Origin of the sequence: Streptomyces sp. NBC_01224, from assembly GCF_036002945.1 — a bacterium.
Classification (GTDB): domain Bacteria; phylum Actinomycetota; class Actinomycetes; order Streptomycetales; family Streptomycetaceae; genus Streptomyces.
Genome location: NZ_CP108529.1, coordinates 6909734 through 6965726, shown reverse-complemented (window position 1 = coordinate 6965726; position 55993 = coordinate 6909734). Strand labels below are relative to the sequence as shown.

The window sequence follows — 55993 nt, the reverse complement described above, 5'->3', positions numbered from 1 at the left end:
TGACATCGCTCGCCGGTCTGGACCCGGCGACGGTGGACATGATGACGGTCGTGACGGTCGGCAACACGGCCACCCGGGAGATCGCGGGCCGCATGGTGACACCGCGCGGCTACCGATGGCAGTCGGCCACCACGGCCCCGGCACAGGAGGGAGCCGAGTGAACCGGCCCTGGGAGAGAACCGTTCACCCCATCGAGCAGGAGTCGTTCCGGCGGCTGCGCGCCCGCCTGGACACCTCGCACTTCGCACCGCTGACCCGGGCCGTCGTGGAGCGGGTCATCCACTCCGCGGCGGATCTGGAGTACGCGACGGACCTGGTCTGCGACGAGGAATCGCTCGTCGTCGCACATGCGGCACTGCACGCCGGTACGCCGGTCGTCACCGATGTCGAGATGGTCGCGGCCGGCATCACCCGCCGCGAGACCGTGTGCCGTCTGAAGGAGGCCAGGTCGGGTCCCGGGCTGACCCGTTCGGCACATGCGATCCGGCTCGCGTACGAGCGGGTCGGACCCGGCGCGATCTGGGTGATCGGCAATGCGCCGACCGCGCTGGAGGAGCTGCTCGTCCTCGATGCCGCGCCCGCGCTCGTCATCGGGCTTCCGGTCGGTTTCGTCGGCGCGACCGAGTCGAAGGCGGCGCTGCGCGAGAGCGGTCTGCCCGCCGTGAGCAATGTGTCCGAGAAGGGTGGCTCGGCGGTCGCGGCCGCCGCTCTCAACGCCCTGCTGTACCACCCCGTACCCCCCACGCACACCGAGGAGAACCTGTGACCACCGCGTCCACCCAGCCCGCACTGCTCATCGCCGGTCACGGCACCAGGGACGAGGGCGGGGCCGCGGCGTTCCGTGACTTCGTGACCGAACTGGGCGAGCGCCACCCCGAACTGCCGGTCGCGGGCGGCTTCATCGAGCTGTCCCCGCCGCCGCTCGGCGACGCCGTGACCGAGCTCGTCGAGCGCGGTGTGCAGCGCTTCGCCGCCGTGCCGCTGATGCTGGTGTCGGCCGGGCACGCCAAGGGGGACATTCCGGCGGCGCTGGCCCGTGAGAAGGAGCGCCACCCAGGCATCTCGTACACCTACGGCCGTCCGCTCGGCCCGCACCCGGCGCTGCTGAAGGTGCTGGAGCGCCGGGTCGACGCGGTGCTGGGCGACACCGACCGGTCCGAGGTGACGGTGCTGCTGGTCGGGCGCGGTTCGACCGACCCGGACGCCAACGCCGAGGTGTACAAGGCGGCGCGGCTGTTCTGGGAGGGCCGTGGTTACGCGGGGGTGGAGACGGCGTTCGTCTCGCTCGCGGCGCCGGACGTGCCGTCCGGTCTCGACCGTTGCGTGAAGCTGGGTGCCGGGCGCATAGTCGTTCTGCCGTACTTCCTCTTCACCGGCATCCTGCCGGACCGGGTGCGTCATCAGACCGAGGAGTGGGCCGCCGCCCACCCGGAGCTCGATGTCCGCTCGGCCGAAGTCATCGGTGCGGCCGAGGAATTGTACGACCTGGTCATGGAGCGCTACCGGGAGGCCGTCAAGGGCGATCTGCGGATGAACTGCGACTCATGCGTGTACCGGATCGCGCTGCCGGGCTTCGAGGACAAGGTGGGGCTGCCGCAGCAGCCGCACTTCCACCCCGACGACGACGGCCATCATCACCACCACCCCCACGGCGGTCATGCACACTCCCACTGAAAGACCCGACGCGACAGGCGCGGGCACGCACGATCTGCGGCACCACGGTGACGCGGAAGTACGGGGCCGGGATCTGACCGATCTCGCCGTCAACGTACGGGCCGATACGCCCCCGGCCTGGCTGAAGGCGCGGATAGCCGCGTCGCTGGGCACGCTCGCCGCGTACCCGGACGGCCGTCCGGCGCGGGCGGCGGTCGCGGCCCGGCACGGGCTGCCGGTGGAGCGCGTGCTGCTGACGGCGGGTGCGGCAGAGGCTTTCGTGCTGATCGCACGGGCGCTGCCGGCCTGCCGCCCGGTCGTGATCCATCCGCAGTTCACCGAGCCCGAGTCGGCGCTGCGTGCGGCCGGGCACGAGGTGCGGCGGGTACTGCTGTCGGCCGAGGACGATTTCCGGCTGGACCCGGCGGCGGTGCCCGAGGACGCGGACCTGGTGGTGGTCGGCAATCCGACCAACCCCACATCGGTCCAGCATCCGGCGGCCGTGCTGGAGAAACTGGCGCGCCCCGGACGGACGTTGGTGGTCGACGAGGCGTTCATGGACGCGGTGCCGGGCGAGCGCGAGGCGCTGTGCGGGCGTACGGACGTCCCGGGGCTCGTGGTGCTGCGCAGCCTCACCAAGACCTGGGGGCTCGCGGGGCTGCGGATCGGTTACGCAGTGGCCGCCCCGGAGACGATCCGCGCGCTGGAGGAGGCTCAGCCGCTGTGGCCGGTGTCGTCCCCGGCGCTGGCGGCGGCCGAGGCGTGCATGGAGCCGCGGGCCCTGGCCGAGGCGGCTGCCGCGGCGGAGCGGATCGCGGTGGACCGGGACCATCTGGTCGCGGGGCTCAGGGAGTTCACCGAAGTGCGGGTGGTGGAACCGGCCGAGGGATCGTTCGTCCTGGTGCGACTGGAGGGTGCCGCCGAGGTACGGGAGCGGTTGCGGGCGCTGGGCTTCGCGGCGCGGCGTGGAGATACGTTTCCGGGGCTCGGTACGCAGTGGCTGCGGCTGGCGGTACGCGACCGTACGACGACCAACCGCTTCCTGCAGGCACTCGACCAGGCGTTGCAGACGCTGACCGCCGTCACACGCTGACGGGACGGCCACGCTCCGTCCCACGCCGATGGGGAGCGGCATTCCTCACGCTCACGGGGAGCGGCGTTCCGTCACGCGAACGCCGCTCCCCGCTCCCCTCCTGACCTACGACTGCCCCCCTCGGGCCTTGGTCGAGGGGTCAGTCCTGGGCGCGGCGCCTGGCCACGACCATCGCCCCGGCGCCCACCGCCAGCAGCACGGCCGCGCCGCCCGCGATGTACGGGGTCGTGGAGCTGCCGCCCGTCTCCGCGAGGTTGGAGTCGACGGCCGGGGCGTGGCCGGTGCCGGTCTGGGGCTTCACATCGCCGCCGTCGCCGCCCGTACCCCCGGACGTGCTGCCACCGCTGCCCGAGGTGCCTGCGCCACTCGTCCCGCCGTTGCCGGAACCGCCGTCGCTGGAACCGCCACCGCTGGAACCGCCGTTGCTGGAGCCCCCGTTGCCGGAACCGCCGTTGCCGCCGCCTCCGGTCGACTTCGGCGTCTCACAGGTCGCCTCGGCGAGCGTGACCTCACCCTGCACATCGGCGACATTCAGCTTGAGCGGGTTGACCGAGACCTTCAGCTGAAGCGCGGCCGCCGCTGCGGTGCGCGAGGTGGTGTGCGTCTTCGACAGGTCGAGGGTCACCTCACCGACGCCCGGCACCTTCAACTGCGTTGTACCGCCCGCGGTGAGGGTGATCCGCTTGCCGAGGACCGACACATGCCCCAGCACGTTCGACTCGGCGACCGGCTTCCTGCCCACCTCGCAGACCGCCTTGGAGGTGACCTTCTCGACCTCGATCAGCGAGAGCAGCGGCAGTCCGGGCACATGGACCCGGGCCTTCGCGAGATTGCTGTAGCCCTCGGCCCTGTGCTTGCCGACGGTCGCCCTGGCGGTGGCCACATCGGCGCTCAGCACACTGAACGGCTGTCCGTGGTCCACCCCGTCGAGCCGCACGCTCAGCGCGGTCTTGTCGGCGCTGGCGGGTGCCTGCACTTCATTGAGCGTGACCTTGAGCGGCACATCGATCGTCTTGTTCAGGAGCGAGACGTCGAGTGCGGTACGGAGCACGACCGCGCTCGCCTTCCCGTCGCCGGTGGTCGTGGTGGTCGCGGTGGCGGCCTGCGCCGGGACGGCGACCAGCAGGGCGACGGGAGCGGCGGCGACCGCCAGGGCGGCCAGGCGGAAGGTGTTGCTGTTCAAGATGGTGGAACCCCCACAAGAGACATGGAGCCACCGGCGCCGTCCAATGGGGGACATCGCGGGCACCGGTGACCTCGACCCCGAAAGCTTTACGCACGGAGGGTGAACTGGCAGACACCTGACGTGAGTTCACTCCAAAGGGGGGTTTTCGCGTCTGTATTCGAATATCTCGGTACGTTCGTTCCTCGGGGTCACCCGATCCACTGAGCGCGGACGGCGCGGAGACCGAGTGCGCCGGGGTGCGCGCAAGAGTGTTTCAACGACACGGCAAGGCCTCGGTAACCGCCTGTCAACATGGCACACCCCGGTCGGGAGGCGGCTCCGTGAGCCGTCCCTCAGCCGATCACCCGCCCGTTCAGCACCACGCGTCGCGGCGCCGCCAACACCCGTACGTCCGCCCGCGGGTCCTCGTCGTACACCACCAGGTCCGCCGGTGCGCCCTCCTCCAGCACCGGCCGCCCGAGCCACCGACGCGCACCCCAGGTCGTCGCGGACAGCGCGTCCAGGGCCGGGATGCCCGCCTTCACCAGCTCGGCGACCTCGTCCGCCACCAGCCCGTGGGCGAGCACCCCGCCCGCGTCGGTGCCGACGAAGACCGGGATCCCGGCGTCGTACGCGGCGCGCACGGTGTCGTAACGCCGCTCGTGCAGCCGTCGCATATGGGCGGACCAGCGGGGGAACTTGGCGTCGCCGCCCGCCGCGAGCGAGGGGAACGTGGCGATGTTGACCAGCGTGGGGACGATCGCGACACCGCGCTCGGCGAAGAGCGGAATGGTGTCCTCGGTCAGCCCGGTGGCGTGCTCGATGCAGTCGATGCCGGCCTCGACGAGATCGCGCAGCGAGTCCTCGGCGAAGCAGTGCGCGGTGACCCGGGCTCCGAGCCGGTGGGCCTCGGCGATGGCCGCCCCGACCGCCTCGCGCGGCCAGAGGGCGGTCAGATCGCCCACCTCCCGGTCGATCCAGTCGCCGACCAGCTTCACCCAGCCGTCGCCGCGGCGCGCCTCCTGGGCGACGTACGCGACCAGCTCGTCCGGCTCGATCTCGTAGGCGTAGTTCCGGGTGTACCTGCGGGGCCTGGCGATATGGCGGCCGGCCCTGATGATCTTCGGCAGGTCCTCGCGGTCGTCGATCCACCGGGTGTCGGACGGCGAACCCGCGTCCCGCAGCAGCAGCGCGCCCGCATCCCGGTCGGCGATGGCCTGCTTCTCGCTGGTCGCCGCGTCGACGGCGCCGTGATGGTCGAGCCCGACATGACAGTGGGCGTCGACCAGCCCCGGCAGCACCCAGCCGGTGACGGTCACCGCCTCGTCCGCACCGGCCGGCCTCCCGTACGAGATCCGTCCGTCGACGACCCAGAGCTCGTCGCGGACGTCCTCCGGTCCGACGAGCACCCGCCCCTTCACGTGCAGCACCTGCGGTGCCCTGTGATCACTCATGAGCAGCACTGTACGAGGCACCGCCCGGCGCCCTGGGTACGCTTCGACGGAAGCACTGTCCGTACGCCGCACCGCGGCGCACCGGCCCGATCCGAAGAGAGCACCACCGTGACGCACCCCTTCCTCGACCTCACCCCGCTCACCGCCGCGCATTTCGCGGCCATCGAGAAGCGGGTGGCCGGCCTCCTCGCTACCGAGCAGGACGTCGTCATCATGCAGGGCGAGGCGCTGCTCCCCCTCGAAGGCTGCATCCGGGGCGGCGCCCGGCCCGGCTCGACCGCGCTGAACGTCGTCACGGGACCGTACGGACAGACCTTCGGGAACTGGCTGCGGGACTGCGGTGCCAATGTCGTCGATCTGGCGGTTCCGTTCCACACGGCGGTCACCGCCGACCAGGTCGCACGGGCGCTGGCCGAGCACCCGGAGATCGACTTCGTCTCCCTGGTCCACGCCGAGGCGGCGACCGGCAACACCAATCCGGTCGCGGAGATCGGTGAGGTGGTCCGTTCGCACGGGGCGCTGTTCATGCTGGACGCCGTCGCCTCGGTGGGCGCCGAGCCGCTGCTGCCGGACGTGTGGGGCGTCGATCTCTGTGTGATCGGCGCGCAGAAGGCGATGGGCGGGCCGGCCGGGGTGTCGGCGGTGTCGGTGAGCGAGCGGGCCTGGGAGCGGATCGCCGCCAACCCCCAGGCCCCGCGCCGCTCGTACCTCTCCCTCCTGGACTGGAAGGAGCGCTGGATCGACGGCGGTCGCAGAGCGCTGCTGCACGCCCCCGCCCAGCTGGAGATGCTGGCCCTGGAGGCCTGCGTGGAACGGATCGAGTCCGAGGGCCTGGACGCGCTGATGGCCCGGCATGCCTCGGCTGCCGCGGCGACGCGTGCGGGTGCGGTGGCGCTCGGCGGCGGTCTGTCGCCGTATGTGCACGAGGCGCAGGACGCGGCGCCGGTCGCGACGACGCTGCGCGCCCCGGCGGGCGTCGACGCCTCCGAGCTGGTCGCGCGGGCACTCGCGGCCGACCCGTCGCTGCCGCTGATCGCGGGCGGCGGTGCACTGTCCAAGGAGATGATCCGGGTCAATCACTACGGTGTGGATGCGACGCGGGGCGCGGTGCAGTCCTCGCTCGCGGCTCTGGGGGCGGCGCTGGCCGATGCGGGCCGGCAGGTCGACTTCGAAACTGCCCGCAAAGCCGTTTCGGAAACCTGGCCGAGCGAGTAGAAGCGCACCGGAACGTCAATATTCCATAAATGCGGGGAGCTGCTTTATTCAGAGCAGCTCCCCGCATTCTTCTGCCCGCTTTCCCGGACCCTAAACGCCCAAGTTTCCAGAAGCCGGATCCACACAATTCCGTTGCGTCACCCGAGAGTTACGACCTTGTGACCGACTCCACATCGCGGCCGTTATGCCGGATAAATAGCACCCAAAACATAAGAAAGTGAGGCCGGATCGCGCCGGTGCACGCGCCCGCGTGATAACATAGAGGATCGCCCCACCCAACCCCTTGCGTCGATGCAATTTCAGAATTTGCTGGGTAAATTCAATTCACATGACCGCCGCACCAGCAGATTTTGCAAGTGCCCGAAGTGAATTCCTCACCATCGACACCCCACGAGTGGAGGACGGAGCCGCGATCTGGCGCATCGCCCGCGACTCCGAGGTCCTGGACCTCAACTCCTCGTATAGCTACCTGCTGTGGTGCCGTGACTTCGCGGCCACCTCCGTGGTCGCCCGCGACGAGACCGGCGGGCCCGTTGCCTTCGTGACGGGATACCTCCGGCCGGACCGCCCCGAGACACTCGTCGTCTGGCAGGTGGCCGTCGATCACGGCCACCGCGGGACCGGACTGGCGGGAAAGCTGCTGGACGCGCTGACCTCGCGGGTCGCAGCCTCGCAGGGCCTGGCCTCGGTCGAGACGACCGTCACCCCGGACAACACCGCGTCGGACCGGCTGTTCACCTCCTACGCGCTGCGCCACGACGTGGCCCTGGAGCGTGAAGTGCTCTTCGACGGTGAGCTGTTCCCCGAGGGAACGCATCTGCCGGAAGTGCTGTACCGCATCGGCCCGTTCCACGCCTGAGCGCATCGGCCTGTTCCACATCCGAGCGCATCGGCCTGTTCCGCACCTGAGCACACCGCTGCCCGTCACACCCCCCTCAAGCAGGAGATTCCCTGTGACCATCACCCCGCCCGCGCTGAGTGTCTTCGAGACCCTGGAGTCGGAGGTACGGAGCTACTGCCGCAGTTGGCCCGCAGTGTTCGACCACGCGCAGGGCGCCCGTCTGACCGACGAGGACGGCCACACCTACCTCGACTTCTTCGCCGGCGCCGGATCTCTCAACTACGGCCACAACAACCCGGTACTGAAACGCGCGCTGATCGACTACATCGAGCGCGACGGCATCACCCACGGCCTCGACATGGCCACCACCGCGAAACGCGCCTTCCTGGAGTCCTTCCGGAACAACGTGCTGCGCCCGCGTGATCTCCCGTACAAGGTGATGTTCCCCGGCCCGACCGGCACCAACGCGGTCGAGGCGGCGCTGAAGCTGGCCCGCAAGGTGAAGGGGCGCGAGTCGATCGTCTCGTTCACCAACGCCTTCCACGGCATGTCGCTGGGCTCGCTCGCCGTCACCGGAAACGCCTTCAAGCGGGCCGGGGCCGGTATCCCGCTGGTGCACGGCACCCCGATGCCGTTCGACAACTACCTCGACGGCCGGGTACCCGACTTCCTCTGGTTCGAGCGGCTCCTTCAGGACCAGGGCTCCGGTCTCAACCACCCCGCCGCCGTGATCGTCGAGACGGTGCAGGGCGAGGGCGGCATCAATGTGGCGCGCCCCGAGTGGCTGCGGGCGCTCTCCGACCTGTGCCACCGCCGCGACATGCTCCTGATCGTCGACGACATCCAGATGGGCTGCGGCCGCACGGGGGCGTTCTTCTCGTTCGAGGAGGCCGGCATCACCCCCGACATCGTCACCCTGTCCAAGTCCATCAGCGGCTACGGACTGCCCATGTCGCTCTGTCTGTTCAAACCGGAGCTGGACATCTGGGGGCCGGGCGAGCACAACGGCACCTTCCGCGGCAACAACCCGGCGTTCGTCACGGCCGCCGCCGCGCTGGACGCCTACTGGGCGGACGGACAGATGGAGAAGCAGACCCTGGCCCGGGGCGAGCAGATCGAGCAGGCGCTCCTTGCGATCTGCGACGAACACGCCCGGCTCGGTGCGCAGTTCCGGGGCCGCGGCCTGGTCTGGGGCATGGAGTTCACCGACAAGTCGCGCGCCGTCGCGGTCTGCGCCCGCGCCTTCGAGCTGGGCCTCCTGGTCGAGACCTCCGGTCCGCAGAGCGAGGTCGTGAAGCTGCTGCCGCCGCTGACCGTCACCCCCGAGGAGTTGGACGAGGGCCTGCGGACCCTGGCCCGCGCAGTCCGCGAAACCGCCTGATCCCGGACCCGCCCCCAACGCGGGTCCGACGAGAAACACCGCCGCAGAGAGAAAGGCACCGACCCACCGTGATCGTCCGATCGTTCAGTGACATCGAGAACACCGACCGACATGTGAAGGCCGCTTCCGGAACCTGGGAGAGCAAGCGCATCGTGCTCGCCCAGGAGAAGGTGGGCTTCTCGCTCCACGAGACCACGATGTACGCGGGTACCGAGACGTCGATGTGGTACGCGAACCACATCGAGGCCGTCCTGTGCGTCGAGGGCGAGGCCGAGCTCACCAATGACGAGACCGGCGAGAAGCACTGGATCACCCCCGGCACGATGTACCTGCTGAACGGCCATGAGCACCACACCATGCGGCCGAAGACCGACTTCCGCTGTGTCTGCGTCTTCAACCCTCCGGTCACCGGACGGGAGGAGCACGACGAGAACGGTGTCTACCCACTGCTGACCGAGGAGGGCTGAACCATGACCACCGATGTACGCGCCGACCTGTACCCCACACGCGGCGCAGCCGAGATGATCACGCCCCGTCAGGACCCGGTCATCTGGTCCCCGCCCGGCGCCCCGGGGCCGGTCGCCGTGAAGGATCTGCAGGGCTTCGAGCGCGACGGCTTCCTCGGTGTGGACCAGCTGATCACACCGGACGAGGTCGCCGCCTACCACGCCGAACTGGACCGGCTGATCACCGATCCGGCGGTGCGGGCCGACGAGCGCTCGGTCATAGAGCCGAAGTCGCAAAAGCTACGGTCGGTCTTCGAGGTCCACCGGATCAGCGAGGTCTTCGCCCGGCTGGTCAGCGACGAGCGCGTGGTGGGCCGGGCCCGTCAGATCCTCGGTTCCGACGTGTACGTCCACCAGTCCCGGATCAACGTCAAGCCGGGCTTCGGCGCTTCGGGGTTCTACTGGCACTCGGACTTCGAGACCTGGCACGCCGAGGACGGCCTGCCGAACATGCGGGCGGTGTCCGTGTCGATCGCGCTGACCGAGAACCACGACACCAACGGCGGGCTGATGATCATGCCCGGTTCGCACAAGTCGTTCCTCGGCTGTGCGGGCGAGACACCGAAGGACAACTACAAGAAGTCCCTGAAGATGCAGGACGCCGGCACCCCGTCCGACGAGGCGCTGACGAAGCTGGCCGACCGGCACGGCATCAAGCTCTTCACGGGCAAGGCGGGTTCGGCGACCTGGTTCGACTGCAACTGCATGCACGGATCGGGGGACAACATCACCCCGTACCCGCGCAGCAATGTCTTCATCGTCTTCAACAGCGTGGAGAACGCGGCCGAGGAGCCGTTCGCGGCACCGGCGCGGCGTCCGGAGTTCATCGGGGCGCGGGACTTCACACCGGTGAAGTGACGTGTCGACGCGCTGAACCGGGCAGGGGGTGGGGCGACATGCGTCGCCCCACCCCCTGCCCAAACCTGTTGGACCGTGACGGGCGTGAGCGGCGACAGTGGGGCCCATGACTTCACTGGTACGTCACATCACGATCGACTGCGCCGACGCCTACAAGCTCGCCGGTTTCTGGTCCGGGGTACTCGGCGCCCCGCTCTCCGACGAGGACGCCCCCGGCGATCCCGAGGCACTCGTCGAGGCCCCCGGTGCCGCGCTGCTGTTCATCTCGGTGCCGGAGCCGAAGAGCACCAAGAACCGTCTGCACCTGGACATTCAGCCGCAGGACCGCACCCGCGACGAGGAGGTGGAGCGGCTGCTCGGCCTGGGCGCCACCCTGGTGGCCGACCACCGCAGGCCGAACGGGCGGGGCTGGGCGACGCTCGCCGATCCAGAGGGCAATGAGTTCTGTGTCGAATGCAGTGCGGCGGAACGGGCTGCGCTGACCGGGACCCGGCTGCCGGTCGCGGCGGACGACGTGACCACCGCGGTCCGCCTCGCGGTCGACACGCTCCGGGAGTCCTCGGTGGACAACTGGCTGGTCCCGGCCGGGTCGTTGGAGTGGGACTGCTGGGGGACCGCCGAGCACCTGAGCGACGATCTCTTCTCCTACGCGGCACAGCTGGGCCCGCGGCAACCGTCGCTGGACACGTACGTCCCCTACCGCTGGAGCGCCGATCACAAGGGCGGTCCGGTGAACGCGATCTTCGCGGACCGGTCGGCCGGACCCGCCGGACTGCTCCAGACGCTGGAGGCGAGCGGCGCGCTGCTCGCGGCGATGGTACGGACGGCCTCGCCCGAGGTCCGCTCGTACCACTCCTACGGGGTGTCCGACCCGGAGGGCTTCGCCGCCATGGGCATCGTGGAGACCCTGGTGCACGTGCATGACCTCGCCGCGAGCCTGGATGTCTCCTGGGCTCCGCCCGCCGATCTCTGCGACCGGGTACTGGCCCGGCTGTTCCCGGACGCCCCCAAGGACACCGACCGGTGGGCCGTCCTGCTCTGGGCCACCGGCCGCGGCGAACTGCCCGGCCATCCCCGGGTCACCTCGTGGAAGTGGCACAGTGCGCCGCTGGAGGAGTCGGGCCGGGATTAGCGGGAGGGCGCGGGCGCTGCAGGAGGATGTGCTGAACCTCTTCGGGGACGCCGGGCCCCGGCCGCAGCCCGGCGACCCGCACGGCCTCAGGACTGGACGGCGTCCAGCGCCGGGTAGTCGACGTATCCTTTCGCGTCCCCGCCGAAGAAGGTCGACGGGTCCGGGGTGTTGAACGGGCCGCCGGCCTTCAGCCTGGCGGGCAGGTCCGGGTTGGCGATGAACAGGGCACCGTAGGAGATGATGTCGGCGATCCCGTCATCGATCAGCGAGTGGTCGTCCGGTCCGGTCGGCCCGTCCGTCAGCGCGTTGAGGACGAAGGTGCCGGAGAACTGCTTGCGCAGCGCGAGGGTCAGTTCGCGGATCTTCGCCGCTTCCAGGACGTGCAGATAGGCGAGGCCGAGCGGCTCGATCTCCTGTACCAGCGCGGTGTAGACGGCGTCCGGCGCGGGCTCGTCGATGTCGTTGTACGGGTTTCCGGGCGAGATGCGCAGCCCGGTCCGCTCCGCGCCGATCTCGGCGGCGACGGCCTTGACCACCTCGACGGCGAACCGGATTCGGGCCTCGTCGGAGCCGCCCCACTCGTCGTTGCGCAGATTGGTGTTGGGCGCGAGGAACTGGTGGATGAGGTAGCCGTTGGCGCCGTGCAGTTCGACCCCGTCGAAGCCGGCGTCGACCGCGTTACGGGCGGCCGCCGCGAAGTCGGCTATGGTCTGCCGGACTTCGTCGCCGGTCAGTTCGCGCGGTGCGGTGAAGTCCTCCAGCCCCGTGCCGGTGTAGAGCTGACCGGCGGGCTTGAGCGGCGAGGCGCTGACCGGGGTGAGCCCGTCCGGCAGCAGGTCCGGGTGGCCGATCCGGCCGGCGTGCATGAGCTGGGCGAAGATCCGGCCGCCCGCCGCGTGCACCGCGTCGGTGACCTTGCGCCAGGACGCGGCCTGCTCCGCACTGTGCAGCCCAGGAGTGGAGGGGTAGCCCTGGCCCACCGCCGACGGCTGGATGCCCTCCGTGATGATGAGGCCCGCCGAGGCGCGCTGGGCGTAGTACTCGGCGACGAGATCCGTGGCAATGCCGCCCTCACCGGCCCGGCTGCGGGTCATCGGGGCCATCGCGATGCGGTTGGCGAGCTGGGTACCGGACAGGTCGATCGGGTCGAATGCGGTGGTCATGGAAGCTCCAGAAAAATTATGTGGTCGGCCAACTATCTGTGCCGTGCGCCACTGTAGCCCATTAATTGGCCGACCAAGGTAAAGTTCGCAGAAAGCGACCGGCTCCGCGCTCCCGACCCACCAGGAGCACCGCCCGGCACCACCCCGAGGAGTCCCGATGAAGGCCGATCCCGCCTGTACCGAGCTGCCGAGCGCCGCCCGCGGCGGCCCCGTCAGCCATGCCGTCTCACGGGTCGCCCGGCTGCACCGGATCGCCGCGGGCAGGCTGCTCAAGGGACTCGGGCTCTACCCCGGCCAGGAGTTCCTGATGATGTACCTGTGGGACGCGGGTGCGGTGCGCCAGTCCGAGCTGATCAAGACCGTCGACCTCGACCCCTCCACCGTCACCAAGATGCTCCAGCGCCTCGAACAGACCGGGCACGTCCGCCGCTGCCCCGACCCGGGCGACCGCAGGGCCGTCCTGGTCGAGGCCACCGACGACAGCTGCGCGCTGCACGCCGACGTCGAGCGGGCCTGGACGAATCTGGAGGAGCACACCCTCGCCGGGCTGGACCCGGCCGAACGCAAGGAGCTGGCCCGACTGCTCGCCAAGGTCGAGGAGAACCTCTGCCACGAGACCGAGGACTGCCCCGAGCGCCGCTGATCCCCCGGCGTCCGGACGGGACCGGCCGGTATCCGGGCGGGTTCAGACGGAGAGCACCTCCAGGGCACGGTCCACATCGGCCTCCGTGTTGTACAGGTGGAAGGCCGCGCGCAGACTCCCCGCCCGGTTCGAGACCATCACCCCGGCCCGCGCCAGCTCCGGCTCCCGCCCGCCGAGTCCGGGCACGGCCACGATCGCCGACTCCCCCGGCACCGCCTCGTGCCCCAGTCCGGCCAGCCCGGCCCGCATGCGGGCGGCGAGCCCGGTGGCGTGGGCGTGGACGGCGTCGATGCCGACCTCGCCCAGCAGCGCGAGGGAGTGCTCGGCGCCGTGGTACGAGAGGAAGGCCGGCGGTTCGTCGTAGCGCCGGGCGGTCGGGGAGAGCCGCCCGGCCGGGCCGTACGTGCTGTTCCCGGGGTCATCGGAGGCGACCCACGCGGCGAAGACGGTCGGCAGGGTGCGCTGTGCCTCCTCGGTGACGGTGAGGAACGACGCACCCCGCGGGCAGAGCAGGAATTTGAAGCCACCGGTGACGGTGTAGTCGTACGCCCCGGCGTCCAGCGGCAGCCAGCCGGCCGACTGGGTGGCGTCGAGCAGCGTCCGGGCGCCGTGGGCAGCGGCCGCCGCACGTACCGCGTCCAGATCGGCGATCCGGCCGTCGGCGGACTGCACGGAGGAGAAGGCGACGAGATCGGTGCCGGTCCGTACCGCGTCGGCCAGCCCGTCCAGCGGGACGTAACGCATCCTGAGATCGCCACGGACCGCGAACGGGCTGACGACGGAGCTGAACTCCCCTTCGGGCACCAGGACTTCGGCCCCCGCCGGCAGCGAGGACGCGATCAGCCCGACGTGTACGGAGACCGAGCTGCCGGTGGCGACCCGGTCGGCGTCGACTCCGACGAGGCGGGCGAAGCCGGCCCGGGCCGCGTCCACCGCCTCGAAGTCGCCGGAGCCGGCCCTGCGGCCCGTGGCGATCGCCTCGGCGAGCGCCCTCACCGCGTCCACGGTGCGCCGGGGCAGCAGCCCACAGGTGGAGGTGTTGAGGTAGGCGGTCTCCGGCGCGAACTCGTCTCCCGCACGGCTGAGCGAAGTAGTCTCCATGATCCCAGCCTGAAGCCCCCTTGACTCATCGTCAATTACAAAGAGTTAAGGGGTGCATCCAAGCAATGCTTATGTATGCAGCTGAGCGAGGTGTCGGGCGACGGCGCCGGCCTGCGCGCTCAGGCGTTGCTGCCGGGCTGCGGGACCTCGCAGGCACCGTCGGCGTCGCACGCCGCGGCGTCCCCGCCGATCGCGGTCAGCGGCCGGTCCTTCCACGCCTGTTCGAGCGCCTGGGCGAAGACCTCTGCGGGCTGGCCGCCGGAGATCCCGTACCGACGGTCGAGCACGAAGAACGGCACCGCGTTGGCCCCGAGCTCGGACGCCTCGCGCTCATCGGCCCGCACCTCGGCGGCATACGCCTCCGGGTCGGCGAGGACGGCACGCGCCTCGTCGGCGTCGAGCCCGGCCTCGACGGCCAGTTCGACCAGCACGTCACCGTCGAAGACGGAACGCTCCTCGGCGAAGTTCGCCCGGTAGGCGAGGCCCAGCAGCTCGTCCTGGCGGCCTCGGGCCTTGGCCAGATGGAGCAGCCGGTGGATGTCGAAGGTGTTGCCGTGGTCGCGGCCCTCGGTGAGGTAGCCGAGCCCCTCGGCCTGCGCGTTGGCCGCGACGTTCGCCTCCATGGCCTTCGCCTCTTCGCGGGTGCGCCCGTACTTCTGCGCCAGCATGTCGATCACCTGCACGGTGTCGCCCTTGGCATGCGTGGGGTCGAGCTCGAAGGACCGGTGCACGACCTCGACCTCGTCGCGGTGGGCAAACCCCGACAGGCCCTTCTCGAAGCGGGCCTTCCCTATGTAGCACCAGGGGCAGGCGATGTCGCTCCAGATCTCGACGCGCATGTCTCTTCTTCTCTCCGTGTTCTCGTACGTACAGCTCAGGCGGCGCGGAGCCACCCTCCGCTCCGTGGACAACACAGGAGCGGACGCCCTCATTCCCTGGTGCGCGGGGGCCGGTCGCCCCGCCGGTCCGGACGGTCACAGCACGGCCCGGTCCATCGGGCACGGCAGCGGCTGCAGCGCACCGGCGTCGCGCAGCCGCAGATGGGCCCGCAGCACGTCCTGCACGTTGCCTCGCGGAGCGATGTCGAGGAGGACGCCTCCGACGCGGAGCTCCTTGTGCCCGGCCGTCATGCCCTCCGGCAGCAGGGCCGCGCGTGCCGGGGAGAGGTAGCCGACCCAGCCGACGCAGGGCTCACCGACAACGAAACCCGCATCGTCCTCCAAGGCGTCGAGCACGTCGTCGTCGGTGACGTCGCCGAAGTCGGGCTCCCACGCCTCGGCGACAACAGCAAGGAGATTCCCGTCGGAGATCTGGGCGTCGTCCGGCGATCTGATACCGATCACCATCGACTGGAGGAGGAACTCCGAGACGCCGCCCCCGTTCCCGCTGACCTCGATCTCCCAGCCCGGCTCGCCCGCGAGGACGAGTCGCAGCCCGAACCCGACGCGGTCCGACCAGCCGTCGGCATCCCGGGCCGCGCGCAGAGCGGCGTGGAGGGAGTCCTCGTCCGGCGCGAGATCAGTGGCGGGCCCGGACGAATGGATCTGCCGCCACGTCCACACAGCTCCGGGGCCACCCGCCGGAAGGATCTCGGCAAGCTGGTCCAGGGTGAGCTTCCATCGCCTGGTCAGCGCCTCGGCCGACTCCTTCCGGGGCCCCCAGAAGCCCCGCACCACACGTCGCATGTCCTGCCTCCGCCGCCCTACGCCCGAACCCGCCCAGGGCCGGATCAGACCGTGGCCGCCGCGACCGGCGCCGCGGTCAGCCTGCTGAAAGAGGCACGGTACGCGCTCGGGGTGAGGCCGAGGCGGCGCTGGATGTGCTGGCGCATCGAGTCGGCGGTACCGAGGCCACTGGCGCGAGCGACCTGATCCATGGGGAGGGTGGTGGTCTCCAGCAGTTCGCGGGCCCGCTCGATGCGCTGGTGGAGCAGCCACTGGAGGGGGCTGACCGCGGCCATGATGGAGGCCGTGCCGACGGACCGGGCCGGTGTCGCCGCGGGCGTCCTGAACGCCGCCCGCCAGGTCTCTGGCGGCCTGGGCGTGGCGGCGTTCGGCGCCTTGGTCGCGACCGGCTTCGAGGACGGCCTCCGGGCAAGCCTGGCGATCAGCGTCGCACTGCTGACGCTGACGGCACTGGCAACGACCCGGCTGGCACGTGGCGGGCCGGCCGCCCCGTCGAAGGACAGCGACTGAGCTGCCGGGAGCTTCGAGAATGCCGGAACGACGCGTGCTGGGCCGGGCCCGACCCAGCACAAGGGAGGGCGGGGATCAGGTGCGGTCGTCGAGGTCGCCCTCGATGCCGTCGGAGCTCTGCTGCCCCTGTTGCCGGGTCTGCTCAGCGCGTCGCCGCAAGCGCTCCCTCTCACTCCGACCGTGCTGGGCCGCCTCGCCCCGCTTGCCCCGAGCGCGGGCACGCAAGAGCCCCGGCGGTCACGGGGACTGCCGGGGCTCAGTGCCTAATACGCGGTGTTGAGTTCCCAGAACCGGAAGACAGTCGATGTGTCCAGGCAGTTCTGCAAACCCCGGACGTTCTCGTGGGCGACTGCGTACTGCTTGCCCTGCCAGAGCGGCAGGAGCGGCAGCTCGCGCGCCACGATGTCCTGCAGCTTGATGAACTTCTGCCGAGTGCTCGCGCGGTCGGTCATGGACGAGGTCTGCGGGATGATCTGATCGGTTATCTCGCTGTTCTCGTAATTGTTCGACAGGACGTTGCCCTTGCCGAAGAACGGCTGGGTGAAATTGTCGGGGTCGGGATAGTCCGGCACCCAGCCCTTGACGTAAACCCCGTACACGCCGTCGGCGATGTCCTTCTCGTACTGGTCGAACGGGACGGTTTCCATCCTGGCGTCGAAGAGTCCGCTCTTGTTCAACTGAGCCGCGATGGTCCGCAGTTCGTCGTCGGTGGCGGGTCCGTAACGGCTCGGGGTGGACCAGAGGGTGAGTTTCACCTTGCGGGTGATACCGGAGTCCCTCAGGGCGTCCTTCGCCTTCTGGGGCTGCGGGCCGTCGCCGTACGTGTCGAAGAAGGAGGTGCCGTGCCCGGTGATACCGACCGGGACGATCGAGTAGAGCGGCGTCGCCGTGGACTCGTAGACCTCGCTCAACAGGGCGTTGCGGTCGAGGAGATAGGCGATGGCCTTGCGCACGCCGATCTTGCCGACCACGGGGTCGGCCATGTTGAACACCATGTGCTGGACCTCGGCGCTGCTGCCCTGGACTACGTCGATGCCGTCCTTCCCCGCGGTGGGCGAGGCATCCAGGGCGGCTATCGCCTTGGCGGTGAGGCCACGGTATGCGACGTCGACCTCGCCCTTCTCCAGGGAGGATTTAAGGGCCTGCTGGTCGCCCTGGAAGAGTCGCAGCGTCACGCCGGAGTTCTTCACCTCGGCGGTTCCGTGGTAGCCGGAGTAGACAGAGAAGACGGCCTTCGACTTGTCGATGGAGTCCAGCATGTAGGGACCGGAGCCAACCGTTTTGCCGCCCTTGAGCAGCCTGTCCTTGGGATAGACGTGACGGTCCACGATGGAACCGGCACCCGATGCGATCTTGCTGGGAAATATCGCATCGGGCACCTTGAGGTGGAAGACGACGGTCTTCTCGCTCGGGGTGCTGATCGACGAGATGGTGGAGAGCAGCGGCGCCGGGCCGGCCGGGTCGTTGATTCCGATCGCCCGGTCGAAGGAGTATTTGACGTCCGCCGAGGTGAGGCTGTTGCCGTTGCTGAACTTCAACCCGCCACGCAGGGTGCACGTGTAGGTCTTGCTGCCGTCCGAGAAATGACACTCCTCGGCGGCCTCCGGCACAGGGGTGGAAGCCCCGGGTGGGAAGCTCATCAAGGACTGGAAGACATTGTTGAACAGCAGCCAGGACCCCGGGTCGTACCCCGCGGCCGGATCCGTCGCGAGGATGCCGTCGGACATCCCGACGACCATCCTCCCCTTGTCCTCGTCGAACGGCCAGATCTCACCCTGGGAGCCGCAACCCGCCAGCAGCACCCCTGCCAATCCCCCGGCAATCAGAGCGCTCGACCGCCTCGTGCGAACCTTCACAGAACGTGCCTCATACTCTCGGCCGGCCCCATGGGGGGTGTCCCCGGACAACCGGATCAGGTCAGGAAATACTGCGAAAGCCGCGACCGTCCAGCCCTGTCAGCCCGGCCGGGCGCGGTGGTGCGGACCGACAGCCTGCCTGGACTCGGCTTTCACCGGGAATTCCAGGCATGGTGACTGACTGTCAGAAAATCAGCAGGTGAACGACAGGGGCATGTCATAGTCGGTCACGTGGTGCCGTTGGGCAATCTAGTAGTACACCGCACTGCGCGGTGGCACATCGTGCGCCAAAAATCGCCCCCGGACAGCCGATGCTGTTGGCCTGGTATGCCTGGTATCAGATCACGGTGTTCGAGCCGGCCGACGCGGTCCTCACCCCCGCCCGGCCGACCGGCGAACAGGCCCCGAAGGGGGCAGCACACGGGTCGTACGGCGCCACCGTGGGCCGCCCTCCTGGAAACCGTGGCGGTCCAAAAACTCCAGACCGCCATCACGTCCACCACTGCACCATCGAGGCCGAAAATCGTCGGATCAGCCACGGAACACGCATGCCTTCGGCGTCCATCGGCAGACCATGGGCACCTTTCCCGGTACGCCGAGGTGCGGGTGTGATCAATCGCCGCCCGGGGCCCGTTGCTTGTCGGGTCGGGGTGCGCAATCACTGGCAGATGTCACCCGATACCCGGCGCCCGTTCGCGTCGCGGAGACCTCTGCCCACACCGTCTTGCCGGACGGCGGGTACGGATGTACGCCCCAGTCCGCCGCGAGGGCATCGACGATGAGCAGCCCCCGGCCTCCATCAACGGCTTCCCGGGACGCGGCGGGGAGGCACTCGCCGCGCGGGTCCGCGACCTCGATCCGCAGCCGTCCGCCCGGGAGGAGGGCGAGCCCGAGCCGGAAGCCCCGCCCGTCCAGCCGCCCGTGCGTGACCGCGTTCGCCGTCAGTTCGGCGACGACGAGCGCGGCCGCGTCGATGCGCTCGCCGTCACGCAGCCATCCCCATGCCACCAATTGCTCCACGGCGAGCAGGCGAGCCAGGCGGGCACCTCGGCGGGTGGCACTGTACAGCTGTGTGAACTGTTGTGCGGAAGTTGACTGTTGGGGAGTTTCGATCTCCACGGATTCACTCGTCACGCCACTCAGCGTGGCCAACTCGCCGTACGCCGACCAGCAACGACAACGGTACGTAGCGTGCGCGTACCGGTACGCACCGCGACCTGTACCGGCTGTCCGCCGTGACGGGACGACGTGCACGACCGGCCCTCAGGAACGGGAGCGGGCAGTCATGGAAATGGACGGTGCGATCGGTGGCGACGACGACTCGGAGGAGGCCGCGGACCTGTTCCGCGTGATCGGCAGCCAGCTCCGGCTACTGCGCGAGCGTGCAGGCCTCACCCAGCGGGAGGTGGGCGACCGGCTCGGGTACAGCGAGGACCTGATTCGGTCGCTGGAACGGGGACGCAGGATGCCACAGCCGGAGTTCCTGGACGCGGCGGACGACCTGCTGGAGGCGGGCGGGCTGCTGCGAGCCACGAAGGAGGAGGTGGCGCGGGCGAAGGCACGGGCGCGGGTGAAGTATCCGGCATGGTTCAACGACTATGCGAAGCTGGAGGCTGATGCTGTCGAACTCTCCTACTACAGCAACCACACGGTGCCCGGCCTCTTCCAGACTGAGACACATGCCCGCGCCCTGTATGCCATGCGCAAGCCGCTACTGGGCGACGAACTCATCGAGCAGCGCGTGGCGGCGCGCCTGACCAGACAAGCGGTTCTGACGAACCGACCAGCCCCGATGGTGAACTGCATCATCGAGGAGGCAGTCCTCCGACGCCCGGTCGGCGAATGGGACGTCCACAAGGAGCAGCTCGAAGAGCTGATCAGGCTCGGCCGGTTGCGCAACGTGGAGCTCCAGGTCATGCCGCTCGACCGTCCTGAACATGCGGGCCTGGCCGGCCCGTTCATCCTTCTCACACCGACGCGCAAACCCCAGGTCGGATACCTTGAGGTGCAGAACATCAGCCGGTTGATCACCGATCCGGAGGAGGTCCGTATCCTGGCCGCACGATATGGATGCATCCGGTCTCAGGCACTCACACCACGTGAGTCCTCGGCTCTGATCGAAAGGTTGCTGAAAGACCAATGAAGCCGGACGTCCACGTTCAGAACCCGGCAGACATCTCGTGGTTCAAGAGCAGCTACAGCTCCAACGAGGGCGGCGAATGCATCGAGGTGGCCTCTACCGAAGAGGCGATCCTCGTCCGCGACTCGAAAGATGCATCCCTCCCTCACCTGACGCTCACCCACACAGGCTGGACGCACTTCGTGCGGTACGCGGCCGGAGCCTGAACGAAGGTCCGCCCGGCGCTACCCGCACGACCCCGGGCGCTCCTCCGCCGGGACGATACGGAGTTTGCTCATCGGCACCTTGAGCCCCTGCTCCTTGCGCGCGTCCCACAGCACGACCGTGCCGCCCGCGTCGCCCACCTTGAGATACGGCCGGGTGGGCACGAACTCACCGCCGTCGACCGGGATCGCCTCCGCCTTACCGATGGGGTGGGCACAGACCCACTCGGGGGCGATGCCGAAGTATGGCACCGGAGTGCGCCCGGATTTCGCCGTGGCGACGGCATCACGGCCCGCCGCGCCGGCTGGTTCCAGCCCGAGGCCCCATGCCCCTTCAAGGAGAAGAACGGCTGAGAGAACGAGCAGAAATGCGTATCCCACCCAGCGTTCTCGCACAAGCCAGTGCAGATGCAGCATGTATCCGAGCCCGGCCAGTGCGACGAGCCACAGGTTCATCACGGCCGTGAACTTGACCGAGGCCACGAACTGCCAGAGATGCGGCACATCGACATCCTCGACATTGAGATCGAAGGCGTCCAAGTAGAAGGCGTGCAGGCCGAATCCAACGGACGGGACAAGACCAAGGACGATCGGCAGGATCGTTGGAATCAGCCAAGGAGCCACGGCCCGCCAGCTCCACTGGCGGACGAGGAGACGGATCCCGTTGAAGACGACGAAGCCTGCCATGAGGTATGTGATGACGTGCGACGCGTCCCCGGCCTCCGGCTGCGTACGCACCATGTTCACTCCGAGGCCGACCCCAACTGCCCCGAGGATGCCTGCTCCGGCCAGCGCCTTGGCCTCTGAGGCTTGGGGGAACCCTCCACGGATCACAGCCACTGCGGCGGGAACCAGAAGGAGTGCGAGCAGCCCGAATCCACACCAGGAGCCGAACCCTCCCCGCCACGTGTCGGCTATCCGCGCGCCTGCCCAGCACCAGATCGCCACGAGGACGAACAACCAGCTGAGCTGTTTCTGTGAGCGGCGCCGCGTGCCGACGCCCACCGGTACCTGCTGCGTCGCACCCCCAGACCTCCGCGCCGCAACCCGCCGCGGCTGGGGCCGGGCTCCGGGCAATGGCCGGGAGGCCAGATTCTGCGCTGCGGACGGCGACGTTGCAGTGATCAGCCGACCGGTGTCACGGAGTCCGAGAGTCTCGGCGCGCCACGTGTTCCACCGCTCCATCCAACGCGCTCTCCGGGGCAACTGGACCGTGTGCGGATGCACCTCCGGCCGGTCGTACGCGTACCACTGCGGCCGGTCGACCGGGTCCCGGACCAAACGGTCGGCCACCTCGACGTTGAGGTCCAACTGCAGCTCGTCGGAGATGACCTCGATCCGCTCGCGGGCACCCCTGACCGCATTGATGCTGCTCCCGGGGAATCGCGCCTCGATCGTGTACCAGAACCGTTGCACGGTGACGACACTCGCCGTGCCGCCGCGCTTCTCCAGCACCGGCCAGCCACGATCCGCCAGCGCGCCCTCAAACATCTCGCACTCGGTCTGCGTTCCCCGCAGCTCGACGAGTGCGACCGCTCGCTGATCGAACCTCTTCACTTTCGGCACAGGTCTCGACCTCCCTTTCCCCGTCGGACACGCAACAGGACCTCGCCGCAAGTGCGCCGCAGCGTCGGGATCCTGCTGCTGAACGAGCAGCGTCTCACCGAGGCCCTGCACATGCTCCTGCCGCTCCACAAGGACATGTGCCTGGTCTACGGGCCGGACGGTGAGGAGACCGCCGAAGTAGCCGACGCGCCGGCCCGCATCCGCCTCGCTCCAGCCGATGCAGGACGGGCACCACGAGAACACCTGGAGCGCTGACGGCTCGGTCGGCGGGCTACGTGCGTGGCCGTCGCGGACGCCCGGGGGCTGCCGGGTCGGGACGTTGTCCCAGTCGCGTCGCGAGACCTGGACCGATGTGTCATCAGGCGTAGCTGAGGATCAGTGATGCCGTCATGAACTGCGCCGCGATGTGCAGGCCCAGCAGCCAGCCACGCGCGGAGGCGAACGGCAGCCACTTTCTCGGCCAGGCGACCGCCGCGATGCCGAGCACGACTGCTGCCACGGGGCACCAGGGGCTCCAGTCCGCGACGGTGGCGCAGTCCTCGCCGTAGGTCACGCAGCCGGACGCCCGGGGCGTACTCAGCACGAAGAGGACGCAGCCGATCAGCACGGGCACGAGCATTCCCAGGGCGAACCAGGAGGCCGTGCGGATGTTGCGGTCCGCGCGTCGGGTGTCTGCTGTGCGCTGCTCGGCGGAGGCGGGCGTGGTTTCCATGCGGCCCATCCAACCCTCCGGCGATGCCGGAGGGTTGGGGGCCGGTACTCGGTTCCGCTGAGTATGCGCGCCCATTCGTTCAATGGCGCGACGGATGTGCGGGACGGGTGTGTGCGGCGGTTCAGCTGCCGTCGCGCAGGTCGTCAAGTCCCGTCGCACGGAACGCGATCCGGTCGAACGTCGCCTCGCAGCCCTCGCCCGTCGGGGACTGGACGAGGAAGCCGACCGACGCCTCGGCTGCCTGCTCGGGCTCGCCGAGGGCGAAGACGCGGACGAAGGTCCACTTCTCGCCGTCGGGCGAGGCGTGGAAGGCGAACGCGCTGCCCGTGCGGCTTAGGCGCAGCCAGCAGCTGTCGCCGTCCACGACGAAGGAGTTGACGTCGTCGGAGTGACCGCGGGTGACGACCGTGCAGACGGTGGGGCGGTCCGGGGAGAGTTCCAGACAGATCTTGGCCCACTCCCGTTCCCCGACGTGGAGGTAGAGCACTCCGGCGTCGAAGGCCGCGGCGAAGCCGACCCTCACCCGGGCGATCAGCTGGAAGTCGCCCCGGGGCGCGGGGCCGAGGAGGCGCGGTGCGTCGCTCACGGTGTCGAGGGCGGCGCCGCCCGGCGGTACGAAGCGGTCCTGGCGGGCGCCTGCCCGGCCGGTCAGTACGCCGTTCTCGTACGTCCAGTCGGCCTCGGGGCCGAACGGGCTCAGGTCGAAGGGGAGTTCGGGGAGTTGCGGGGTCATGCGCGGCGGCCGTTCACTCGGCGGGGCAGGTTCAGGGGGTTGTCGTCGCGGAGCTCCGGCGGGAGCAGGGCCTCGGGGGTCGTCTGGTAGGTGAGGGGGCGCAGCCAGCGTTCGATCGCGGTGGCGCCGACCGAGGTGGAGGTGGAGGTGGTGGCCGGGTAGGGGCCGCCGTGGTGCTGGGCGGGGGCGACGGCTACCCCGGTCGGCCAGCCGTTGACGAGGACCCGGCCGGCCAGCGGAGTGAGGGCCGCGAGGAGTCCGGGGGCGTCGGCGTCGGCTCCGTCCGTGGCCGTCTGGAGGGTGGCGGTGAGGTTGCCGGGGAGCCGGGAGAGGACAGCGGTGATCTCGTCCTCGGAGGCGTACCGGGCGACGACGGTGACGGGGCCGAAGCACTCCTCCAGGAGCGCGTCGTGCGGGCCCTCGGTGGTGAGGAGGTGTGCCGGTACGGTCAGGAAGCCGGCCGCGACGGTGTGGTCGCCGCCCGCGCCGGGGGTGACCGGGGCCTCCACGTCGGGGAGTTCGGCCCGTTCGCGTACGCCTGCGAGGAAGGCGTCGCGCATCCGGTGGTCGAGCAGGACCCCGGCCTCGGTGTCGCTGACCGTGTCGGTCAGGGACTTCAGCAGCCGGTCGCCGGTCTCGCCGGCCGGGGCCAGGACGAAACCGGGCTTGGTGCAGAACTGGCCCGCGCCCATGGTCATCGAGCCCCCGAGCCCGGCGCCGATCTGCTCGCCGCGCTCGGCGGCGGCCGCCTCGGTGACGACGACGGGGTTGAGGGAGCCCAGCTCGCCGTGGAAGGGGATGGGGGCGGGGCGCGCCGCCGCCGCGTCGAACAGGGCGCGACCGCCGCGTACCGAGCCGGTGAAGCCGGCGGCGGCGACGAGCGGGTGCTTGATCAGCTCGATGCCCGCCTCGAAGCCGTGGACCAGGATCAGTACGTCCTCGGGCAGTCCGACCTGCGCCGCGGCCCGGCGCAGTACGGAGGCGCACAGCTCGGAGGTGGCGGGGTGGTCGGGGTGCGCCTTGACGACGACCGGGCAGCCGGCCGCCAGTGCGCTCGCGGTGTCGCCCCCGGGGACGGAGAAGGCGAGCGGGAAGTTGCTGGCCGCGTACACGGCGACGACCCCGAGCGGGATCTTGTAGCGTCGCAGGTCGGGCCAGGGCGGGGTCCTGGTGGCGTCCTCGTGGTCGATGTGGATGTCGAGGAAGGCACCCTCGTCGACGACCTCCGCGAAGGCCCGCAGCTGGGCCGCGGTGCGGGCGAGTTCGCCGGTGAGCCGGGCCGGGCCGAGTGCGGTCTCCGCGTCGGCGGCCTCGATGACGTGTTCCCCGGCCTCGGTGAGCAGATCGGCCGCGGTACGCAGGAACGCGGCGCGCACGGTGCGGTCGGCGAGCGAGTCGCGTACCGCATGAGCGGCCCGGACCGCGCGGTCGACCTCCTCCGCTGTAGCCTCCACCGCAACCTGCTCACGCGGGTTCCCGGTGCGGGGGTCGACGCTCCAGACTGGTGCTGCTGCCACCGTGATTCCTTCCGCTCCACTGCCACACATCAGAAGTTGTTCGGTATTCTGAACAGAGTTCCCGATCGTGAATATGAAGCGACTCTATTTCCGGGCGTTCAGTGTGGCAAGGAGTCGCAGGGTTTCGTAAGTGGGCTGGAAGGGGCGTAGGGCGATGTCGGTTGCCGAGTCTGGTGGGGCACAGGTCAAGTCCGCGGTGCGGACCGTTGAACTCCTCGAATACTTCGCCGGGCGGCCCGGCATGCACTCGCTCGCCGCGGTGCAGGAGGCCGTCGGCTATCCCAAGTCCAGCCTCTACATGCTGCTGCGCACCCTGGTGGAGCTGGGCTGGGTGGAGACCGACGCGACGGGCACGCGGTACGGGATCGGCGTACGGGCCCTGCTGGTCGGCACCTCGTACATCGACGGTGACGAGGTGGTCGCGGCTGCCCGCCCGACCCTGGACCGGCTCTCCGACGACACGACGGAGACCATCCACCTGGCCCGCCTCGACGGGACGAACGTGGTGTACCTCGCCACCCGGCAGTCCCAGCACTATCTGCGCCCCTTCACCCGCGTCGGCCGCCGGCTGCCCGCGCACTCCACCTCGCTCGGCAAGGCGCTGCTCGCCACCCACAGCGACGAGCAGGTCCGCAAGATGCTCCCCGAGACGTTGCCCGCGCTGACCGAGCACACCATCACCGACCGCGAGAAGCTCATCGAGGATCTGCACCTCATCCGCGAGCAGGGGTACGCGGTGGACCGCGAGGAGAACACCCTCGGGCTGCGCTGCTTCGGAGTCGCCATCCCGTACCGCACCCCCGCCCGCGACGCCATCAGCTGCTCGGTGCCGGTCGCCCGGCTCACGCCCGCGCACGAGCAGATGGTGAAGGACGCGCTGTTCGACGCGCGGGACCGGCTGACGCTGGCCACCCGGAGGCTCTGATCATGCGGGTTGCCCTGCGCGAGGTGCGCGACAGCGATCTGTCATTGTTCTTCGCGTTCATGTCCGACCCGGAGTCGGTCAGGACGGCCGCCTTCACCAGCGAGGACCCCACCGACCGGGATGCGTTCGACGCCCACTGGCGACGGATCCTGGCCGACGGCTCCATCGTCATGCGGACGGTGGTCGTGGACGGCGCGGTGGTCGGCAACGCCGGGGCGTACGGGCCGCCGGACGACCGTCAGGTCACCTACTGGATCGACAGGGCGCACTGGGGCCGCGGGCTCGCGACGGCCGCGCTGCGCGCGTTGCTCGACGTCGTACCGGAACGCCCGCTGCACGCACGGGCCGCGGCCGACAACACCGGTTCGCGCCGGGTGCTGGAGAAGTGCGGGTTCACCGTCACCGGCAAGGACCACGGGTTCTCGCACGCCCGCGGTGAGGACACCGACGAGCTGCTGTTCGCCCTGGCGGGGTGACCCGGGGCATCGCCCCCGGCCGCCCCGGCCGATCATGAGGAATCGGTGAGAAGCGGCACAACCGGGAACGCCGCGCGGCGCCCCGCTCGTCCCTCCCGTGGGATGAACAAAACGATCAGGCACACCTCGGTCTTCTGCCTGCTGCTGGTGCTCGCCCTGCTGCTGCGGGCGACCTGGGTGCAGGCGTACCAGGCACAGGCGCTCGCAGACGACGACCACAACCGGCGGAACACCATCGCGCAGTACGCGCAGCCGCTCGGTGACATCATCGTGCCCGGGAACCCGGTCACCGGATCGAAGAGGACGGTGGGCAGCGACCTCGCGTACAAGCGCACCTATACGCAGGGCGAGCTCTACTCGGCCGTCACCGGCTACAGCTCGCAGGCGTACGGTGCCACGCAGCTCGAAGGGATCTACAGCCATGTGCTGGATGGCACCGACGACCGGCTGAAGAACCCGATGGACGTGGTGACGGGCAAGCAGGCCTCCCCCGGCAACGTCCTGACGACGATCGACCCCGATGTGCAGAAGGCGGCGTACGAGGCGCTCGGCAACGACAAGGGTGCGGCGGTCGCGATCGACCCGAAGACCGGGCAGATCCTGGGCATGGTCTCCACCCCTTCGTACGACCCGTCGACGATCAGCGGGACGGCGGACGGCGACGCCTGGAAGAAGCTGCTCGACGACGAGAGCAAGCCGCTGGTCAACCGTGCGCTGCGGCAGCCGCTGGCACCCGGTTCGACGTTCAAGCTGGTGGTGGCGGCCGCGGCGCTGGAGAACGGGCTGTACGGCTCCGTCGACGAGCGCACGGACAGCCCCAATCCGTACACCCTGCCGGGCACCAGCACGGTCCTGAAGAACGAGAGCGCCTCGGCCCCCTGCGAGAACGCCACGCTGCGCACCGCGCTCCAGTACTCCTGCAACAACGTCTTCGCGAAGGTCGCCGCCGACCTCGGCCAGGACAAGGTCAGGGCGATGGCGGAGAAGTTCGGCTTCAACACCGAGAAGCTCGACGTGCCGGTACGGGCCTCCAAGAGCGTCTACCCGTCCGGCATGGACAAGCCGCAGACGGCGCTGACGGGCATCGGCCAGTTCGAGGTCACCGCGACGCCGCTGCAGATCGCCATGGTCTCGGCCACCCTCGCCAACGGTGGCGAACTGGCAGCACCGCACATGGTGTCCGCGGTGACCGACTCCAAGGGCAACACGCTTGAGGACTTCGCGGACGGGGACACGAAGCGGGTCGTCTCGCAGTCCACCGCCGAGCAGCTGCGCAGCGCGATGGTGACCGTCGTCGAAGAGGGCACCGGCACCAACGCCCGGATCGCCGGAGCCGAAGTGGGCGGCAAGACGGGTACCGCGCAGAACGGCGTGGGCAACAGCAAGACCCCGTACGCCTGGTTCACCTCGTACGCGAAGGACAACTCCAGCGGCAAGGAGGTCGCGGTGGCGGTGCTCGTCGAGGACTCGGGCGCGGCCCGCTCGGAGGTCAGCGGCAACGGCCTGGCGGCGCCGATCGCTCAGAAGATGATGAAGGCAGCGCTCAAGGGGTGAGAAAAGGGGTGAGAGGGGCAGGCGCGGAGGCCGGGCTCCGGCTGTCGGAATCCGGCCGATGACCTCCGCCGCCCGACCCCTGCACGCCCGACGGACTCGCCGGGACCGGCCTGCCGCCGCAGCTGCTTCACGCCGAGCAACTGCGGCGGTGAGGATCGCGTGCTTGATCGCCTCCAGCACGTACTGTCCAACGCTTCCGAGAGAAGAACTTCACGGACATCCGGCATGCGCCGTACACCTGGTGCAGTGGCAACGGGTGCGGCCGAGCAGGAGTAGGGCATCCGCCCGATGCCGTCGGACGTCCTTACTCACCAGCCTGACCACGTGACGAGCGTGCGGATCAGGAGGGCTGCGGTGGGTGCGATGGCAAGGTCGGCGACGGTACGGGTGCTGCGGGACCGTACGGCGGGGCTGTTTCTCACGGCGGTCGTCGTCTCCGGTTTCGGGACGTCCGCGATGTGGCTCGCGGCCGGGGTCTGGGTCAAATCGCTCACCGGGTCGGACAGTCTGGCGGCGCTCGCCGTTTTCGCCATGTGGCTGCCGGTGCTGGTCGGGCCCGCCCTCGGGACGATCGCCGACCGGCTCCCCAGAAAGCCGCTCCTCGTCTGGTCGAATCTCGTCATGGCGGGGCTGCTGGCCTCGCTGATCGTGGTCGATTCGGCGGGGCGGATCTGGATCCTCTTCACCGTGCTCGTCCTGTACGGAACGAGTTCCGTACTGATGGACGCGGCCGAGTCGGCGCTGGTCGCCGGCGCCGTCGACGCCCGGCTGCTGGGTGATTTCAACGGGCTGCGGACGATGGCCGGCGAGGGCATGAAGCTGCTGGCGCCGCTGACCGGCGCCGGACTGTACGCCGGCTTCGGGGGCGGTGCGGTGGCACTGCTGGACGCGGTGTCGTTCGCGCTGGCGGCCGGCGTCTACGCGCTGCTGCCGGTACGGGAGCCGGCCACGGCCCCTCCGGCCGGCCGACGGGGCGAACTCGCCGCGGGCATGCGGCAGGTGTGGAAGTCACCGGTGCTGCGGCCGCTCGTGCTGGCGGGCTCGGTGACGATGCTGTGCGCGGGGCTCAACGGGGCAGCGATCTATGCCGTCGTCGATGACGGTCTCGGGCACTCCCCCACGTACGCGGGTGTGCTGTACGCGGTGCAGGGCGCCGGGTCCGTCACTGTCGGGCTGCTGGCCGGGCCGTTGCTTCGGCGGCTGCCGGAGCGGGTGTTCACGGCGGCCGGGATCGCTCTGTTCGCGGTGGCGGTGGGGGTACGGGCACTGCCGTACGACACGGCGGCGCTGGTGGCGAGCGCGGCCATCGGTATGGGGCTGCCGTGTGTACTGATCGCCGCGATGACGGCGGTGCAGCGGGAGACTCCGGACGCCGTGCTGGGCCGTACCGCCGCGACCGCCAATACGCTGATGATGGTGCCGAACGCGGTGGCGCTGGCGCTCGGTGCGGGGCTGGTCGCGCTGGTGGACATCCGGGTGCTGCTGCCGGTGGTCGCTGCCGCCGCACTGCTGACGGCGGCCCTGCTGGTCACGGGCCGGCGGATGGGGTCTCCCTGCTCGAACGAAGTTGAGAGCTTGGGGACCGCTGACGCCCCCACCGGCCCGTTTCCTTCATCGACCGAGGCGTGACAGTGCTCGGGCGACGGTCCTGAGGTCCGGGTCGGAGGCCAACCCGGCGTGGTACAGGCGCAGTTGGTTCGCGCCGCACGATGCCGCATGCGCGGCGTCGCGCTCCAGCGTGGTGGGGCTGCCGCCCATTCCCGTGACCACGGTGAAGTTGGCCGCGAGCACGCCCTCGCGCCCGGCGAATGGGCCGAGTGCGGCCTCGCGCGCCGCGTCGCCGCCGGTGCAGGGCAGCACCACACCGTCCGCCACGGACAGGATGTGCTCCGGGTCGACACCGACGTTGGCACCACAGCGGTACGGCGCGGGGTCGGCGTGCAGCAGCACCTGGAAGCCCGGCTTCGCCGCCTCCCGTACGGCGGCGACCGCGGACTCCTGGAGCGTACGGGCGACCTGGCCGCGCCACTGGAGGGTGGCGGCGGCGAGGTCGGCGCCGAGGAGCTTCTCGATGCCCGCCCACCCGGCCTCCGGGGAGCCGGAACCGGACCAGGCCGGTTTCAGCGCGCGGCGTACGGCAGCGGCCAACTCATCGGCGTCCAGGTCGTGTTCAGCGTATCCGGTCCGGCAGTCGGGGCAGAAGCAGAGCGACATCAGATACTGTGCCGCGTCCCCGAGGCCGACGCCCGCGATCTTGTCGTGGGCGTGCAGATGCGCGAAGCCGTACCAGCCGCAGGACTCCAGCTCGGTACCGCGCGCACCGCCTCGTACCGCCGCCTCCGCCGCCAGAGCGACCAGATACTCGCCCACCGCGGGCCGTGCGATGCACGGCGCCCAGGGGTAACGGTCGCCGTACGCGTTGACCACGGAGGTGTCCGGGTGCTCGGCGCCCAGCCGGGAGTTGTGCGCCAGGACCACCCAGGTGTGCACCTCGAGACCGGCGTCGGTGAGGGCCTGTGCGGCCTCGGCGTACGGATCGTCCGAGGCCACCCAGGACTGCTCGTACGGACGCAGCTCGCGCCCCGCCCACCGGGTGGCGTCCGGCGGGTAGAGCACCGCTCCATGCTCGGCTGTGACGATGCGGCGGCCGGGGTGACGCGGGGTCAACGCCCGGGTGGAGTGATAGGCGGCGGCGAGCGTCACCTGCTGGACTCCCAGGTCGGCGAAGCGGGCGGCCGCGTCCGGGTCGCCGACGACGTCCCACGGGTAGAGGAAGGCGGAGGTCTTCACCCGCGCTGCTCCTGCCCGTACTTCTCCAGCAGGGCTCGGCCGCGCGCGATGATCTCGGCGAGCTCCTCGATGTGAGCGGTGGGCGGCTCGGTGAGCGGGGTGCGGACCTCGCCCACATCCAGGCCGCCGAGCCGGACCGCCGCCTTGACGAGCGAGACGGCATAGCCGCGGCCCTTGGCGCGCAGTTCGACGAGTGGCCGGTAGAAGTGGTCGAGGAGCGCACCCGCCAGGTCGTCGTCGCCGGAGTCCAGCGCCCGGTAGAAGGCGAGCGCGATGTCGGGTGCGAAGGCGAAGACGGCGGAGGAATAGAGGGTGACGCCGATGCCCCGGTAGGCGAGGCCGGTGAGTTCGGCGGTGGGCAGCCCGTTGAAGTAGAGGAAGTCCTGGCCGGGCAGTTCGGTGCGGACGGCGCTGACGATCCGCTGCATCAGGTCGAGGTCGCCGTAGCCGTCCTTGAGGCCGATGATGCCGGGCGCCCCGGCCAGTGCGACGACGGTCTCCGGGGTGAAGACGGCGTTGTCCCGCTGGTAGACGATCGTCTCCAGACCGGTGGCCGCGGCGAGCGCCGTGTAGTGGCTCAGCAGCCCCGCCTGGTCGGCGAGGACGAGATACGGGGGCATGGCGAGGAGCCCGTCCGCGCCCGCGTCCTCGGCGAGCTTCGCGTACTGGATCGCGAGCGCCGTGCCGTATCCGGCTCCCGCGACGACGGGCACCTCTCCGGCGGTCTCCTCGACGGCCGCGGCGACGACGAGGCGGAATTCCTCCGGCGTCAGGGCATGGAACTCGCCGGTGCCGCAGCAGGCGAAGACGGCCGCCGCACCGGCGTCGACGCCGGTCCGCACATGCGTGCGGAAAGCGTCGATGTCGATCGCGCCGTCCGGTCCGTACGCGGTGACGGGGAAGAAGAGCGGCCCGGCGACACGGCTGAGTCGGGCGGCAAGAGGGGCTGAGGTCACGGGCGCTCCCTGAGCAGGTTCAGGCGTGCACAATTCTGATCGGTGTCCATATTCATGAACGCCTTCACGCTAAGGCAGCAGCCCGGCGCAGGTCAAGGCGGGAACGCGCAACCCGTCCGTTCACGAAGACGGAGTTACGGACTCCGCGAGAGAGTCCGCGAGAGAGGCGCCCGGCACTTGACGCAGTGCGTCATGACTTCTTAGCTTGTCCATGCATATGAATGTCGTCCATGGATTTGACGTCCCACGGGTACATGTCGCAGGTACCGCAGGGGCCGTGCACACGCGCGCAGGCCGCGCGCGTGCACCTATCGAGGAGATCCGCGTATGCCCGCTCCCCGCACCGTCCTGCTCACCGGCGCCGCCGGCGGTCTCGGCACCCTGATGCGCGGACTTCTGCCCGCTTACGGCTACGAGCTCCGCCTCTTCGACGTCGCCCCGATCGAGGGCGAGCCGGACGCGATCACGGCCGACCTCGGTGACAAGGGGGCGCTGCGCGAGGCCGTGCGGGGGGTCGACGCGATCATTCACCTCGCGGGCATCTCCCTGGAAGCCTCGTTCGACAAGATTCTGAAGGCGAACATCGAGGGGACGTACAACCTCTACGAGGCCGCGCGCGAAGAGGGCGTCGGACGCATCGTGTTCGCCTCCTCCAACCATGTCGTCGGCTACACCCCCCGCCCGCTCCCCGGCGACCCGCTGATCCCCATCGACGCCCCGCGCCGCCCCGACACCTTCTACGGCCTGTCCAAGTCCTTCGGCGAGGACCTCGCCCAGCTGTACTGGGACCGGCACGGCATGGAAACCGTCTCCGTACGCATCGGCTCCTGCTTCCCGGAACCGACATCCGTACGGATGCTCGCGGTCTGGATGAGCCCCGAGGACGGCGCCCGGCTCTTCCACGCCGCACTCACCGCCGAGGACGTGCGGCACACCGTCGTCCACGGCTCGTCCGGCAACACCCGGCTGTGGTGGGACCTGACGACGGCCCGCTCGCTCGGATACGAGCCGAGGGACGACTCGGAGCCGTACGCGGCCAAGCTCATCGCCGAACAGGGTGAGCTGGACCCGGACAACCCCGACCACGCCCACCTCGGCGGCCACTTCTGCACCAACGCGCCGATCTGGCCGCACTAGCCCGGCCCCGGGGATCAATGGAACCGTGGTCGGCGCTGAGATTGATCTCGGTCGTTCAGCGCAGCGCCGGTTCTGAGCGGCCGAAGACGGCGTACGAGCACGCGTGGCAGATCCGGGACGCCTACGGCTACCACCCGTTCGAGGATCTGGAGTGGGCCGGAAGTTCCGGAAGTTCCGGACGTTCCTGCTTCGGCGGGCGTGGACGGGGGCTGAGGGGCCGGTGGCGCTGTTCAACCAGGCAGTCGGGTGGCTGCGCCGCAACCGGGTGCTGCTGCCGGGTGTCTCGGTGCCGGCCAAGCAGGTCGGCGCGGTGCGCAGGGTGGCGGGAGAAGCGGCGGTACGCCGCCGGCTCGCCGCCGCGCAGGCTCGCGGCCGGGGTCGGCGGGCGCCGACCCCGGCTCACCGAGGACCGGGCCGCGCTCGCTCAGCAGCTCTACGACGCCCGCGAGAGACCGTCCAGCAGGTCGCCGACCTGTTCGGCGTGGACCGGTCGACGGTGTACGGGCACCTCGACAAGACCAAGACCGTCCCGCGCCGGCCCAAGAAGACCGCAGTCACGAGGTCCTGACCACTACCTGCGGCTGGTGTCCGAGCCAGGACTCCGGGTCCTTGCCGAGCGCTCACGGTCGGAGCCGAGCTGGATCTCCCGTCCCTGCCAGCGCTCCCGAAGCCAGCGGTCGTGGCTGGCCAGCACGATCGCGCCGGGGCCGGTGCCCAGCGCCGCCTCCAGCTCGTCGCACAGGCGCGGCGACAGGTGGTTGGTAGGTTCGTCGAGCAGCAGCAACTGCGGCGGCCGCGCCACCAGCAGCGCAAGCGCGAGCCGTCGGCGCTGTCCGACCGAGAGTCGGCCGACCGGCTTGTCCAGGTCCGCCTCGTGCATCAGACCCAGCGAGCCCAGCGGCACCGCCTCGGCCCGCTCGGCACCCAGCGCCAGCTCATAGGTGTCCCGGACGGACCGGTCCGGGACGTGGAAAACGGTGTCCTGGGCGAGCAGTCCCACGGTCAGTCCGCGCTGCCGCCGCACCTGGCCCTCGGGTGTGAGCCGACCGGCGAGTACAGCCAGCAGAGTCGACTTCCCGGTCCCGTTCCCACCGGTGACCAGCAGACGGTCCGTCGCCGACACCTCCGCACTCACCACTGCGAGCCGGCCCGGCACCCGTACGTCATCCAGGGACACCAGCGGACCGTCGCCCTCCGCCGCCGGTGCGGCGAGCGCCGTGCTCCCGAACCGCAGCGGCTTCGGCGGCTCGCCGACCTGGGAGCGCTCCAGCTCCTCCAGGCGGCGGGTGGCGTTGCGCACCCGCCGGGAAATCTGGCTCTGGACCCGGCCGGCGCGGTGGCCGTAGCCCATCTTCTCGTTGTCACTCGGCCCCCGGTCCTGTGCGACGCGGTGCGCGGTGACCCCGGCGCACACCCGTAGCGCCGCCCGTTCCTTCAGTTCCTCGGCCCAGCGCCGTTCCCAGCGTTCCCGCTCAGCACGCTTCTCGGCCAGGTAGCCGCTGTAGTTGCCGCCATAGCGGACCGGGCCGTCCATCGCGGGGTCGAGGTCGATCAGGTCCGTGCACGTGGCGTCCAAAAAGGCCCGGTCGTGGCTGGCCAGCACGACGACCCCGGGCAGGGTGCGCAGCTGCTCCTCGACGAAGGCGGCGGCACCGTCGTCGAGATGGTTGGTCGGTTCGTCCAGCAGCAGCGCGGAAGGCCGCCGGACCAGCAGCGCGGCCAGCGCGAGCCGGCCGCGCTGCCCGCCGGACAGCGACCCGAGCGTCCGATCGTGTCCGAAGGCGCCGAGGCCGAGGCCATCGAGCACGAGCGCGGCACGCCGGTCGGCGTCCCAGACCTCCCGTTCCTGGGCCTGTTCGAGCCGGACACCGTACGCGTCGAGCAGGCCGGTGTACTCAGGCGCGTCCTGCGCGGTCCGCGCGAGCTGCTCGGTGAGACGTTCCAGCTCGGCGAGGTCCTCCCTGGCCTCGCGCAGGGCGTCGTCGAGTACGTCGGCGATCGTCACGGCGGCGTCGTATGGCATTTCCTGCTGAAGAAAGCCCAGATCGGGCGGTATCGAGACGCTGCCGGCGTCAGGCTCGTCCGTCCCGGCCAGCAGGCGCAGCAGGGTCGACTTGCCGACGCCGTTCTCCCCGATCAGCCCGATGCGGTGCCCGGGCGAGGCTGTCAGGGAGACACCGTCGAGCACCCGTCGGTCGCCGAGTGTGCGGACGAGGCCGTGGGCGAGCAGAGCGGGCTCAAGCATGGGATCCGTCCAACGTGATCGGTGCTCGGCCCGCGGGGCGGCATGCCTCGGACACGGGCCAGGTCGACACGCCGGCGGCTCACACCTCGGGGGCCGCCGTCTCCTTCAGCTCACCGTCGGCCAGCCGCAGCCACCGGTTCACGCCGATCGCGCGCAGGAACCGCTCGTCGTGGCTGACCACTACGAAGGCCCCCTGGTAGGAGTTCAGGGCGCTCTCCAACTGGCCCGCGCTGACCAGGTCGAGGTTGTTCGTCGGCTCGTCCAGTAGCAACAGGTGCGGAGCCGGCTCCGCGCACAGCACACAGGCCAGGGTGGCGCGCAGCCGCTCGCCTCCGGAGAGCACCCCGACGGGCAGATGGGCGCGAGGCCCACGGAAGAGGAAGCGGGCGAGCAGGTTCATCCGCTCGGCCTCCGGCCGCTCCGGGGCGTAGTCGGCGAAGTTCTCGGCGACCGTACGGTCCAGGTCCAGCAGGTCGAGGCGCTGCGAGAGGTAGGCGATGCGGCCGTCGGCCCGCTTGATCTCGCCGCTCCGTGGTGTCAGGTCACCGTTGAGCAGACGCAGCAGAGTGCTCTTGCCGACACCGTTGGGACCGGTCAGCGCGATGCGCTCCGGGCCCCGGACGGTCAGGTCGACGCCCTGGTCGCCGAACACGTCCTTGTCGCCGAGACGGACCCGGAGCTGCTCGCCGAGGAACAGGTTGCGTCCGGCGGGCACATCGGTGTCCGGCAGGTCCAGCGTGATGCGCTGCTCCTCGCGCAGCGCACGCCCGGCCTCGTCCAGCCGGGCCTTCGCCTCGCCGATCCGGTTGGCGTGCATCTGGCCCGCCCGGCCTGCGGACTCCTGGGCGCCCCGCTTCATGTTGCCGGCGAAGATACGGGGCAGACCGGCGCTCTTCAGGTTGCGAGCGGCATTACTCTGCCGGCGGTCGGCGCGCTCGCGAGCCTGCTGCATCTCCCGCTTCTCCCGCTTCAGCTCCTGTTCGGCGTTGCGGACGTTCTTCTCGGCGACTTCCTGCTCGGCCCGCACGGCCTCCTCGTACTCGGTGAAGTTGCCGCCGTAGAAGCGCAGTTCGCCGCGGTCGAGTTCGGCGATGCGTTCCATGCGGTCGAGCAGGGCGCGGTCGTGGCTGACCAGGAGCAGGCAGCCGTTGAAGTCCTCCAGCACGTCGTAGAGCTTGTGCCGGGCGTCGAGGTCGAGGTTGTTGGTGGGCTCGTCGAGCAGCAGCACGTCGGGCCGCTTCAGCAACTGGGCGGCGAGACCGAGGGAGATGACCTGGCCGCCGCTGAGGGTGCTCAGGCTGCGGTCCAGGGTGAGGTCGGCCAGGCCGAGGCGGTCGAGCTGGGCGCGGGTGCGTTCCTCGATGTCCCAGTCATCGCCGATGGTGGTGAAGTGCTTCTCGTCGACGTCCGCGGACTCCACGGCGTCGATGGCCTGGATGATCGCGGCGATGCCCAGCACCTCGGCGACCGTGAGGTCGCCGGTCAGGGGGAGGCTCTGAGGGAGGTAGCCGGGGGCGCCGGCCACGGAGACCGACCCGTTGCCGGGCCGCAGTTCACCGGCGATGAGCTTGAGCAGCGTGCTCTTGCCGGTGCCATTGGGCGCGACGAGGCCGGTGCGGCCGGAGCCGACGGTGAAGGACAGGTCCCGGAAGACGGGAGTGTCGTCGGGCCAGGTGAAGGACAGGTCCGAGCAGACGATGGAGGCGTTGGACATGGAGGTGACCTTGTGGGAATGGGGCATGGAAGACACTTCTGCCCCGGTGGCAGACAGGGGGAAAGAGGGGACGACAGAGAGGCCATCCTGCGGCGCTTCCACGCACCGGCCGGTGGCCTGTCGGGTCCGGGTATCACCCGGAGATGTCGTCGTCCACCACCATGCCTGGGCTCCTCAACAAATGATCAAGGTCTTCATCAGGTTAACACAGGGGCGCGGGACCGGGGACGCGACGGGGTCACCCGGTCGGGACCTCGACAGGCCGCCCGCGCAGGTTGCCGTGCCGTAGCCGGGCCGGCCGCACCAGCCGCCCGGCCGCGCCAAGAGTGCGCCAAGGCGGGTGAAGGTAAGGGAACGGCAAAGCCGGGTCGTTCGTTACCCCGTGCATGACCGCTATGACCCCCGGCTCGAACATCCCTCTCTCCGCCGCCCGCGTGGCAGTGGACGTCTCCGCACCGGTGCGGCTCGACGTTTCGGGCCTGCTGCTCACCGCCGACGGCAAGGTGCGCTCCGACGACGACTTCATCTTCTACAACCAGCCCACCGGCCCCGGCGTGACCTACCGCTCCGGCGGCGGCACCGCACCGGACGCGATCGTGGTGGACACCACCGCGGTCCCGTCCGGCATCGAGAAGATCGTCGTCACGGCGAGCCCGGATGCGGCGGGCCAGACCTTCCAGGGCATCGAGCCCACCGCGACCGTGCGCAACGCCGACGACGGCAGTGTGCTCGCCACCTTCACCCCGCCCCAGCTGGGCACCGAGACGGCGCTCGTGGTCATCGAGGTCTATCTCCGCAACGGCGCCTGGAAGGCCCGCGCGGTCGGCCAGGGCTATGCGAACGGACTGGCCGGTATCGCCACGGACTTCGGCGTCTCGGTCGAGGAGGAGCCCGCCGCCGCTCCCGCGCCCGCCCCCGTCGTACCCCCGATGCCCGCCGCCGCCCCGGTGGACCCGCGGATCGCCGCGCCTGTGGCCCCCTCGGCCCCGCCCGCCGCCGCTCCCGCGCCCGCCGCCTCCGGCAAGATCAACCTCGACAAGGGTCGGGTCAGCCTCCAGAAGAACCAGACGGTCTCCCTGGTCAAGGGCGGCCGCCCGCTGCTCTCCCAGGTCAAGATGGGCCTCGGCTGGGAGCCCGCGTTCCGCGGCAAGGACATCGACCTCGACGCCTCGGTGATCGCCTACGGCCCCAACCGGAACCACCTGGACAGCTGCTACTTCGGCAAGCTCTCCATCCTGAACGGCGCGGTCAAGCACTCCGGCGACAACCTCACGGGCGAGGGCGCGGGTGACGACGAGGTGATCGTCGTCGACCTGGGCCGGATCCCGGCCGAGGCGACCGGTCTGGTCTTCACGGTCAACTCGTTCACCGGCCAGAAGTTCACCGAGGTCGCCAAGGCCTACTGCCGGCTGATCGACGCCACCACCGGCGAGGAGCTGGTCCGCTTCGACCTGACCGGCGCCGAGCCGCAGACCGGCGTGATGATGGCCAAGCTGATCAAGCAGTTCTCCGGCGAGTGGGAGATGACGGCCATGGGCGACTTCGTGAAGTCGCGCACCGTCCGGGGCATGGTGAAGCCCGCCGCCCAGGCGCTGTAGCGCCGCAAAGGTCTCCGACACGACTTCAGGGGCACCTGCGGGTGCAGGTGCCCCTGAAAGCCGGAGAGCGTAACGGGGACGCTGCGCGTACTCGCCGCCTCTCTCAGAGCTTGGTCAGCTTTGAGTACGGGCTCAGGATCCTCCCCTGTCGCCCCGAGAAGTCGATGAGCACTGCGTCGTTGTCGCCCTCGACAGCAAGGACTCGACCGAGTCCGAACTGGTCGTGCGACACCCTGTCGCCCACATCGAACAATTCGACCGGTGGGGCCGCCTGGGCCGGGCGGTTGAAGGGACTGGAAGGCAGGTATCGCCGGGCTGACTGTTTCATTACCTTGAGTATGCGCCCTGGGAACGCCCGACGCCATGCCCGTCGACTCCTGGGGGCGCACTGATGCCGGATTCGTAATCAGCGATTCCAGGGCCAGTCCGCGTCCCGGCCCGCTTCCAGCAGCGGCACCATGCGGAACGCCGCGTCCGAAAGCCCCCCGAAGGTGTGGCGGTTCCCACCTCCCGACGGGGCGTGCCCGACCCGGTATCCGGCCAGGTTCCAGGTGTAGACGGGCACACCGGCCGGCACGGCCGCGGTGGCATCCGCGGCGTACGAGAACGACGCCTGCTCGTCGGTGACGATCAGTACCCGGTCATGGGCCCGGTAGTGCCGGCGCACCGCCTCCTCGGTGTTGGTGCCGCCGAGGTCACCGAAGCGCTCCAGGACCTTCAGCACGGACTCGCCCCGGCGATACGTCACCGGTGCACTGCTCGTACCGAACTGCACCAGATCGGCGTCGGCTGCCCGCAGCGCCAGCGCCGTACCGAAGATTGCGGCGGCGTCGGCCCGGTTGAGCTGCGAGCGGTCCGAGAGCGGCGACCACATCGAGCCCGAGCGGTCGACCAGGATCAGCGTCCGCCCCGGCAGCGCGGGCACATTGCCCAGGGAGTGGCCGAGCGCCTTCTCCAAAGCGTGTGCCCAGCGCAGCGAGGGCGCGTGCTGATAGGCGGCGAGGTAGCGGAACGGGAACTGCCGCGATGCGGCGACCACGGCCGGGTCGCAGATCTTCGCAGCCACCTGCGCGGCGACCTCGTCCGAGACGCCGGCCTCGTCGAAGTTGCGCAGATTGCGGACGAGCGCCATCGCGCCCATCGACGGAATCACCGCTTCCCATGCCTTGGCGTCCATCGGCCCCTGCAGCCAGCCCGCCAGTCCCTCCCAGGTCATGCCCGCGGCAGCCAGCCGGTCCGCACCGTCCGCACCGACGACCACTGCCCGCCGCTCCTCGACCGGCAGCTCCATCAGCGCACGGTGCGCGGTGAGGGTGCGGTCGGAGACCGGCACCACGGCCGCCTCCGGGTGGTGGCGGCGGTCGAGGGCGTACCGGAACAGCTCGCCCTGCCATGGCTTCTCCCGGTCGGGCGCGGCGTGCACCAGGTTCAGGATGTCGCCGAAGCGGTAGCCCTTGGACGCGGTGTCGTACTTCAGCAGCGACTTGCCGTTGTAGAGGCGGCGCACGGCATCGGCGATGCCGCGCTTGACGGGCTTGGGCACGGCACGGCCGTAGCGCGAGGTCCAGTACCCGAGGAGTTCACCGGGCTCGTCGGCGCGCAGCAGGACGGAGTCGACGACCTGCCGGTTGGACGGTCCGTCCTCGGCACCCGCGTCGAGCCGTGCCTTCACGTACTCGGCGGCGCCGACGATCGAAGCGGTACGCATCTGGCCGTCGCGGCGCAGCCAGTGGAGCAGACCGGCGGTCCACTCGGGGTCGCCGACGGCGAGGACCCGCACCAGTTCGGCGAATCGGTTGTCGCGCTGCTCGCCGTCCTCGTAAAAGGTCTGCTGCGAAACGAAATTGGCGACGGCGAGCAGAAAGAGCTCGGAGCGATTGTCGCGGAGATATCCACGGCCGCCCTGATGGGTCGGCGCGGTACGCCCGGTCGACTTCACGGGCGAGGTGGCGCGGGGCTTGATGGTACGGGTGTTGAAGCGTGCCATGTGAATTCCCCCGAATTCATTGGGAGAAGGCACAGCGGGAAAAGGGTGCCCGAGATCAGGAGTCGGCGACGGGCTTGCCTGATGCTCTACCGCTTGAGCTACCGGCCGTGGCCGGACGGGACTTGAACCCGCAACCGTCAGATCCGAGAAGTATCCGTCACCTGCGCACCGGGCACCCCCCGATGTCTGTGCCTCCCGAGATCAGAGTCGGCGGCGGCGATTTTCGTTTCAAGAAGTAGCCGCAGCCTGCGCACCGGGAGGTGCATGCAGTACTTGCTTGTGAAGTTTTGATGTCCGGAGATCAGAGTCGGCGGAACCGACGAAGGCGCTCTGCCACTGAGCTACGCCTGTACGAAATACGGGCGGCGGGACTCGAACCCGCGACATCCTCCTTGGAAGTAGGTCCTGCCTGCGCACCTGGACACAGGCAGGACTCTAGAGGGGCAACTCCGCAGCGCGCGAGGGAATTACGCGCGAGCGGTGGACGCGCACGGGATCGCGCCCGAAGGGGATTCCGCGCGGATGGCTTCCGGCGGTACCGGCCGTCAGTGGCGGTTCGGCTGACGCTTCCACGGACCGGTGATGGCGAGCATGATGCCCGGCGTCTGGATGTTGGCGTACAGCGTCTTGCCGTCGGGCGAGAACGTGACACCGGTGAACTCGCTGTACTCCGGCTCCTGTTCGCTGCCGATGTTCAGCTCGTTGCGGGCGATCGGGTACGTGCGGCCGCTTTCGGTCGCCCCGAACAGGTGCTGGATGCCGTTGCCGTCCTCGGCGATGACCAGACCGCCGTACGGCGAGACGGTGATGTTGTCCGGGCCGTCGAAGGCGCCGTCCTTCGACGGGTCGGCGTTCACGCCGAGGAGCACCTTCAGCGTCAGCGTGCGGCGCTTCGGGTCGTAGAACCAGACCTGGCCGTCGTGCTGGACCGGGCTCTCCGCGCGGGCGAACGAGGAGACGATGTACACGCCGCCGTCGCCCCACCACATGCCTTCGAGCTTGCGTGCGCGGGTGACCTCGCTGTCCGTGAACTGCTTGCGCACCGAGACGGTCTTCGCGTCACGGTCGGGTACGTCGACCCAGTCCACGCCGTACACCGTGCCGATCTTCGTGGCGCGGGACAGGTCGTCGACGAACTTGCCGCTCTTGTCGAAGCACTTGGCGGCCTGGAGGACACCGGCGTCGTCGGCGAGCGTGCGCAGCTTGCCGCGGCCGTGCTTGAAGCCGTGCGGCGGAACCCAGCGGTAGAGCAGTCCGTTGGGGCCCGCGGCGTCCTCGGTCAGGTAGGCGTGGCCGAGCTTGGGGTCGATGACGACGGCCTCGTGGGCGTACCGGCCGAGCGCCTTGATCGGGCGCGGGTCACGGTTGGCGCGCTTGTCGTACGGGTCGACCTCGAAGACGTAGCCGTGGTCCTTGAGCAGGCCGTTCTTGCCGGCCTTGTCCTCGGTCTCCTCGCAGGTGAGCCACGTGCCCCACGGGGAGGCGCCACCCGCGCAGTTGGTGGAGGTACCGGCGATGCCGACCCACTCGGCGGTACGGCCGTCGCGGCGGGTCTCCACGACGGTGCAGCCGCCGGCCGCGACCGGGTCGTAGACGAGGCCCTCGGCCAGCGGCACCGGGTACTCCCAGCCGGCGCGGGTGCCGCTCAGCTCGTGGTTGTTGACGAGCAGGGTGACGCCGCGCGGGCCCTCGAAGGTGGCCGTGCCGTCGTGGTTGGAGGGGGTGTACTCACCGGACTCCAGTTTGGTGACACCACTGTGGGTGATGACCTTGTAGGAGAAGCCGGCGGGCAGCGCAAGGAGGCCCTTGGGGTCGGCGATCAGCGCCCCGTAGCCGGGCTCGTGGCTGTGACCGTGGTCGTGGTCGTGACCGTCGCCGTCGTGGCCGTGCTTCGAGTCCTCTGCGGCCAGGGCGCCGGGCGCGGTGGCCAGCGCGGCGACCGTACCGGTCAGGGCGATGCCGGCACCGGTGAGGGCGGACTGTCTGGTGAATTCCCTGCGCGTGAAGGGCATCACGTACTCCTGGAGCAACTGGGCGGGTTGTTGGCGCGCCCACAGTCGCGCCCCTGTGCCAACACCAGTTGAACTACGGACGACGTCGGGGGGCATCCTTCCTGTGCAGTTGGCCGGATGCGGTCGGCCGGAGTGGATCACGCGCCCGGCACGTGCCGTCCGCCGCGAACCGCCACGCTCACGCCGCCCGCGTGAGCGGGCGGCGCAACCTCCTGGGTTTGTCTCAGGCCCCTGTCCGCGACCGCGCCTTGAACGCCGCCTTGCGGGCCTCCTTGGCCTTCTTCTTGTCGCTGTGCAGCCGCCCCATCGCTTCGAGGACGTCCGCCGTCGCCGGGTGCTCCACGCGCCACGCCTCGTCGAAGAAGCCGCTGTGCTGGCCTGCCAGGCCCTCGACCAGGCCCTGGAGCTCTTCCAGATCGCCCTCGGACTCCAGCTGGGCCGCGATCGTGTCGATGGCGAGCCAGAAGATCATCGACTCCGGCGGTGCGGGTACGTCCGCCGCGCCCAGCTCCGCGAGCCAGACCCGTGCGAGACCGCCCAGCTCGGGGTCGTCCAATACCGCGCGCACCGCGGGCTCCGCCTCCGCGCCGACCAGGGCGAGCGCCTGCTGGCAGTGGAGACGGCGCAGCGGTGCCTGCTGGTCCGCGCCGCGTGCCGCACCGAGGAGTTCGGCCGCGGCACCGTCCACGCCGCGCCGGGTGAGCCACAGCTCGACCTCGCTGCGCGCCGCCGTCTCGGGGTAGTACGCGATGCCGCCGAGGAGTGCGTCGGCGCCCTTGTCCGCGAGGTCGCCGATCGCCGGGGCGTCCACTCCGGCCTCCAGCATCCGGGCCCGGATGCCGTACAGGCCGAGCGGGGTCAGCTTCACCATTCCGTACCGGGTGACGTCCTCGTCGTCGGCCGGCGGGGTGGCGTCCTCGCCCTCCTCGGCCAGCAACGCCTCGTCCAGCGGGCGGTATTCGACGATCCCGATGGGTTCGAGGACCCGGAACTGGTCGTCGAGGCGCATCATCGCCTCGGACACCTGCTCAAGGACGTCGTCGGTGGGCTCACCCATGTCTTCGGGCACGATCATCGACGCGGCGAGCGCGGGCAGCGGTACGGGCGCCGCGTCCGCTCCGCCGTCGCCGACGGTGAGCAGATACAGATTACCGAGGACGCCGTCGAGGAATTCCGCCTCGACCTCCGGGTCCCAGTCCAGGGATTCGAAGTCGATCGAGCCGTCCTCGCCGACGAGGTCGGCGAAGTCCTCGAAGACGGGCGCGGTGGCGTCGGCGTGGACGGCCTCCAGACCGTCGAGCCAGATCGAGAGAACGTCCTGCGGTGATCCGCCGGTGATCAGCGCCAGGTTCTCACCGGCGGCGGCGGTCCCCTCCGCGTCCTCTCCCGCGGCCTCCTCCGGGTCCTCGACGTCGACGAGCCCCGCGTCGACCGCGAGCCGCCACGCCTCGCTCGCCTCCGCGGCACCGTCCTCGTCCGCCGTGAGGCCGAGGTGCTCGGCCGCCGCGGGCAGCTGTTCCTCGACGAGCTCGCCACCGGCGCCGACCCGGGTCTCCGGGCCCGCCCAGCGGGCGAGCCGGACAGCGCGGGCGAGCAGCGGCGCGGCGAGCGCGTCCCGTGCCAGCTCGGCCTCGGTGTGCAGCCGTACGGGCGGCAGGGTGGGGCGCTCTGCGGACATCAGGTGGTTCTCCTCGGGACGTACGGGGCGTACGGGTTCAGGCGGCCCAAGCGTAGACGCATTTCGCCCCATGCCACCCGGTTCATGCGACGGACAGCCGCCGTCCACCCCGGGGACCTTGACAACTGCCTTGCCCGCACAAGAGATTGACGCGCGTAGACCTCCACTCCTGACCCTCGATTCCCCCGGAGTCCGTGATGCCCGCCGCATCGTCCAGAACGACCGCTGTCTCCGCCGTAGTCACCGCTGCGCTCGCCGCCGGCCTGCTCACCGGCGCAGCCACCACCTCCGCGTCCGCCTCCCCGTCCGCCTCCCCGTCCGCCGACGGCCAGGTCCGGATCCACGACATCCAGGGCACCACCCGGATATCCCCGCTCACCGGCCGGCAGGTCAGCGGTGTCGCGGGCATCGTCACGGGTGTGCGGACGTACGGCTCGAAGGGCTTCTGGTTCCAGGACCCCGAGCCCGACGCCGACCCCGCCACCAGCGAGGGCATCTTCGTCTACACCGGCTCCGCGCCGACCGTCTCGGTCGGTGACGCGGTCACGGTCTCCGGCACGGTCGCCGAGTACGTCCCGGGCGGCCTCTCCTCCGGCAACCAGTCACTCACCCAGATCAGCAAGCCCACCGTCACGGTGGTGTCCTCCGGCAACGCCCTGCCCGCGCCGGTGACGGTCTCGGAGCGCTCGGTCCCCTCGCGGTACACCCCGGAGGGCGACCCCGCGGCGGGCGGCTCCATCGACGCGCTCCCCCTCGTCCCGTCCCGCTACGCCCTGGACTACTACGAGTCCCTGGAGGGCATGAACATCCGCATCGGCACCTCGCGGGTGGTCGGCGCCACCGACCCGTACGGCGAGCTGTGGGTGACGGTGAAGCCGCACGAGAACGCGAGCCGCCGCGGCGGTACGGTCTACGGCTCGTACACCGCGCAGAACACCGGCCGGCTCCAGATCCAGTCGCTGGCGCCGGCCGCCGAGCAGCCCTTCCCCAGCGCCGATGTCGGTGATGTGCTGTCCGGTACGACCGAGGGTCCGCTCGACTTCAACCAGTACGGCGGCTACACGCTGACCGCCCGCACCCTGGGCACGGTCACCGACAAGGGCCTGGCCCGGGAGACGACCCGCAAGCAGCGCGGCGGCGAGCTCGCGGTGGCGACGTACAACGTCGAGAACCTCGACCCGGGCGACCCGCAGGAGAAGTTCGACGCGCTCGCCGCCGCCGTGGTCGACAACCTCGCCTCCCCCGACATCGTGGCGCTGGAGGAGATCCAGGACAACAACGGCGCGAAGGACGACGGTACGGTCGCCGCCGACCGGACGGTCGAGAAGTTCACCGCCGCGATCGTGGCGGCGGGCGGCCCGGCGTACGAGTGGCGTTCCATCGACCCGGAGGACAAGAAGGACGGCGGCGAGCCCGGCGGCAACATCCGTCAGGTGTTCCTCTTCAACCCGGCGCGGGTGTCGTTCACCGACCGCGCGGGCGGCGACGCGACGACGGCGACCGATGTCGTTCGGGAGCGGGGCCGGGCGGCCCTGACCCTCTCCCCCGGCCGGATCGATCCGGCGAACGCGGCGTGGAAGAACAGCCGCAAGCCCCTCGCCGGGGAGTTCGGATTCCGCGGCCGTACGGTCTTCGTCGTCGCCAACCACTTCGCGTCCAAGGGCGGCGACGAGTCCATCGTCTCCCAGCACCAGCCGCCCACCCGCTCGTCCGAGGTCCAGCGGCATGCGCAGGCCGAGGTGGTCAACACCTTCGTCAAGAAGCTGCTGAACGTCCAGAAGAACGCGGACGTCCTGGTCGTCGGCGACATCAACGACTTCGAGTTCTCCGGCACGACAAAGGCGCTGACGGCCGGTGGCGTGCTGTACCCGGCGGTGAAGTCGCTGCCGCGCCCGGAGCGTTACTCGTACGTCTACCAGGGCAACACCCAGGTGCTCGACCAGATCCTGACCAGCCCGTCGATCGACGGCTTCCACTACGACAGCGTGCACATCAACGCCGAGTTCGCCGACCAGAACAGCGACCACGACCCGCAGGTGCTCCGCTTCCGCCCGTAGCCCCCTCGACGCTACGCGCCCGCCCTCGGCCTCATGCTGAGCGCGGGCGTGTACCGGTGCACGCCGCCGCCGCTCACGCCCGGATACGACCGCACCCGCTCCCACTGCGGTGTCCTCGACCCGACCCCGTCACCGGGCGCGGCCAGCGCGTCGGCATGGGCCCGGGCGCTCTCCCATTCGGCGTAATTGAGTACGCGCGTTCCGTCGGTGCTCACATGGAAGTGTCCGGAGATACCGCCGGGGGCGGGCGCCGGATCGGTCCCCAGCGCCTCGAACACGGTGTCGACCCAGTCCCGCTGCCGCGCCTTGTCCGCGCCGTCGAACTCGACGTCGACGATCACGACGCACCCCGGCTCCCGCTCCTCCCCCAGCCCCGCGGAGCGGTACAGCTCAAGGGTGTGCAGCCCGAGCCGCCGGATGCCCGGCACGGCGGCGTCGATGTCCGCGTTGCGCTCGTCCCGACCGTGCCGGAAGAAGTCCTGATACGCCTGTTCCCCACTCCACTGGGTGTAGTGGAACAACGTCTTCCCGTCCTCACCGACATGGACGGTGTACGAGAGCAGCCCCGGATGCGGCCACTCACGGCTGTCCCACGCCTTGCGAATGGCCTCGACCGTCTGCCGCTGCCGCTCGGGGGTCCCGACATCCCAGGTGCTCGCCTTGACCAGTCCGACGTCATTACGGGCAAGATCGGGACGGGATTCGAATTGCACACTCATGACGGGTCCTCCTGAATGGTGCACCCAAGTGGTGCGCCGCTGCCGACCACACTGGTACGTCAAGTGCGCTTGAGGTCAACAACACTCCCCCGTTGACGCCGTCAGGCCACCGACAGGACAACGAACGGAGTACCGCATGAAGCTGCGCCTCAAGACGATCACCCGGGAGGAACATCTGGCGTTCATCGCGAGCCGGCCCGCCGTGAGCCATATGCAGGTTCCGTCGTGGGGCGATGTGAAGCCCGACTGGCGCGCGGAGAGCATCGGCTGGTTCGACCGGGACGGCACCGGCCCGGAACGGATCGTCGGAGCCGGGCTCGTCCTCTACCGGCCGATCCCCCGGGTGAGACGCTATCTGGCCTATCTGCCGGAAGGCCCCGTCATCGACTGGCACGACGCCGGTCCGAGTCGGTGGCTGGATCCGATGCTGGCGCATCTGAAGGCGCAGCGTGCGTTCTCGGTACGCATGGGCCCACCGGTGGTCGCCCGGCGCTGGGACGCCGGGACCGTCAAGGACGCCATCGCCGACCCGGCCACCGGACGGCTGCGCGATGTGGAGGCGGATGTGAACGAGCCGCAGGCCGCCGCGCTCGTGGAACAGCTGCGCCGACTGGGCTGGCAGCAGGGCGAGGAGGGCGGCGAGGACGGTTTCAGTGCCGGACAGCCCCGGTACGTCTTCCAGGTGCCGTTCGCCGGGCAGCCGCTGGAGGAGATCCGGAGCAATCTGAACCAGCAGTGGCGGCGCAACATCAAGAAGGCGGAGAAGGCGGGCGTCAAGGTCGTCGAGGGAGGCTACGAGGACCTTCCGGCCTTCTACGAGCTGTACCGCGAGACGGCCGAGCGCGACCGCTTCATCCCCCGCCCGCTCGTCTACTTCCAGCGCATGTGGACCGCGCTGCGGACCGAGGACCCCGACCGGATGCGGCTCTATCTCGCCCATCACGACGGCGAAACGCTCGCCGCGGCGACGATGCTGACCGTCGGGAACCACGTCTGGTACTCCTACGGCGCCTCGACCAGCCGCAAGCGCGAGGTCCAGCCGAACAACGCCATCCAGTGGCGCATGATGAGCGACGCGCACGAGAGGGGCGCGGCCGTCTACGACCTGCGCGGCATCACCGACACCCTGGACGAGAGCAACCATCTCCTGGGCCTGCTGCGCTTCAAGGTCGGCACCGGCGGCCGGGCAGCCGAGTACATCGGCGAGTGGGACTACCCGATCAACAAGGTGCTCCACAAGGCCTTCGCCCTCTACATGGCGCGCCGCTGACCTCACCGTTCCAAAGAGCGTCGAGCGCCGCCGTTCGCCCTCGGCGTGATCGCTTGCCGCGTCCGGGCGGCAGCGGGAACGGTGGGGAGATGCTCTCCGTGGCGCACCTCAGCGATCCGCATCTCACCACCGGCGCCCTGGCCGGTGAACCGGCGGCCGGACTGAACCTGGCCCTGCGCCGGGTGCTCGCGCTCGATCCGCGGCCGGACGCGGTGGTGATCACCGGTGATCTGGTCGAGTGGGGACGGCCGGACGAGTACGAGGCGCTGCGGGAGGTGATCGAGCGGTTCCCGCTGCCGTTGCACCTGGTGACGGGCAATCATGACGAACCGGCGGCACTGCTGGACGCGTTCGGCGGGACCCGGTTCCTGGGCGGTGCCCGGCATCCGTACTACGTCGTGGACCACCCCGGGCTGGCTGTGATCGCCCTGGACTCGCAGGTGGCCGGCTCCGGCGGCGGACGGCTCGGGACGGAGCAGCTCGGCTGGCTCGACGGCGTCCTCGCCGACAGACCGGGCGTGCCGGCGTTCGTCTGTCTGCACCATCCGCCGGTCCCGGTCGGCATCCCGTTCCTGGACGGGATGCGGCTGGCGGACGGCGATGCGCTGGCGGAGGTGGTCGCCGCCCACCCGGATGTCGTCCGGGTGCTGGCCGGTCATGTCCACCGCCCTGTGACGGCCGCCTTCGCGGGCAGCACCCTGGCGCTCGCCCCCAGCACCTGTCTCCAGAGCGGGCTCGCCCTGCGCGGCGGGGCACCCGGCTATCTCCGCGAGCCCACATCGTTCCTGCTCCATCTGCGTGGCGATGCGGCGTGGGCCCCCTGGGTCACGCACACGGTGCCGGTCAGTCACGCGGCCGCACCGGTGCCCGGGTACTGAGCGCTCCGGCGCCCGTGCCAGACTCCGGAGCGTGATCCTTCGCACCGCCACCCGCGCCGACCTGCCCGCCGTCCTCGCCCTCCTCGAAGACGAGGAGCGGGTCGTCGACCCGGCCTCGGTCGTGGTCGACGGCGCGTACGAGAAGGCCTTCGCCGCCATCGAGAGCGACCCGCGCAACGAGATGCTCGTGCTGGTCGACGGCGACACCGTCCTGGGCTGTCTGCAGGCGACCTACATACCGGGGCTCGGCAAGCACGGCGAGGAGCGGGCGCTGATCGAGGCAGTACGGATCAGGGCCGACCGGCGGGGCGGCGGACTGGGCCGGGAGCTGATGAAGCAGGCCGTCGACCGGGCCCGGCTGCGCGGGTGCGGGCTGATGCAACTGACCAGCAACAAGCGGCGTACGGACGCACACCGGTTCTACGAGTCGCTGGGCTTCGCCCGCAGCCACGAAGGCTTCAAGCTCGCTCTCTGAGTTCCCTTTTCGCCGGGCTACCGGGACGGTTCGGTCCGCCAGGCGGTCATGTTCACCTCGTCGAGCAGCCGTACGTCGCTTCCCTCCAGCGGGAAGGAACGCGCTTCCAGGCCGGGGGCCGGTGCGATCTCCAGCGCGTCGCCCTCGATGAGGTCGCCGCCGGTCGGGGTGGAGACCCAGGCGAGGAGCGACCGCATCGTCCGTCCCGGCTTCAGCATGACCTCCTTCGGCCCCGGGTCGCTCCCCATGTAGGAGGAGCCCGGATTCACCGGGACCGGCAGCGGGTCACCGGCGTCGTCCAGGGCCCGGACGGACGGATACCCGTCGACGCGGTACGGCTTGCTGCCGCAGTTGGTGAGGGTGAGGCCGACGGCCCGGTGTCCCAGCGCGGCCTGTACCTCGCCCATGTCGACGACCACCCCGGAGGACGGGCAGTCGGACCTGCCGACGCCCGCGGTGGGCGTGGGGGCGGGCCCCTGCGCCGACGGAGGGGCCCGCCGGTCGGGCAGCGCGGCGGAGATGCGGGGAAACGGTGACGGCAGCTTGTCCGCGTGCACCCCGTACGAGGCGCTCGGTGCGGGCTCCGGCTCACCCTCGCGCGCCGGCACGAGAAATCCGGCGCATCCCGAGAGCGACAGGCCCAGCGCCCCGGCCATGAGCACGGCCGCCGTCGGCCTCCGTCTCCCGGCCCTCGCCCGTTTCAGTCCCCGCATGCTCATGGCCCCGCCCCCGTGTCGGTCTGCCGCACAGGCGCTCGATCATGCCAGAGCGCCGAGCCCCCTCCCGGAATTGTTGAGCATTTCTTCCCCTTCACCCCAAGGAGAACTAAGTGGACCTTCACGGTTCGGCCGACCGACACTTCAGGGATGACAGCATCCGTAGCCCCCTTCGGCCGCGCGCTCTGCGCGATGATCACGCCGTTCACCGCTTCCGGCGCGTTGGACCAGGACGCCGCCCAGAAGCATGCCGCCTCTCTGGTCGCCGACGGCTGCGACGGTCTGGTGCTCAGCGGCACCACCGGCGAGTCCCCGACCACGACCGACGCCGAGAAGACCGCACTGCTGCGGGCGGTCAGGGCGGCGGTCGGCGACGGCGTGCCGATCGTCGCCGGGGTCGGCAGCTCGGACACCCGGCACACCGTGACCCTCGCCCAGCAGGCCGAACAGGCGGGCGCGGACGGCCTGTTGGTGGTGACGCCCTACTACAGCCGACCACCGCAGGCCGCCGTCGAGGCGCACTTCCGTCGCGTCGCCGACGCGACCGGCCTTCCGCTGATGCTGTACGACATCCCCGGTCGCACCGGCACGCGCGTCGAGCCGGAGACCCTGCTGAGGCTCGCGGAGCACCCGCGCATCGTGGCCGTGAAGGACTGCGCGTACGACCTGCTCGGCTCCACAAAGGTGATCGGCGCGACCTCGCTGGCGTACTACTCGGGCTGCGAGGAGCTGAATCTGCCGTTGTACGCGGTGGGCGCGGCGGGCTATGTCAGCACGGTCGCCAATGTCGCGCCCCGGCAGCTGAGGGCGGTCCTGGACGCCTTCGACGCCGGGGACACCGCGGGGGCCGCCCGGCTCAACCGGCTGACCGTCCCGCTCACCGAACTGATGATGGCGTCCGGACTGCCCGGCACGGTCACGGCGAAGGCGCTGCTCGACGCCGGACCGGTCCGGGAACCGCTGCAGCCCGCCGGGCTCGAGGCGGCCGACGGGCTGCGGAGGGCATACGAGGAACTCCTCGCCGCTACGGGCTAGTTGTGGCTGTGCAGGATTTCGTTGAGGCCGTCCCAGACTGCGTTGTTCGGGCGGGCCTCGACGGCTCCGGTCACCGAGTTGCGGCGGAAGAGGATGTTCGAGGCGCCGGAGAGCTCGCGGGCCTTGACGATCTGGCCGTCCGGCAGCGTGATGCGGCTGCCGGCCGTGATGTAGAGCCCGGCCTCGACGACGCACTCTTCGCCGAGCGCGATCCCGACACCGGCCTCGGCGCCGATCAGGCAGCGCTCGCCGATGACGATGCGCTCCTTGCCACCGCCGGAGAGGGTGCCCATCGTGGAGGCGCCGCCGCCGATGTCGGAGCCGTCGCCGACGACGACACCGGCGGAGATCCGGCCCTCGACCATCGATGTACCGAGGGTGCCCGCGTTGAAGTTGACGAAGCCCTCGTGCATGACGGTGGTACCGGAGGCGAGGTGCGCGCCGAGCCTGACCCGGTCGGCGTCGGCGATCCGGACGCCCTTCGGCGCGACGTAGTCCGTCATGCGGGGGAACTTGTCGACCGAGGTGACCTGGAGGTGCAGGCCCTCGGCGCGGGCGTTCAGCCGCACCTTCTCCACGTCGTCGACGGCGACCGGACCGAGCGAGGTCCAGGCGACGTTGGTGAGGAGACCGAAGAGGCCGTCCAGGTTCTGACCGTGCGGCTGGACGAGGCGGTGCGAGAGGAGGTGCAGGCGCAGGTACGCGTCGTGCGCGTCGAGCGGCTTGTCGTCGAGCGAGGCGATGACCGTACGTACGGCGACGATCTCGACACCACGACGGGCGTCCACGCCGATGGCCTTGGCGGCGCCCTCGCCGAGGAGGTCGACGGCCTGGTCGGGGGTGAGCCGTTCGGTTCCGGCCGGGCCGGGCTCTGCGGTGAGCTCGGGGGCGGGGAACCAGGTGTCGAGAACGGAACCGTCGCCGGCGATGGTGGCGAGGCCGGCGGCGACGGCGCCGGTGGTGCGAGCAGGAGTCGTGTCGGTCATGAGACGAACCTAACCGGCGAGGCACCGCCGGAGCCAACCGGTCTCGCCGGATGGTCGCGCGCGGCCCCCGGGCGCCCACGACCACCCGGTCAGCCGGGCTGCGCCTGCCGTTCGGGAGCCGGTGCGGGTGCCTCCTCGCGCACCGGCCCGCGCAGCCGCCGCACCGCCAGCACCGCCGCCCCCGCACCGCCCGCCAGCACCGCGCAGGCCGGCCAGAGCAGTCCCGGCGCGGCGGCGTAGAGGGCGCCGCCGATCGGCGGCGCCAGCACCTGGCCGCTGATGGAGGCGCCCGCGTACAGGCTCTGGAAGCGACCCTGCGCATGGGCGGGAGCCTGATCGGCGACGTACGCCGTCGCGGTGGTCTTGTAGAGGATCTCGCCCGCGGTCAGTGACGCCATCATGGTGACGGCGAACAGCGCCCCGGCCCCCGGGATCAGCACCGCGTATCCCACCCCCACGAGCAGCAGCCCGGTCCCCACGATGCTCAGCGGCGCGCGCCGGCGCAGCGCGTGCGCCGCGGGGAGTTCCAGCAGCAGGATGAGGCCGCCGTTGACGGAGAGCAGCCAGCCGTAGAACTGGGCGCCGTGGCCGTGCTCGGACAGGAAGACGGGCAGCGTCGAGTACTGCTGCCGGTAGACGAGGTCGACGCAGAGGATCGCGGCGAGCAGGACCAGCACGGCGGGCCTGGCCCGCAGCTCCCGCCAGAGCCCGGGTGCACCGGGCTCGCGCACCGGCCGGTTGTGCGCGGTGCCGTGCGCCGGAAGCACCGCCGACGCGTATCCGGCGAAGAGCAGCGTCCCGAGGCCGTCGGCGACGAACAGCCAGTCGTACGAGAAGCGGGCGGCGATCAGCGCGCCGAGCGGCGGGCCGACGGCGAACGCCGCGTTGCTACCGGCCCGCACGAGGGCGAAGCTCTGGCGCCGGCTGCCCTCGGGGACGGAGACGGCGACGAGTGCGGCGTTGGCCGCGCGTACAACACCTGCCGCGTATTGCGCGAGCGGCAGCACGCCGTACATCGCCGCGACCGGCAGGGCCGGCAGGGTGGCGAGCGCCGCCCCGCTCACCAGCGAACCGGTCAGGAGCATCCGGCGGTGGCCGTAGTGGTCGCCGAACCAGCCGCCGGTGAAGTTCCCCGCGACCAGGCCGATGCCGCCGACACCCGCGATCACTCCGGCCTGCGGGACGGACAGTCCGCGCGGGCCGGTCAGATAGATGAAGAGATAGACGAAGGTGAAGCTGACGACTCCGTTGAGAAAGGAACCGAAGGCCAGCAGCCGTACCGTGCGCGGTACGTCCCGCATGATCCCGAAAAACCTCATTCGCAGCACCCTCCCCAGTGAGTTTCTCTTGGGAACGGACTATGGCATCATGCTTTCCTGCAGGTCAATCAGGTAAGAGACGTCCGCGGAAGACCGACGGAGGAGGAGCCCATGCCTCAGCGCACCCGCCTGGCCGACGCCGACTGCGCGATCGCCCAGGCGCTCGATGTCGTCGGCGACTGGTGGACCCTGCTGATCGTGCGGGACACGGCGCGCGGGGTGCACCGCTTCGACGCGCTCCAGGAAGAGCTGGGCGTGTCCCGCAAGGTGCTGACCGAGCGGCTGCGGCTGCTGGTCGACGCGGGAGTGCTGTCCCGGGAGCCGTACCAGGACCGGCCCCCCCGGTACGAGTACCGGCTCACCCGGCGTGGACGCGCACTGCTGCCCGTACTGATCGCGCTCCAGGACTGGGGCGACGCCTGGGTGATGGGAGACGGGGAGATGGTGGCAACGGCCACGGAGGCATCGAAGGAGGCGGCCCGCGTGCACGCCCTGGTGGGCACGCGCCTGCCCGAGCTGCAACTGCTGGACTACGACGCCGTGTTGCGTGACCCGGTCGCCAACACCCCGTACACCGTCCTGTACTGCTTCCCCAGCGCCTACGCCCGCCGGGACGCCTATCCGCCGGGCTGGTCCGAGATCCCGGGGGCCAGCGGCTGCACCCTCGAATCCTGTACGTATCGCGACCAGTTGGCCGAGTTCACGGCGGCGGGCGCGACCGTGCACGGGGTTTCCACCCAACGCCCGGACGAGCAGCGGGCGTTCGCGGACGCGGAGCGGCTGCGCTTCCCGCTGCTGTCCGACGCGGAGCTTGAGCTGACGGCGGCGCTGCGGCTGCCGACGTTCCGTGCGGCGGGGACCAGCCGGCTGAAGCGGCTGACGCTGGTGGTGGACCGGGACCGGACGATCCGCGAGGCGCTGTACCCGATCACCGACATCGAGGCGAGCGTGCAGGCGGCGCTGACGGCGATCCGAAGGGCAAGCCCGTCCGGAGACTGAGGGGAACTTGAGGCCGGAGCGGCCCGGAAGCCGGCCTGTCCGGCGCTCCGGAGCGGCCCCGAAACCGAAGCCCTCGGGCTTGAGGGCCGAGCCATCAGCCGGCGACGCGCCCCAGCATCTCCCGCGCGTACGCCTCGTCGTACTCCCCGCCGGTGAGCAGCACCTGCAGACAGATCCCGTCCATGAGCGCGATCAGCGCCCTCGCCGTGGCCGGATCGGTCCGCCGGGACAGCAACTCGGCCGTGCCGTCGGTCCATTCGGCGGCCACGGGCCGCAACGCGGGCCTGCGGAGGGCCGCGAGGTACAGCTCGTACTCCAGCTCGGCCCGCCCGCGCCCACCGGAGAAATACTCCCCCAGCAGCCCGGCCAGTTCCCCGGCGAGGTCGGCGGCCGGGTCTGTCAGGGCCCCGCACTCCCGCATGAGCTCGGCGAAGTTCTCGTTCGACCGGCGCAGGGCCGCGATCAACAGCTCGTCCAGCGAGGCGAAGTGATACGTCGTCGAGCCGAGCGGCACATCGGCCTCGGCCGCGACGGAGCGGTGACTGAGCCCCGCGATGCCCTTGGCGCCGACCACCCGGATCGCGGCATCGATGATGCGGCCGCGCCGCTCGGGGTCGTAACGGCGTGTCATCAGTGGGCCCCTCCCAGATTCAGCACCACCACTCCGGCGATGACCAGCGCTATGCCCGCCAGCTTGACCGTATTGCCGGACTCCCCCATGAAGAGGATGCCGATGGCGGCGACCGCGGCGGTCCCGATTCCGGCCCAGATGGCATAGGCGGTGCCCATCGACAGCGTCTTCAACGTCTGGGCGAGCAGAGTGAAGGCTATGAGATAGCCCGCGACGGTGATGAGTGAGGGCCAGAGCCGGGTGAAGCCCTCGCTGTATTTCATGGCCGTCGTGCCGGCCACTTCCGCCGCGATCGCAGCGGCGAGCAGTCCATATCCCATGTGTACGAGTGTACGCATCGCTGCTCGCACGACGGTACGGCAGCTTTGCGCCATCCGGGACGCTACGGTGTCCCGACCAGCACACAGGACGACAACACAACGGAGCAGCAGTGGCGCAGGACGCAGGGTGGGGCGGCGGTCCGCCGTACGGCGGAGCACCGTACGGAGGGCCACCGGGATGGGGCGGCTGGATGCCGCCGCCGAAGCCCGGAGTGATACCGCTGGTACCCCTGAAGCTCGGGGACATACTCGGCGGCGCCTTCAGCACGATGGGGCGCTACTGGAAGCAGCTGTTCGGCATCGGTGTGGCCGTGTACGGCGGGGCGCTGGTCGTCGCGGGGGCGGCGGCCCTGATCGCGTACTCCGCGGTCAGTGCCCATCTGCACCGG

At 70.3% G+C, this 55993-nt stretch carries 55 protein-coding genes and 1 pseudogene (2 of these 56 cut by a window edge); 29 read left to right on the top strand and 27 right to left on the bottom strand.

What is annotated here, in order from left to right; all coding sequences use genetic code 11:
- The 4 genes in view from cobJ to cobC are tightly spaced (each overlapping or abutting the next) and all read left to right on the top strand, a layout consistent with a single transcriptional unit that may run on beyond the window.
- Window positions 1-161 carry the end of a precorrin-3B C(17)-methyltransferase gene (gene cobJ, locus OG609_RS31380; protein ID WP_327275918.1) on the top strand. 1564 nt of this gene lie to the left of the window's left edge, so the window shows 161 of its 1725 coding nt (coding positions 1565-1725); its start codon lies beyond the left edge, outside the window; its stop codon occupies window positions 159-161.
- On the top strand, window positions 158-766 hold the full coding sequence (locus OG609_RS31375; protein WP_327275917.1) for a precorrin-8X methylmutase: 609 nt from the start codon (window positions 158-160) through the stop codon (window positions 764-766). The genes cobJ and OG609_RS31375 overlap by 4 nt, the downstream gene beginning before the upstream one ends.
- Window positions 763-1674: a sirohydrochlorin chelatase gene (locus OG609_RS31370; RefSeq protein WP_327275916.1), complete on the top strand. Its 912-nt coding sequence runs from the start codon at window positions 763-765 to the stop codon at window positions 1672-1674. Before OG609_RS31375 ends, OG609_RS31370 begins: the two co-directional genes overlap by 4 nt.
- Window positions 1658-2746, top strand: coding sequence for an Rv2231c family pyridoxal phosphate-dependent protein CobC (gene cobC / locus OG609_RS31365; protein WP_327275915.1), 1089 nt, complete (start codon window positions 1658-1660; stop codon window positions 2744-2746). The genes OG609_RS31370 and cobC overlap by 17 nt, the downstream gene beginning before the upstream one ends.
- A gap of 139 nt (window positions 2747-2885) precedes the next feature.
- Here cobC and OG609_RS31360 read toward each other — a convergent pair whose 3' ends face one another.
- Together OG609_RS31360 and OG609_RS31355 are read right to left on the bottom strand one after the other, a co-directional pair.
- A complete protein-coding gene (locus OG609_RS31360; protein ID WP_327275914.1) occupies window positions 2886-3929 on the bottom strand; it encodes an SCO1860 family LAETG-anchored protein in 1044 nt (347 codons plus the stop codon).
- A 335-nt stretch (window positions 3930-4264) separates the two neighbouring features.
- Window positions 4265-5341: an amidohydrolase family protein gene (locus OG609_RS31355; protein WP_327278247.1), complete on the bottom strand. Its 1077-nt coding sequence runs from the start codon at window positions 5339-5341 to the stop codon at window positions 4265-4267.
- Window positions 5342-5473: 132 nt separating this feature from the next.
- Here OG609_RS31355 and OG609_RS31350 point away from each other — a divergent pair, with 132 nt between their 5' ends.
- The 6 genes from OG609_RS31350 (at window position 5474) to OG609_RS31325 (ending at window position 11298) form a co-directional block, all read left to right on the top strand.
- The gene (locus OG609_RS31350; protein WP_327275913.1) at window positions 5474-6580 is read left to right on the top strand and encodes a pyridoxal-phosphate-dependent aminotransferase family protein; all 1107 of its coding nucleotides are present in this window, start codon (window positions 5474-5476) and stop codon (window positions 6578-6580) included.
- A 394-nt stretch (window positions 6581-6974) separates the two neighbouring features.
- Window positions 6975-7439 carry a diaminobutyrate acetyltransferase gene (ectA, locus tag OG609_RS31345; RefSeq protein WP_382898925.1) on the top strand — a complete coding sequence of 155 codons (465 nt, stop codon included), beginning with the start codon at window positions 6975-6977 and terminating at the stop codon, window positions 7437-7439.
- 94 nt (window positions 7440-7533) lie between these two features.
- Window positions 7534-8802, top strand: a complete 1269-nt coding sequence (gene ectB / locus OG609_RS31340) for a diaminobutyrate--2-oxoglutarate transaminase (RefSeq protein WP_327275911.1) — start codon at window positions 7534-7536, stop codon at window positions 8800-8802.
- Window positions 8803-8870: 68 nt separating this feature from the next.
- Window positions 8871-9269, top strand: a complete 399-nt coding sequence (locus tag OG609_RS31335; RefSeq protein WP_093539722.1) for an ectoine synthase — start codon at window positions 8871-8873, stop codon at window positions 9267-9269.
- 3 nt (window positions 9270-9272) lie between these two features.
- The gene (gene thpD / locus OG609_RS31330) at window positions 9273-10166 is read left to right on the top strand and encodes an ectoine hydroxylase (protein ID WP_327275910.1); all 894 of its coding nucleotides are present in this window, start codon (window positions 9273-9275) and stop codon (window positions 10164-10166) included.
- A gap of 106 nt (window positions 10167-10272) precedes the next feature.
- On the top strand, window positions 10273-11298 hold the full coding sequence (locus OG609_RS31325; protein ID WP_327275909.1) for a VOC family protein: 1026 nt from the start codon (window positions 10273-10275) through the stop codon (window positions 11296-11298).
- A gap of 86 nt (window positions 11299-11384) precedes the next feature.
- Here OG609_RS31325 and OG609_RS31320 read toward each other — a convergent pair whose 3' ends face one another.
- Window positions 11385-12461: an alkene reductase gene (locus OG609_RS31320; protein ID WP_327275908.1), complete on the bottom strand. Its 1077-nt coding sequence runs from the start codon at window positions 12459-12461 to the stop codon at window positions 11385-11387.
- A 157-nt stretch (window positions 12462-12618) separates the two neighbouring features.
- Between OG609_RS31320 and OG609_RS31315 the strand changes: the two genes are divergently transcribed.
- Window positions 12619-13104 (top strand): MarR family winged helix-turn-helix transcriptional regulator, encoded by a 486-nt coding sequence (locus OG609_RS31315; RefSeq protein ID WP_327275907.1) that lies wholly within the window; start codon window positions 12619-12621, stop codon window positions 13102-13104.
- Window positions 13105-13146: 42 nt separating this feature from the next.
- Here the strand turns inward: OG609_RS31315 and OG609_RS31310 are convergent, their stop codons facing one another.
- From OG609_RS31310 to OG609_RS31295, 4 genes are all read right to left on the bottom strand, one after another.
- Window positions 13147-14205 (bottom strand): aminotransferase class V-fold PLP-dependent enzyme, encoded by a 1059-nt coding sequence (locus OG609_RS31310; protein ID WP_327275906.1) that lies wholly within the window; start codon window positions 14203-14205, stop codon window positions 13147-13149.
- 119 nt (window positions 14206-14324) lie between these two features.
- Window positions 14325-15044 (bottom strand): DsbA family oxidoreductase, encoded by a 720-nt coding sequence (locus tag OG609_RS31305; RefSeq protein ID WP_327275905.1) that lies wholly within the window; start codon window positions 15042-15044, stop codon window positions 14325-14327.
- A gap of 135 nt (window positions 15045-15179) precedes the next feature.
- Window positions 15180-15890 carry an Imm52 family immunity protein gene (locus OG609_RS31300; RefSeq protein WP_327275904.1) on the bottom strand — a complete coding sequence of 237 codons (711 nt, stop codon included), beginning with the start codon at window positions 15888-15890 and terminating at the stop codon, window positions 15180-15182.
- Window positions 15891-15934: 44 nt separating this feature from the next.
- Window positions 15935-16165: a helix-turn-helix domain-containing protein gene (locus tag OG609_RS31295; RefSeq protein ID WP_442818018.1), complete on the bottom strand. Its 231-nt coding sequence runs from the start codon at window positions 16163-16165 to the stop codon at window positions 15935-15937.
- 10 nt (window positions 16166-16175) lie between these two features.
- Between OG609_RS31295 and OG609_RS31290 the strand changes: the two genes are divergently transcribed.
- Complete coding sequence (locus tag OG609_RS31290) at window positions 16176-16400, top strand: hypothetical protein (RefSeq protein ID WP_327275903.1); 225 nt, start codon at window positions 16176-16178, stop codon at window positions 16398-16400.
- A 263-nt stretch (window positions 16401-16663) separates the two neighbouring features.
- On the opposite strand, the gene OG609_RS31285 is transcribed toward OG609_RS31290, so the two are convergent.
- Window positions 16664-18256 carry an ABC transporter substrate-binding protein gene (locus OG609_RS31285; protein WP_327275902.1) on the bottom strand — a complete coding sequence of 531 codons (1593 nt, stop codon included), beginning with the start codon at window positions 18254-18256 and terminating at the stop codon, window positions 16664-16666.
- 612 nt (window positions 18257-18868) lie between these two features.
- A complete protein-coding gene (locus OG609_RS31280) occupies window positions 18869-19390 on the bottom strand; it encodes an ATP-binding protein (RefSeq protein WP_327275901.1) in 522 nt (173 codons plus the stop codon).
- A 151-nt stretch (window positions 19391-19541) separates the two neighbouring features.
- Between OG609_RS31280 and OG609_RS31275 the strand changes: the two genes are divergently transcribed.
- On the top strand, window positions 19542-20399 hold the full coding sequence (locus OG609_RS31275; protein ID WP_327275900.1) for a helix-turn-helix domain-containing protein: 858 nt from the start codon (window positions 19542-19544) through the stop codon (window positions 20397-20399).
- Entirely contained in the window at window positions 20396-20602 is a 207-nt protein-coding gene (locus OG609_RS31270; protein WP_327275899.1) for a DUF397 domain-containing protein, read from the top strand. Before OG609_RS31275 ends, OG609_RS31270 begins: the two co-directional genes overlap by 4 nt.
- An 18-nt stretch (window positions 20603-20620) precedes the next feature.
- Here the strand turns inward: OG609_RS31270 and OG609_RS31265 are convergent, their stop codons facing one another.
- Window positions 20621-22165 carry a hypothetical protein gene (locus OG609_RS31265; protein WP_327275898.1) on the bottom strand — a complete coding sequence of 515 codons (1545 nt, stop codon included), beginning with the start codon at window positions 22163-22165 and terminating at the stop codon, window positions 20621-20623.
- Window positions 22166-22216: 51 nt separating this feature from the next.
- Here OG609_RS31265 and OG609_RS31260 point away from each other — a divergent pair, with 51 nt between their 5' ends.
- Window positions 22217-22420 (top strand): hypothetical protein, encoded by a 204-nt coding sequence (locus OG609_RS31260; RefSeq protein WP_327275897.1) that lies wholly within the window; start codon window positions 22217-22219, stop codon window positions 22418-22420.
- 103 nt (window positions 22421-22523) lie between these two features.
- Here the strand turns inward: OG609_RS31260 and OG609_RS31255 are convergent, their stop codons facing one another.
- The 3 genes from OG609_RS31255 to OG609_RS31245 form a co-directional block, all read right to left on the bottom strand.
- Complete coding sequence (locus OG609_RS31255; RefSeq protein WP_327275896.1) at window positions 22524-22877, bottom strand: hypothetical protein; 354 nt, start codon at window positions 22875-22877, stop codon at window positions 22524-22526.
- 121 nt (window positions 22878-22998) lie between these two features.
- On the bottom strand, window positions 22999-23610 hold the full coding sequence (locus OG609_RS31250; RefSeq protein ID WP_327275895.1) for a DUF1349 domain-containing protein: 612 nt from the start codon (window positions 23608-23610) through the stop codon (window positions 22999-23001).
- Entirely contained in the window at window positions 23607-25127 is a 1521-nt protein-coding gene (locus tag OG609_RS31245) for an aldehyde dehydrogenase (NADP(+)) (protein ID WP_327275894.1), read from the bottom strand. The genes OG609_RS31250 and OG609_RS31245 overlap by 4 nt, the downstream gene beginning before the upstream one ends.
- A gap of 154 nt (window positions 25128-25281) precedes the next feature.
- On the opposite strand from OG609_RS31245, the gene OG609_RS31240 reads away from it, so the two are divergent.
- The 4 genes from OG609_RS31240 (at window position 25282) to OG609_RS31225 (ending at window position 29711) form a co-directional block, all read left to right on the top strand.
- Window positions 25282-26052 (top strand): IclR family transcriptional regulator, encoded by a 771-nt coding sequence (locus OG609_RS31240; protein WP_327275893.1) that lies wholly within the window; start codon window positions 25282-25284, stop codon window positions 26050-26052.
- Between the two features lie 2 nt (window positions 26053-26054).
- Window positions 26055-26528: a GNAT family N-acetyltransferase gene (locus OG609_RS31235; protein WP_327275892.1), complete on the top strand. Its 474-nt coding sequence runs from the start codon at window positions 26055-26057 to the stop codon at window positions 26526-26528.
- Between the two features lie 102 nt (window positions 26529-26630).
- Complete coding sequence (locus OG609_RS31230; RefSeq protein WP_327275891.1) at window positions 26631-28082, top strand: peptidoglycan D,D-transpeptidase FtsI family protein; 1452 nt, start codon at window positions 26631-26633, stop codon at window positions 28080-28082.
- Window positions 28083-28445: 363 nt separating this feature from the next.
- Window positions 28446-29711 (top strand): MFS transporter, encoded by a 1266-nt coding sequence (locus tag OG609_RS31225; RefSeq protein ID WP_327275890.1) that lies wholly within the window; start codon window positions 28446-28448, stop codon window positions 29709-29711.
- Here OG609_RS31225 and OG609_RS31220 read toward each other — a convergent pair.
- A complete protein-coding gene (locus tag OG609_RS31220; protein WP_327275889.1) occupies window positions 29694-30872 on the bottom strand; it encodes a hypothetical protein in 1179 nt (392 codons plus the stop codon). The genes OG609_RS31225 and OG609_RS31220 overlap by 18 nt on opposite strands.
- Entirely contained in the window at window positions 30869-31828 is a 960-nt protein-coding gene (locus OG609_RS31215; RefSeq protein ID WP_327275888.1) for a 5-dehydro-4-deoxyglucarate dehydratase, read from the bottom strand. Before OG609_RS31215 ends, OG609_RS31220 begins: the two co-directional genes overlap by 4 nt.
- 327 nt (window positions 31829-32155) lie before the next feature.
- On the opposite strand from OG609_RS31215, the gene OG609_RS31210 reads away from it, so the two are divergent.
- Together OG609_RS31210 and OG609_RS46335 are read left to right on the top strand one after the other, a co-directional pair.
- Complete coding sequence (locus tag OG609_RS31210) at window positions 32156-32965, top strand: NAD-dependent epimerase/dehydratase family protein (RefSeq protein WP_327275887.1); 810 nt, start codon at window positions 32156-32158, stop codon at window positions 32963-32965.
- Between the two features lie 47 nt (window positions 32966-33012).
- Window positions 33013-33353, top strand: a pseudogene (locus tag OG609_RS46335) (DUF4158 domain-containing protein); the annotation flags it as partial.
- Between the two features lie 183 nt (window positions 33354-33536).
- Here the strand turns inward: OG609_RS46335 and OG609_RS31200 are convergent.
- Both OG609_RS31200 and abc-f read right to left on the bottom strand, forming a co-directional pair.
- Entirely contained in the window at window positions 33537-35210 is a 1674-nt protein-coding gene (locus OG609_RS31200) for an ABC-F family ATP-binding cassette domain-containing protein (protein WP_327275885.1), read from the bottom strand.
- Between the two features lie 79 nt (window positions 35211-35289).
- Window positions 35290-36924, bottom strand: coding sequence for a ribosomal protection-like ABC-F family protein (gene abc-f / locus OG609_RS31195; protein ID WP_327278246.1), 1635 nt, complete (start codon window positions 36922-36924; stop codon window positions 35290-35292).
- Between the two features lie 386 nt (window positions 36925-37310).
- Here abc-f and OG609_RS31190 point away from each other — a divergent pair, with 386 nt between their 5' ends.
- Window positions 37311-38522 carry a TerD family protein gene (locus OG609_RS31190; RefSeq protein WP_327275884.1) on the top strand — a complete coding sequence of 404 codons (1212 nt, stop codon included), beginning with the start codon at window positions 37311-37313 and terminating at the stop codon, window positions 38520-38522.
- A 103-nt stretch (window positions 38523-38625) separates the two neighbouring features.
- On the opposite strand, the gene OG609_RS31185 is transcribed toward OG609_RS31190, so the two are convergent.
- From OG609_RS31185 to OG609_RS31170, 4 genes are all read right to left on the bottom strand, one after another.
- Window positions 38626-38850: a hypothetical protein gene (locus OG609_RS31185; RefSeq protein WP_327275883.1), complete on the bottom strand. Its 225-nt coding sequence runs from the start codon at window positions 38848-38850 to the stop codon at window positions 38626-38628.
- 78 nt (window positions 38851-38928) lie between these two features.
- The gene (locus OG609_RS31180; RefSeq protein ID WP_327275882.1) at window positions 38929-40509 is read right to left on the bottom strand and encodes a TROVE domain-containing protein; all 1581 of its coding nucleotides are present in this window, start codon (window positions 40507-40509) and stop codon (window positions 38929-38931) included.
- Window positions 40510-41054: 545 nt separating this feature from the next.
- A complete protein-coding gene (locus tag OG609_RS31175) occupies window positions 41055-42521 on the bottom strand; it encodes an alkaline phosphatase PhoX (RefSeq protein ID WP_327275881.1) in 1467 nt (488 codons plus the stop codon).
- A gap of 223 nt (window positions 42522-42744) precedes the next feature.
- Entirely contained in the window at window positions 42745-44199 is a 1455-nt protein-coding gene (locus OG609_RS31170) for a hypothetical protein (RefSeq protein WP_327275880.1), read from the bottom strand.
- Window positions 44200-44396: 197 nt separating this feature from the next.
- On the opposite strand from OG609_RS31170, the gene OG609_RS31165 reads away from it, so the two are divergent.
- Window positions 44397-46256 (top strand): endonuclease/exonuclease/phosphatase family protein, encoded by a 1860-nt coding sequence (locus OG609_RS31165; RefSeq protein WP_327275879.1) that lies wholly within the window; start codon window positions 44397-44399, stop codon window positions 46254-46256.
- Window positions 46257-46267: 11 nt separating this feature from the next.
- Here the strand turns inward: OG609_RS31165 and OG609_RS31160 are convergent, their stop codons facing one another.
- The gene (locus OG609_RS31160; RefSeq protein WP_327275878.1) at window positions 46268-46975 is read right to left on the bottom strand and encodes an antibiotic biosynthesis monooxygenase; all 708 of its coding nucleotides are present in this window, start codon (window positions 46973-46975) and stop codon (window positions 46268-46270) included.
- Between the two features lie 136 nt (window positions 46976-47111).
- On the opposite strand from OG609_RS31160, the gene OG609_RS31155 reads away from it, so the two are divergent.
- From OG609_RS31155 to OG609_RS31145, 3 genes are all read left to right on the top strand, one after another.
- Window positions 47112-48245 (top strand): lipid II:glycine glycyltransferase FemX, encoded by a 1134-nt coding sequence (locus tag OG609_RS31155; RefSeq protein WP_327275877.1) that lies wholly within the window; start codon window positions 47112-47114, stop codon window positions 48243-48245.
- An 89-nt stretch (window positions 48246-48334) separates the two neighbouring features.
- Window positions 48335-49123 carry a phosphodiesterase gene (locus OG609_RS31150; RefSeq protein ID WP_327275876.1) on the top strand — a complete coding sequence of 263 codons (789 nt, stop codon included), beginning with the start codon at window positions 48335-48337 and terminating at the stop codon, window positions 49121-49123.
- A 31-nt stretch (window positions 49124-49154) separates the two neighbouring features.
- A complete protein-coding gene (locus OG609_RS31145; RefSeq protein WP_327275875.1) occupies window positions 49155-49598 on the top strand; it encodes a GNAT family N-acetyltransferase in 444 nt (147 codons plus the stop codon).
- A gap of 17 nt (window positions 49599-49615) precedes the next feature.
- Here OG609_RS31145 and OG609_RS31140 read toward each other — a convergent pair whose 3' ends face one another.
- Window positions 49616-50317, bottom strand: coding sequence for a DUF4232 domain-containing protein (locus tag OG609_RS31140; protein WP_327275874.1), 702 nt, complete (start codon window positions 50315-50317; stop codon window positions 49616-49618).
- Between the two features lie 147 nt (window positions 50318-50464).
- Between OG609_RS31140 and dapA the strand changes: the two genes are divergently transcribed.
- A complete protein-coding gene (gene dapA, locus OG609_RS31135; RefSeq protein WP_327275873.1) occupies window positions 50465-51349 on the top strand; it encodes a 4-hydroxy-tetrahydrodipicolinate synthase in 885 nt (294 codons plus the stop codon).
- Here the strand turns inward: dapA and dapD are convergent.
- Both dapD and OG609_RS31125 read right to left on the bottom strand, forming a co-directional pair.
- A complete protein-coding gene (dapD, locus tag OG609_RS31130; protein ID WP_327275872.1) occupies window positions 51346-52335 on the bottom strand; it encodes a 2,3,4,5-tetrahydropyridine-2,6-dicarboxylate N-succinyltransferase in 990 nt (329 codons plus the stop codon). The two genes, dapA and dapD, sit on opposite strands and share 4 nt — an antisense overlap.
- 89 nt (window positions 52336-52424) lie before the next feature.
- Window positions 52425-53654, bottom strand: a complete 1230-nt coding sequence (locus OG609_RS31125) for an MFS transporter (RefSeq protein WP_327275871.1) — start codon at window positions 53652-53654, stop codon at window positions 52425-52427.
- Window positions 53655-53765: 111 nt separating this feature from the next.
- Here OG609_RS31125 and OG609_RS31120 point away from each other — a divergent pair, with 111 nt between their 5' ends.
- Window positions 53766-54653, top strand: coding sequence for a winged helix-turn-helix transcriptional regulator (locus OG609_RS31120; protein WP_327275870.1), 888 nt, complete (start codon window positions 53766-53768; stop codon window positions 54651-54653).
- 94 nt (window positions 54654-54747) lie between these two features.
- Here OG609_RS31120 and OG609_RS31115 read toward each other — a convergent pair whose 3' ends face one another.
- Both OG609_RS31115 and OG609_RS31110 read right to left on the bottom strand, forming a co-directional pair.
- The gene (locus OG609_RS31115; RefSeq protein ID WP_327275869.1) at window positions 54748-55284 is read right to left on the bottom strand and encodes a TetR/AcrR family transcriptional regulator; all 537 of its coding nucleotides are present in this window, start codon (window positions 55282-55284) and stop codon (window positions 54748-54750) included.
- The gene (locus OG609_RS31110; protein ID WP_327278245.1) at window positions 55284-55604 is read right to left on the bottom strand and encodes a DMT family transporter; all 321 of its coding nucleotides are present in this window, start codon (window positions 55602-55604) and stop codon (window positions 55284-55286) included. The genes OG609_RS31115 and OG609_RS31110 overlap by 1 nt, the downstream gene beginning before the upstream one ends.
- A gap of 110 nt (window positions 55605-55714) precedes the next feature.
- On the opposite strand from OG609_RS31110, the gene OG609_RS31105 reads away from it, so the two are divergent.
- A protein-coding gene (locus tag OG609_RS31105) for a DUF7847 domain-containing protein (RefSeq protein ID WP_327275868.1) crosses the window boundary here: on the top strand, window positions 55715-55993 show its beginning. The gene runs 825 nt beyond the window's last position; 279 of the gene's 1104 nt are visible here — the first part of the coding sequence; it begins with the start codon at window positions 55715-55717; its stop codon lies beyond the right edge, outside the window.

Excerpts from the sequence above, each read along its gene's own strand:
- OG609_RS31185 (WP_327275883.1), bottom strand. The coding sequence starts at position 38,850 with ATGAAACAGTCAGCCCGGCGATACCTGCCTTCCAGTCCCTTCAACCGC.
- OG609_RS31120 (WP_327275870.1), top strand. The coding sequence starts at position 53,766 with ATGCCTCAGCGCACCCGCCTGGCCGACGCCGACTGCGCGATCGCCCAG.
- dapD (WP_327275872.1), bottom strand. The coding sequence starts at position 52,335 with ATGACCGACACGACTCCTGCTCGCACCACCGGCGCCGTCGCCGCCGGC.
- OG609_RS31270 (WP_327275899.1), top strand. The coding sequence starts at position 20,396 with ATGAAGCCGGACGTCCACGTTCAGAACCCGGCAGACATCTCGTGGTTC.
- OG609_RS31125 (WP_327275871.1), bottom strand. The coding sequence starts at position 53,654 with ATGAGGTTTTTCGGGATCATGCGGGACGTACCGCGCACGGTACGGCTG.
- OG609_RS31275 (WP_327275900.1), top strand. The coding sequence starts at position 19,542 with ATGGAAATGGACGGTGCGATCGGTGGCGACGACGACTCGGAGGAGGCC.
- OG609_RS31140 (WP_327275874.1), bottom strand. The coding sequence starts at position 50,317 with ATGAGCATGCGGGGACTGAAACGGGCGAGGGCCGGGAGACGGAGGCCG.
- abc-f (WP_327278246.1), bottom strand. The coding sequence starts at position 36,924 with ATGTCCAACGCCTCCATCGTCTGCTCGGACCTGTCCTTCACCTGGCCC.
- OG609_RS31150 (WP_327275876.1), top strand. The coding sequence starts at position 48,335 with ATGCTCTCCGTGGCGCACCTCAGCGATCCGCATCTCACCACCGGCGCC.
- OG609_RS31165 (WP_327275879.1), top strand. The coding sequence starts at position 44,397 with ATGCCCGCCGCATCGTCCAGAACGACCGCTGTCTCCGCCGTAGTCACC.
- OG609_RS31255 (WP_327275896.1), bottom strand. The coding sequence starts at position 22,877 with ATGGAAACCACGCCCGCCTCCGCCGAGCAGCGCACAGCAGACACCCGA.
- OG609_RS31250 (WP_327275895.1), bottom strand. The coding sequence starts at position 23,610 with ATGACCCCGCAACTCCCCGAACTCCCCTTCGACCTGAGCCCGTTCGGC.
- OG609_RS31190 (WP_327275884.1), top strand. The coding sequence starts at position 37,311 with ATGACCGCTATGACCCCCGGCTCGAACATCCCTCTCTCCGCCGCCCGC.
- OG609_RS31235 (WP_327275892.1), top strand. The coding sequence starts at position 26,055 with ATGCGGGTTGCCCTGCGCGAGGTGCGCGACAGCGATCTGTCATTGTTC.
- OG609_RS31295 (WP_442818018.1), bottom strand. The coding sequence starts at position 16,165 with ATGGCCGCGGTCAGCCCCCTCCAGTGGCTGCTCCACCAGCGCATCGAG.
- OG609_RS31325 (WP_327275909.1), top strand. The coding sequence starts at position 10,273 with ATGACTTCACTGGTACGTCACATCACGATCGACTGCGCCGACGCCTAC.
- OG609_RS31225 (WP_327275890.1), top strand. The coding sequence starts at position 28,446 with ATGGCAAGGTCGGCGACGGTACGGGTGCTGCGGGACCGTACGGCGGGG.
- OG609_RS31210 (WP_327275887.1), top strand. The coding sequence starts at position 32,156 with ATGCCCGCTCCCCGCACCGTCCTGCTCACCGGCGCCGCCGGCGGTCTC.
- OG609_RS31170 (WP_327275880.1), bottom strand. The coding sequence starts at position 44,199 with ATGTCCGCAGAGCGCCCCACCCTGCCGCCCGTACGGCTGCACACCGAG.
- OG609_RS31110 (WP_327278245.1), bottom strand. The coding sequence starts at position 55,604 with ATGGGATATGGACTGCTCGCCGCTGCGATCGCGGCGGAAGTGGCCGGC.
- OG609_RS31175 (WP_327275881.1), bottom strand. The coding sequence starts at position 42,521 with ATGCCCTTCACGCGCAGGGAATTCACCAGACAGTCCGCCCTCACCGGT.
- dapA (WP_327275873.1), top strand. The coding sequence starts at position 50,465 with ATGACAGCATCCGTAGCCCCCTTCGGCCGCGCGCTCTGCGCGATGATC.
- OG609_RS31310 (WP_327275906.1), bottom strand. The coding sequence starts at position 14,205 with ATGGAGACTACTTCGCTCAGCCGTGCGGGAGACGAGTTCGCGCCGGAG.
- OG609_RS31300 (WP_327275904.1), bottom strand. The coding sequence starts at position 15,890 with ATGCGACGTGTGGTGCGGGGCTTCTGGGGGCCCCGGAAGGAGTCGGCC.
- OG609_RS31305 (WP_327275905.1), bottom strand. The coding sequence starts at position 15,044 with ATGCGCGTCGAGATCTGGAGCGACATCGCCTGCCCCTGGTGCTACATA.
- OG609_RS31240 (WP_327275893.1), top strand. The coding sequence starts at position 25,282 with ATGTCGGTTGCCGAGTCTGGTGGGGCACAGGTCAAGTCCGCGGTGCGG.
- OG609_RS31320 (WP_327275908.1), bottom strand. The coding sequence starts at position 12,461 with ATGACCACCGCATTCGACCCGATCGACCTGTCCGGTACCCAGCTCGCC.
- OG609_RS31315 (WP_327275907.1), top strand. The coding sequence starts at position 12,619 with ATGAAGGCCGATCCCGCCTGTACCGAGCTGCCGAGCGCCGCCCGCGGC.
- OG609_RS31155 (WP_327275877.1), top strand. The coding sequence starts at position 47,112 with ATGAAGCTGCGCCTCAAGACGATCACCCGGGAGGAACATCTGGCGTTC.
- OG609_RS31200 (WP_327275885.1), bottom strand. The coding sequence starts at position 35,210 with ATGCTTGAGCCCGCTCTGCTCGCCCACGGCCTCGTCCGCACACTCGGC.
- OG609_RS31160 (WP_327275878.1), bottom strand. The coding sequence starts at position 46,975 with ATGAGTGTGCAATTCGAATCCCGTCCCGATCTTGCCCGTAATGACGTC.
- OG609_RS31180 (WP_327275882.1), bottom strand. The coding sequence starts at position 40,509 with ATGGCACGCTTCAACACCCGTACCATCAAGCCCCGCGCCACCTCGCCC.
- OG609_RS31115 (WP_327275869.1), bottom strand. The coding sequence starts at position 55,284 with ATGACACGCCGTTACGACCCCGAGCGGCGCGGCCGCATCATCGATGCC.
- OG609_RS31230 (WP_327275891.1), top strand. The coding sequence starts at position 26,631 with ATGAACAAAACGATCAGGCACACCTCGGTCTTCTGCCTGCTGCTGGTG.
- cobC (WP_327275915.1), top strand. The coding sequence starts at position 1,658 with ATGCACACTCCCACTGAAAGACCCGACGCGACAGGCGCGGGCACGCAC.
- thpD (WP_327275910.1), top strand. The coding sequence starts at position 9,273 with ATGACCACCGATGTACGCGCCGACCTGTACCCCACACGCGGCGCAGCC.